The sequence below is a fragment of the Oscillatoria sp. CS-180 genome, from assembly GCF_028330965.1.
Classification (GTDB): Bacteria; Cyanobacteriota; Cyanobacteriia; order Phormidesmidales; family Phormidesmidaceae; genus Halomicronema.
Window position 1 is genome coordinate 1 of the sequence record NZ_JAQMUB010000007.1, and the last position, 57,671, is coordinate 57,671.

Annotated in this window: 44 protein-coding genes (1 of these 44 running past the window's edge); 10 read left to right on the forward strand and 34 right to left on the reverse strand. The window is 49.8% G+C overall.

What is annotated here, in order from left to right; translation table 11 throughout:
* Positions 1–87: 87 nt before the first annotated feature.
* Genes PN498_RS01050 through PN498_RS01060 form a run of 3 tightly spaced genes read left to right on the forward strand, consistent with a single transcriptional unit; the run spans position 88 to position 1,371 of the window.
* Positions 88–309, forward strand: a complete 222-nt coding sequence (locus PN498_RS01050; RefSeq protein WP_272060815.1) for an MbtH family protein — start codon at positions 88–90, stop codon at positions 307–309.
* Between the two features lie 38 nt (positions 310–347).
* Complete coding sequence (locus PN498_RS01055) at positions 348–821, forward strand: hypothetical protein (protein ID WP_272060816.1); 474 nt, start codon at positions 348–350, stop codon at positions 819–821.
* Positions 822–837: 16 nt separating this feature from the next.
* Positions 838–1,371, forward strand: a complete 534-nt coding sequence (locus PN498_RS01060; RefSeq protein ID WP_272060817.1) for a hypothetical protein — start codon at positions 838–840, stop codon at positions 1,369–1,371.
* Between the two features lie 178 nt (positions 1,372–1,549).
* On the opposite strand, the gene PN498_RS01065 is transcribed toward PN498_RS01060, so the two are convergent.
* Together PN498_RS01065 and PN498_RS01070 are read right to left on the reverse strand one after the other, a co-directional pair.
* On the reverse strand, positions 1,550–4,765 hold the full coding sequence (locus PN498_RS01065) for an efflux RND transporter permease subunit (protein WP_272060818.1): 3,216 nt from the start codon (positions 4,763–4,765) through the stop codon (positions 1,550–1,552).
* A 71-nt stretch (positions 4,766–4,836) separates the two neighbouring features.
* Entirely contained in the window at positions 4,837–6,183 is a 1,347-nt protein-coding gene (locus tag PN498_RS01070; protein ID WP_272060819.1) for an efflux RND transporter periplasmic adaptor subunit, read from the reverse strand.
* A gap of 520 nt (positions 6,184–6,703) precedes the next feature.
* On the opposite strand from PN498_RS01070, the gene PN498_RS01075 reads away from it, so the two are divergent.
* On the forward strand, positions 6,704–7,381 hold the full coding sequence (locus PN498_RS01075) for a TetR/AcrR family transcriptional regulator (RefSeq protein ID WP_272060820.1): 678 nt from the start codon (positions 6,704–6,706) through the stop codon (positions 7,379–7,381).
* A 439-nt stretch (positions 7,382–7,820) separates the two neighbouring features.
* On the opposite strand, the gene PN498_RS01080 is transcribed toward PN498_RS01075, so the two are convergent.
* The 5 genes from PN498_RS01080 to PN498_RS01100 form a co-directional block, all read right to left on the reverse strand.
* Positions 7,821–8,456: a hypothetical protein gene (locus tag PN498_RS01080; protein WP_272060821.1), complete on the reverse strand. Its 636-nt coding sequence runs from the start codon at positions 8,454–8,456 to the stop codon at positions 7,821–7,823.
* Positions 8,457–8,787: 331 nt separating this feature from the next.
* Positions 8,788–9,276: a hypothetical protein gene (locus PN498_RS01085; protein ID WP_272060822.1), complete on the reverse strand. Its 489-nt coding sequence runs from the start codon at positions 9,274–9,276 to the stop codon at positions 8,788–8,790.
* A 19-nt stretch (positions 9,277–9,295) separates the two neighbouring features.
* Positions 9,296–10,738 (reverse strand): RHS repeat-associated core domain-containing protein, encoded by a 1,443-nt coding sequence (locus tag PN498_RS01090; protein ID WP_272060823.1) that lies wholly within the window; start codon positions 10,736–10,738, stop codon positions 9,296–9,298.
* A gap of 209 nt (positions 10,739–10,947) precedes the next feature.
* Positions 10,948–11,580 (reverse strand): hypothetical protein, encoded by a 633-nt coding sequence (locus PN498_RS01095; RefSeq protein ID WP_272060824.1) that lies wholly within the window; start codon positions 11,578–11,580, stop codon positions 10,948–10,950.
* Between the two features lie 305 nt (positions 11,581–11,885).
* Complete coding sequence (locus PN498_RS01100) at positions 11,886–12,986, reverse strand: RHS repeat-associated core domain-containing protein (RefSeq protein ID WP_272060825.1); 1,101 nt, start codon at positions 12,984–12,986, stop codon at positions 11,886–11,888.
* Between PN498_RS01100 and PN498_RS01105 the strand changes: the two genes are divergently transcribed.
* Positions 12,930–13,346: a hypothetical protein gene (locus tag PN498_RS01105; protein ID WP_272060826.1), complete on the forward strand. Its 417-nt coding sequence runs from the start codon at positions 12,930–12,932 to the stop codon at positions 13,344–13,346. The two genes, PN498_RS01100 and PN498_RS01105, sit on opposite strands and share 57 nt — an antisense overlap.
* Before the next feature lie 56 nt (positions 13,347–13,402).
* Here the strand turns inward: PN498_RS01105 and PN498_RS01110 are convergent, their stop codons facing one another.
* The 3 genes from PN498_RS01110 to PN498_RS01120 all read right to left on the reverse strand — a co-directional run bounded on the left by PN498_RS01110 (position 13,403) and on the right by PN498_RS01120 (position 14,588).
* Positions 13,403–13,900, reverse strand: coding sequence for an RHS repeat protein (locus PN498_RS01110; RefSeq protein WP_272060827.1), 498 nt, complete (start codon positions 13,898–13,900; stop codon positions 13,403–13,405).
* Positions 13,901–14,001: 101 nt separating this feature from the next.
* Positions 14,002–14,385: a type II toxin-antitoxin system VapC family toxin gene (locus PN498_RS01115; RefSeq protein ID WP_272060828.1), complete on the reverse strand. Its 384-nt coding sequence runs from the start codon at positions 14,383–14,385 to the stop codon at positions 14,002–14,004.
* Positions 14,376–14,588, reverse strand: a complete 213-nt coding sequence (locus PN498_RS01120; RefSeq protein ID WP_272060829.1) for a hypothetical protein — start codon at positions 14,586–14,588, stop codon at positions 14,376–14,378. The genes PN498_RS01115 and PN498_RS01120 overlap by 10 nt, the downstream gene beginning before the upstream one ends.
* A 114-nt stretch (positions 14,589–14,702) precedes the next feature.
* Here PN498_RS01120 and PN498_RS01125 point away from each other — a divergent pair, with 114 nt between their 5' ends.
* Both PN498_RS01125 and PN498_RS01130 read left to right on the forward strand, forming a co-directional pair.
* Positions 14,703–14,888 (forward strand): hypothetical protein, encoded by a 186-nt coding sequence (locus PN498_RS01125; RefSeq protein WP_272060830.1) that lies wholly within the window; start codon positions 14,703–14,705, stop codon positions 14,886–14,888.
* A gap of 122 nt (positions 14,889–15,010) precedes the next feature.
* Positions 15,011–15,919, forward strand: coding sequence for a hypothetical protein (locus PN498_RS01130; protein ID WP_272060831.1), 909 nt, complete (start codon positions 15,011–15,013; stop codon positions 15,917–15,919).
* 273 nt (positions 15,920–16,192) lie between these two features.
* On the opposite strand, the gene PN498_RS01135 is transcribed toward PN498_RS01130, so the two are convergent.
* The 12 genes from PN498_RS01135 to PN498_RS01190 all read right to left on the reverse strand — a co-directional run bounded on the left by PN498_RS01135 (position 16,193) and on the right by PN498_RS01190 (position 35,820).
* Positions 16,193–16,420 carry a hypothetical protein gene (locus tag PN498_RS01135; protein ID WP_272060832.1) on the reverse strand — a complete coding sequence of 76 codons (228 nt, stop codon included), beginning with the start codon at positions 16,418–16,420 and terminating at the stop codon, positions 16,193–16,195.
* Positions 16,396–17,493: a peptidylprolyl isomerase gene (locus PN498_RS01140; RefSeq protein ID WP_272060833.1), complete on the reverse strand. Its 1,098-nt coding sequence runs from the start codon at positions 17,491–17,493 to the stop codon at positions 16,396–16,398. The genes PN498_RS01135 and PN498_RS01140 overlap by 25 nt, the downstream gene beginning before the upstream one ends.
* Positions 17,494–17,752: 259 nt before the next feature.
* A complete protein-coding gene (locus PN498_RS01145) occupies positions 17,753–18,280 on the reverse strand; it encodes a hypothetical protein (protein WP_272060834.1) in 528 nt (175 codons plus the stop codon).
* A 93-nt stretch (positions 18,281–18,373) separates the two neighbouring features.
* On the reverse strand, positions 18,374–20,590 hold the full coding sequence (locus PN498_RS01150) for a cadherin domain-containing protein (protein WP_272060835.1): 2,217 nt from the start codon (positions 20,588–20,590) through the stop codon (positions 18,374–18,376).
* Between the two features lie 82 nt (positions 20,591–20,672).
* On the reverse strand, positions 20,673–22,904 hold the full coding sequence (locus PN498_RS01155) for a cadherin domain-containing protein (RefSeq protein ID WP_272060836.1): 2,232 nt from the start codon (positions 22,902–22,904) through the stop codon (positions 20,673–20,675).
* 54 nt (positions 22,905–22,958) lie between these two features.
* Entirely contained in the window at positions 22,959–24,074 is a 1,116-nt protein-coding gene (locus PN498_RS01160; RefSeq protein ID WP_272060837.1) for a TIGR03032 family protein, read from the reverse strand.
* A 1,392-nt stretch (positions 24,075–25,466) separates the two neighbouring features.
* Positions 25,467–26,873: a uracil-xanthine permease family protein gene (locus PN498_RS01165; protein WP_272060838.1), complete on the reverse strand. Its 1,407-nt coding sequence runs from the start codon at positions 26,871–26,873 to the stop codon at positions 25,467–25,469.
* A 66-nt stretch (positions 26,874–26,939) separates the two neighbouring features.
* Entirely contained in the window at positions 26,940–28,871 is a 1,932-nt protein-coding gene (locus tag PN498_RS01170) for a hypothetical protein (RefSeq protein WP_272060839.1), read from the reverse strand.
* Positions 28,872–28,916: 45 nt separating this feature from the next.
* A complete protein-coding gene (locus tag PN498_RS01175; RefSeq protein WP_272060840.1) occupies positions 28,917–30,149 on the reverse strand; it encodes a hypothetical protein in 1,233 nt (410 codons plus the stop codon).
* A complete protein-coding gene (locus tag PN498_RS01180) occupies positions 30,136–30,831 on the reverse strand; it encodes a 2OG-Fe(II) oxygenase (RefSeq protein ID WP_272060841.1) in 696 nt (231 codons plus the stop codon). The genes PN498_RS01175 and PN498_RS01180 overlap by 14 nt, the downstream gene beginning before the upstream one ends.
* 103 nt (positions 30,832–30,934) lie before the next feature.
* The gene (locus tag PN498_RS01185; RefSeq protein ID WP_272060842.1) at positions 30,935–32,401 is read right to left on the reverse strand and encodes an MBL fold metallo-hydrolase; all 1,467 of its coding nucleotides are present in this window, start codon (positions 32,399–32,401) and stop codon (positions 30,935–30,937) included.
* Positions 32,402–32,436: 35 nt separating this feature from the next.
* Positions 32,437–35,820, reverse strand: coding sequence for a type 2 lanthipeptide synthetase LanM family protein (locus PN498_RS01190; RefSeq protein WP_272060843.1), 3,384 nt, complete (start codon positions 35,818–35,820; stop codon positions 32,437–32,439).
* A 361-nt stretch (positions 35,821–36,181) separates the two neighbouring features.
* Here PN498_RS01190 and PN498_RS01195 point away from each other — a divergent pair, with 361 nt between their 5' ends.
* Positions 36,182–37,309, forward strand: a complete 1,128-nt coding sequence (locus PN498_RS01195) for a quinone oxidoreductase family protein (RefSeq protein WP_272060844.1) — start codon at positions 36,182–36,184, stop codon at positions 37,307–37,309.
* A 187-nt stretch (positions 37,310–37,496) separates the two neighbouring features.
* Here the strand turns inward: PN498_RS01195 and PN498_RS01200 are convergent, their stop codons facing one another.
* From PN498_RS01200 to PN498_RS01225, 6 genes are all read right to left on the reverse strand, one after another.
* The gene (locus tag PN498_RS01200; protein WP_272060845.1) at positions 37,497–40,430 is read right to left on the reverse strand and encodes an NHLP bacteriocin export ABC transporter permease/ATPase subunit; all 2,934 of its coding nucleotides are present in this window, start codon (positions 40,428–40,430) and stop codon (positions 37,497–37,499) included.
* Positions 40,427–42,694 carry an NHLP family bacteriocin export ABC transporter peptidase/permease/ATPase subunit gene (locus PN498_RS01205; RefSeq protein ID WP_272060846.1) on the reverse strand — a complete coding sequence of 756 codons (2,268 nt, stop codon included), beginning with the start codon at positions 42,692–42,694 and terminating at the stop codon, positions 40,427–40,429. Before PN498_RS01205 ends, PN498_RS01200 begins: the two co-directional genes overlap by 4 nt.
* A 52-nt stretch (positions 42,695–42,746) precedes the next feature.
* Positions 42,747–44,213 (reverse strand): NHLP bacteriocin system secretion protein, encoded by a 1,467-nt coding sequence (locus PN498_RS01210; RefSeq protein ID WP_272060847.1) that lies wholly within the window; start codon positions 44,211–44,213, stop codon positions 42,747–42,749.
* Positions 44,210–45,322, reverse strand: coding sequence for a cyclic nucleotide-binding domain-containing protein (locus PN498_RS01215; protein WP_272060848.1), 1,113 nt, complete (start codon positions 45,320–45,322; stop codon positions 44,210–44,212). Before PN498_RS01215 ends, PN498_RS01210 begins: the two co-directional genes overlap by 4 nt.
* A 68-nt stretch (positions 45,323–45,390) precedes the next feature.
* Positions 45,391–46,563, reverse strand: coding sequence for a DUF7005 family protein (locus PN498_RS01220; protein ID WP_272060849.1), 1,173 nt, complete (start codon positions 46,561–46,563; stop codon positions 45,391–45,393).
* 36 nt (positions 46,564–46,599) lie between these two features.
* Entirely contained in the window at positions 46,600–47,415 is an 816-nt protein-coding gene (locus PN498_RS01225) for a MinD/ParA family ATP-binding protein (protein ID WP_334312209.1), read from the reverse strand.
* Between the two features lie 454 nt (positions 47,416–47,869).
* On the opposite strand from PN498_RS01225, the gene PN498_RS01230 reads away from it, so the two are divergent.
* A complete protein-coding gene (locus PN498_RS01230; protein WP_272060850.1) occupies positions 47,870–48,919 on the forward strand; it encodes a lysine-2,3-aminomutase-like protein in 1,050 nt (349 codons plus the stop codon).
* 676 nt (positions 48,920–49,595) lie between these two features.
* On the opposite strand, the gene PN498_RS01235 is transcribed toward PN498_RS01230, so the two are convergent.
* The 4 genes from PN498_RS01235 to PN498_RS01250 form a co-directional block, all read right to left on the reverse strand.
* Positions 49,596–50,816: a cupin domain-containing protein gene (locus PN498_RS01235; protein ID WP_272060851.1), complete on the reverse strand. Its 1,221-nt coding sequence runs from the start codon at positions 50,814–50,816 to the stop codon at positions 49,596–49,598.
* A gap of 218 nt (positions 50,817–51,034) precedes the next feature.
* Complete coding sequence (locus PN498_RS01240; RefSeq protein WP_272060852.1) at positions 51,035–51,385, reverse strand: Nif11-like leader peptide family natural product precursor; 351 nt, start codon at positions 51,383–51,385, stop codon at positions 51,035–51,037.
* Positions 51,386–51,718: 333 nt separating this feature from the next.
* Positions 51,719–52,057, reverse strand: coding sequence for a Nif11-like leader peptide family natural product precursor (locus PN498_RS01245; RefSeq protein WP_272060853.1), 339 nt, complete (start codon positions 52,055–52,057; stop codon positions 51,719–51,721).
* A gap of 368 nt (positions 52,058–52,425) precedes the next feature.
* The gene (locus tag PN498_RS01250; RefSeq protein ID WP_272060854.1) at positions 52,426–52,764 is read right to left on the reverse strand and encodes a Nif11-like leader peptide family natural product precursor; all 339 of its coding nucleotides are present in this window, start codon (positions 52,762–52,764) and stop codon (positions 52,426–52,428) included.
* 1,296 nt (positions 52,765–54,060) lie between these two features.
* Between PN498_RS01250 and PN498_RS01255 the strand changes: the two genes are divergently transcribed.
* On the forward strand, positions 54,061–55,203 hold the full coding sequence (locus tag PN498_RS01255) for an AraC family transcriptional regulator (protein ID WP_272060855.1): 1,143 nt from the start codon (positions 54,061–54,063) through the stop codon (positions 55,201–55,203).
* 96 nt (positions 55,204–55,299) lie between these two features.
* Here the strand turns inward: PN498_RS01255 and PN498_RS01260 are convergent, their stop codons facing one another.
* On the reverse strand, positions 55,300–56,631 hold the full coding sequence (locus PN498_RS01260) for a response regulator (protein WP_272060856.1): 1,332 nt from the start codon (positions 56,629–56,631) through the stop codon (positions 55,300–55,302).
* Positions 56,632–56,693: 62 nt separating this feature from the next.
* Positions 56,694–57,671: the 3' end of a hybrid sensor histidine kinase/response regulator gene (locus PN498_RS01265; RefSeq protein ID WP_272060857.1), read on the reverse strand. Its footprint extends 4,641 nt past the window's final position; the window shows 978 of its 5,619 coding nt (coding positions 4,642–5,619); its start codon lies off the right edge, out of view; the stop codon is at positions 56,694–56,696.

Genomic DNA, 57,671 nt, shown 5'->3' on the forward strand with positions numbered 1-57,671 from the left:
AACAACCAATAACCAATAACCAATAACCAATAACCACCAACCAATAACCACCAACCACCAACCACCAACCGACACCCAGTAACCAAAATGTCCCAACCTACCGAACCCATCTACCGTGTCGTCATCAGCGACGAAGAACGCTACTCCATCTGGCCCGAACACAAGGAAATTCCCTGGGGCTGGCGGGCTGATCAAAAAAGCGGCACCAAACAAGAATGCCTTGACTACATCAAAGAGGTGTGGACTGATATGCGTCCCCTTAGCCTGCGCCAGAAGATGGCGGCTGCCAAGTCCGAAAACTCTGATTAAAAGCACCCATGCCTCAAACATTGACCAGAGACAGGCCCATGGAGACTTCCGAAAATGAATTTCTCAACTCTCTGGAACTGTTGATTCCCTGGGAGTTGCCCCTCGATCAGCACCTGTCACCTGCTGACAGACTCCGCATTGGTCGAGCCTTGGAGCAACTCTCAGAGGCCTTAGTAGAGTCATCCCCGCAGCGATCGCTAGACACCATTAACCAAGCGTTGACCAACCTAGGAGAAATCAAAACCCAAAAGACTGGCATTCGCAGTACCAAAACTGCCCTTAAAGCCTGGGAAGTTGAAGACTATGATCGCTACTTTCAGATTTGTCATGTTCAGACCGATCAGTCCGCAGTTTGCTTGGTTAGAGGGCTACTGGTCGCCTGCCAGCGCTTTTTCGAAATTTGTCTACAAACGCCTTGGCTAGAAACCCAATTTATTCAGCAACAGCGGAAAGGATTTCTCAGCTATGTGCATCTGCTTAAAAGAATCTTCGATTTAGACGAACTAGATTAGATAAACCAGATCGATCATGACAGCAACTCAAGCTCACACGCTTTGGACTGGATTCCATTGGGCATTTTTTATCAACGTCCAGGGATTAATTATCTGCCTCAGACGATTTGAAGCACAGCTCGCCCTTGGCAATCTTGATCAAGCTCAAATCGAACTCAAAACTGCAACTGAATTGCTGGTGGCTTCTGGAGCTTCTATGGAGTTGGCTGGGAGCTTCAGCCGTCAGGAATACGAACACGAAGTACGGCAAACCATGACCCCACCCAAAGTCCAAGCAAATAACTTTAGTGGCTTGATGTCTTGGGAGCATGCGGCTCTAATGCAGGTTTGGAAGCGTCTGCGTCTAACCTTTGAAAATCTACCCCCATCGCTGCACGGACAGCATCAAGAATTTGTTCAAGCCTATTTATCTCTAGCCAAAGCACATCGGGCCGTCTGTGACAAGTTCGGAGGGAGTGAAGGAGGCAGCCTTCGCTTTGAAGGTGGGTGTGCTGTCGATACGCTAGATCGATTTAGCGAAAGCCGTCGAGCACTCATCGATCCCCATTGAATCAGGTTAAACTCGTCGCCGCTCTATCCCCTAGTCACATCTATCGTTAGCAATCAAGGAAAGCTGAGAAGGTTTGTGTATTGGTAAACGGAAAATCATTCATACGTTCGTTTTATTTGGATGCAAAAAAAGACATACGTGGGAAGGTTTGAGCTTCTGTAGGGTGGGTTCAATCAATTTATTCACTCACTTTCAGTAGCGATGCCGAGCCGTTATTGTTGGTCATAGCAGCGGTTGGGGCTGACTGATTGGGTGGCATTTGGCCTGGTTTGCGATGACGACTGCCCATCAAAACATAGGCTGCCGGGGTGAAGTACAGCGCCAGAATTGGTGAGCCGCCAATGCCGCCGGCGATCGCGATCGCCAGGGGTTGCCAAAAGGGATCACCATCGGCCAACAAGGGGACGAAGCCCACCATCGTCGTAATTGTTGTAGCGATGACATGGCGACTGGCTTTCATCACTACGGCCTCCACCGCTTTGGGTTGACCCTGCCGAGCATCGGCATCTTCATTCAAGGCCGAGAGCACAATGATGGAGCCGTTAATCGCGATGCCCACCAGACCCATGGTGCCGACAATCGCCATAAACCCAAGGAGAGAGCCAAACACTTTGAGCGAAAAGAGCGCCATCCCCACCGAGCCTACGGCTACCGCCCCAACAATACCGGCTTGCCGAAACGACCCCAGCGACAGCACGAGCGCTGTCGTCATGATCAGCACGATTAGGGGGACGAACAGCAGCAAGTCACCTACGGCTGAGTTGCGCTCGGCATATTCGCCCCCAAACTCATAGCGGTAACCCGGCGGCAGCTCAAAGTTCTCAGCTTTCAACCGTTCTCGTACTGCCGTCAGTACGGTCTCTGGCAACACGCCAGAGGTAATAAATACTTGCACTGTGTTCACTCGTTGCTCTTCTCGACGGGCAATGGTGGCCAGTTCGGGCAAGAGGGCAAACTCACCCAGGGCCGAGCTGGGGCGAAAGGCGCGATCGCCGGCCTGATCAGGTCGCAAATCTAGCGAAGCCAGAGCTTCCAGACTAGCCCGATCTTGGTTCGTCAGCCGCACCCGCACCGGCAAATTCTCGGTAGATTCTAGAATCGCCCCCCCAGTCACCCCTTCTGAATAGGCCGCTAGCTGTTGAGCGATCGCGGTATTGTTCAGTCCAGCCCGCTGCACCTGTTCGTTATCGACCATGAGGCCCAGTTTCGGGCGGCCCTCCGTCAGATCATCGCGGACTGAAATCACGTTGGGGATAGTGGTGATCATTTCCCGCACTTCCATCCCCAACTCTCGGAGGGTGCTGATGTTGGGGCCATAAATTCGCATCTCGACGGGCGCATCAAACGGCGGCCCCTGCTGAAACTTTCGCACTAGGACTCGCGCCGCCGGCATCATCTCACTCAGTTCCGTTTGCAGCTCTTGCACTAGCGCTTCTACGCCATCGTCAGACTTCAACTGCACCATCGCCTGAGCGTAGTACGACTGATTCTCCCGTTGGCCGGTGAGGTTGTAGTAAAACTTAGCGGCGCTCTCGCCGACAAACCAATGGACATCTTCAACGTTTTCATGCTGCAGGATGACCTTACGGGCCTGTAGTACCTGCTCTTTAGTGCGAGCGATCGCCGTTTGGGAAGAGAATTCGATCTCGATGTGAAACTGGTCGCGATCCAGTAGCGGAAAAAACTGATTCTCTAAAGTAGGAGCTGTAATAAAACCGATCAAGGGGATCGTCATAGTCAGCGCGACGGCCAGTAAGGGTCGCACGGCTGCCCGGCCAATCGACCAGCGATAGGGCTTTGCCAGCGCCGGTAGCGTGAGGCCATCATTCCACCACACACCCGGCTTCATGATCGTCATAGCCAATTTGTCTCGGAGCCCTGGTTGAGCTTTTTGACTCGCCTTTTCATATTGCCGACGACTGTCGCCCAGCATAAGCCCTGCTAACGCGGCAATCACCGTCAGGGAGATGGCTAGAGATGAAACCAGCGACAGAATGACGCTCAGGGCGATCGCCCCCACAAACTCACCCGGCGCACCCGGTAGCAAATAAATCGGCAAGAACGTCAGCACCGTTGTCAGAGTCGAAGCCATGAGCGGCACTTGCAGATATTTCACGGTTTTGGTCACGGCCTTTAGCGGCGCATCACCGTGCTGCATCTCAACCTGAATTTCATCCACCACGACGATTGCGTTGTCGATCAGCAGACCCAAGGCAATGATCAGCCCGGTTACCGACATCTGATGAATCGGCACGTTAAAGACCGTGAACCAGCCGAACACCGCAAAGATCGTTAACGGCAGGGCCGCGCCTACCACAATCGCTGACCGCCAGCCCATCGTGACCAACGTGACCAACACAACCAGAGCTGCACTGATGATGAGGTTGAGGATGAGCGTGTTGATGCGATCAGCGACGTACTCACTCTGGTCAAAAATGATGTCTAAGCTCACCCCTTGGGGCATGCGATCGCTAAAAGCTCCGAGTTTGGCTTTGGCTTCGGCAGCCCACTGATCAACGCGCAGCCCCGATTTCATCATGGTGCCTAACACGACAGCGGGCTGGCCGCTAACGATGGCCTGCTCAATGAGCGGATAGCGCACTCCCCGACTCAAGCTGGCGATATCGCTCAGGCGCGTGAACTGTCCATCGCCCGTCTGTACGGGAATCTGGCGAATCTGTTCGAGCGTTTCCAGTTCACTTTCCACTTCCATCGCGACATTCTGATCGGAACTACGCAGCTGTCCTGCGCTCACCTTGGCATCGCTGAGGCTGACCTGATTGGCTAACTGCTGCGGCGACAGGCCCACACCGACCAGTTCCGACGCATCAATTTCCACCAAAATTTCTTCATCGGGGCTGCCGAAAAATTCCACCTCTTCCGTGCCGTCGATACCGCGCATGATGATCGCAAGCTCTTCGGCATAGCGGCGTAAGACAGCGTAGTTCGGCTCATCGGGAAGATTCCACGTCAGCGACGTAATTAGGGTGTAAGCCTTCATATTGCTCTCTTCGAGCTCAGGCTCAGCCGCCCCTGGCGGAAATCGGGACGCCGCATCGTCCATTTCGTCGCGGACCTTGGACCAGATCGGTTGGGCATCAGTGACCGAATCGAATAGCTCGACCACCACGCTGGAAAATCCCACTCGCGAGGTCGAAGAGAGGGTCTCGATCTCTTCAATTTCAGCCAGTTCCTCTTCGAGAACGGTGCTGATCAGCGCTTCTACCCGCTCGGCATTGGCACCCGGAAAAACAGTGGTGACCACAGCCGTTCGGGCTACCAATTCGGGATCTTCCTGGCGGGGTAAGCTTTGATAAGCAGACAAGCCCCAACCGAGAATCAATACGATCGCTAGGATCAGCAAGCGAATATTCGTAAAAAATGGGCGAACCATAGGAGTGAAAGGGGAAAGGGTGTAGGGATGGTGAGGGTGGAAATCCAAAACTCAAAATTGTGAATTGTGAATTAATCCAGGGGCTGCACTTGCTGACCCGGAACCAAGCGGTGAACCCCATCAGCAACAACGAGATCGCCCGGTTGAAGCGTCCCTCGCACCAAGGCTCGATTACTTTCTTGGTGTAAAATTTCGACGGATTGGGACTGTACTTCGTACATGCCCTCCGCGTCGGTAGGGGTGAGTCCGTAAGCGCTCCACAAGCCTCGAATGTCTTGAGCTAGGGCCGAGGTCGGCAGCCAAATTCCGGCGGTCGGGATGGTCTCAGTTATCTCTACCCGCACCGTCTGCCCTGGATTGACCGTGGCGATCGCCGCCGCCTCGATCTGAAACACCACCACTTGAGTACGGGTATCGGCGTCCACTTCTGGCAGCAAGGACTTAACCGTGGCACTGTAGCGTTCCGTATCGAGATTGACGGTCACCGACTCGCCGACTCGGAGGCGACTAGCGACATCTTCGGGGAGGCCAATGCGGGCTTCGGGAGTCTCGTTCTCCACTAGCCGAACGACCGATTGTCCAGTGCTAACGACGGTACCTTCATCTACCTGCTGAGTCGAAACGATACCGTCGAAAGGCGCTCTAAGGGTACTTTTATCAATATCGACATCCACATCTGCAACACTGGCAGCAAGCTGCTGCACCACGGCCTGCTGGGCTGCAATTTGCTCAGGGCGAGTTCCATTCAGCAGTTCATCCAAGTCGCTTTGGGCACGATCTAGCCGAGCTATTAAAGTTTCGGCACCAAAGGCAAACTCATCGAGTTGTTCCCGAGAGATAGCCCCTGCTTCGTAAAGAAACTCTCGCCGCGATCGCTGGATCTCTTGTAGCTCTAGCTGACTCTCAATATCGCGGACTGCGGCCCGAGCCGCAGCAATATCTTCTTGGCGAGCACCGCGCTCTAGCTCCAGCAGCCGGGCTTCGGCCTCTAACTTCTGTGCTTCTAGCTGTTGGCGGTGGGTCTGTAGATTTTGAATGTCGAGCTGGGCCAGAGGCTGGCCTATCGATACGCGATCGCCTTCTTCTACCAAAACTGATATCAGCTCACCGCCCCGCTCAAACCCCAAATCGCTAGCGCGCAGCGCTGCAACCTCCCCAGTGTAGGTACGAGCCACCTCATAGCTTGAAACGAGTTCAACGGTCAGCGTCTCCACCGTTGACACGCTCGCAGCGGTCGAGGGTGCTTCCGTTTCGTCTGTCGAGCTTGTTAGCTGCGTTCTGACCACTGGTATACCAACTAGCAACAGCCCAACTAAGCCTAAGCCAATCAACCATCGAGGATGGGATCTCAACTTGTGCCCTGGAAAATTCATGCCGGTGCCGAGCACAGGCGGTCTCGACGATATCGGATTTGACATAGTGCATTCTTCCTTATGCTCAGCTATGGATGTATAGAGGGAGCCTCACGGGTATGACTCGCCATCATCGGCAAACTGTTTTCCCGTTTTGCCCACCAATTGGGCGAGCTACACAACAACGAAACGATTCCGTTTTCAAACTGCCAACATCAATATATCAGAATTGAAACGAAATGGTTTCGTTTTTGGTAGCTTTTTGTTTTTCGGAAACTTACGGTTTCTGTCAGAGCATCAACCGAACCTCAGTCGGGACTCTGTCGGTGTGAGATGGGTGGAGTGTTGGCAGATTATGGAAACAACTATGGTCGACCAGAGCTGAAAGAGTAGCCACAGCTGCTGAAAACCGCCAATATGGCAGTCGCCAGTCCAGTTAGGACTAGTTGCAAGCTTGATCGCGTCTTTCCCCTTTACTCGATGTAGCAGCTAGGCTAACTGCTGTCGGGTTCAAAATGACTGTCAGAGCAGCATCAGACGATTATGAACAAATCCAATTAGTATGGCTTTAGCGGAGAATGGTGAGATGGCTAATACTGATACTTTGAGAAAGAGTTCCAAAGGGGGTCGCCCTAGCAATGGCACGCTCGAACAGCGGCTAGAGCAGTTGCTCGAAGACGCCACACAGGTGTTTCTGCAGCATGGCTATGGTTCGGCCAGCATTGACATGATTGCGCGCGAAGCGCATGTCGCCAAGCGCACTATTTATCAGCACTTCGGCGACAAAGACGAATTGTTTGGGGCAGTTGTTCGTCGCCTCAGTCACAATATCTTTGCTGCATTTCCGCAGGCAGAGGAAACCTCGCAGTCAGTTGAACATGTCCTCTCCACCATTGCTCGTGGGGTGCTTGCTTTAGTGCTTTCACCAGAGGCAATGGGATTACAGCGCATCGTGATTGGTGAGGCTGATCGCTTTCCAAAGCTGGCTCAGCAGTTCTACACAAATGGCCCTAATCGAGGCATTACGGCTCTGGCCGATTATTTGGCCAATCAGCAACAGTTGGGAACTGTGCAGCTAGAAGACCCTACAAATGCAGCCACTTACTTTGTTAGCATGATCATGGGCGAATTTTATCTACAAGCATTGCTGGGCGTCATCGAACTCCCTAGTGCAGAGCAGATCGATCAGCACGCTAACAGCATCACGCACCTTTTCCTACACGGATATGGCTCACAGCTGCATTCTGTCACAAAAAGAAGGTGAGGATACGCCACCTCTCTTCCTTGATCTTTATTGATGCAGCGATACCAATGATTGGGTCGTTAGTCGGCATTTTAGAGGGCGAGCCTTGATATACGGCTTCAGAAGCCTTTATTCACATAGCCATGATTCGACTGATGCTACGCAGACTCGCGTGACCAATTTTCACCTCTCCGTATTTCCAAATATCCTCTAAGACCTTATTCAAATTCCTATAAGGTGGTTAATAAAGGCGTTTATGGTCGAGATAAACTTTTCCGATTCTATTACTTTAAATAATTGGTCAAAGGAATAATTGGTTGAAGTCATTTTCTATTTCAGAGAATCACTTCAAAGCAGAATGTGGGCAGTGCCCACCCTACAACTACTTGGTATTAATCTAGCTTACCGCAAAGGACGGTTGTATCCGTAGCCAAGAGCAAGCTTGCCGAAGCAATTTTTCTTAGTCCCAACCTGTTTTTCTGAGAAGCTGTTCAGCCTTGGAAGCATCATAAATATGTTTAAGCATGCCTTCAATAATTGGTCTGGTTTTCGAGATGCTTTTAGTTTCTGTTGGATCACCTCTAAAGTCTCTCAAAAACTCATATGTCTGATTTTCAATAGTAGGTAACTGAGTTTGAATAATTCCCATGAATTCTTTCATTCCTCCAAGCAAGCCGAAATGCTCAAACGAAGATATTAATCCCCAATTCCCCTTTTCTGAGTAGAGCATAAAATAATTGCTAAACTCCATGTCAATCTCCCAAAACGATTTAGAGCCTTCCTTTTTAGGTGATTTGAAACCCTTAACTAATTCTGGAAATGTTAGGTAAGCATGATTGAATTCTCTTGGATAGTCATGTATCTCAGAGAAAAAGCATCCTCTATCTTGAACATGACTTGCCGCTACTTGTATCGAATGTAGAAGATGTTCAAAGGACTCATCACCCACATATGGTCTCAATGGATAGATGATTCTTCTAAGATTCATCTCTGGTCTGAATACAGGATCCCATTCGCTATTTCCTCGAAAAACTTTCTGCATTATTGGTTTTACTTCAGTCTGAAATTTAGACTCGCTGATGCCATGCATTTTCATCCAAGTTCCCCCGGTATAAATTGATCGATAACTCTTTTAATAATAGGAATAAAAGGAAGAGAAGGAACCTCGAAATCAGGCAACTCAAATGGATTCTGGTTATCCTTTTGCTCTTCCTCTCTCCTTACAAGTATAGGATCTAGGCAGCAAATTGGTGTATTCTCTGAATACGGAAACTTGATTCCTTGGACTTTTCTACAGTTGGGAGTATTGTGTGTTATTTGTTATTTTGGTACACCGCTCAAGCACTAAATCGATAGTAGGAGTGGAAGGTTGTGAAGTGCTAACTGGACGGTGCCGAAGTCATGAAGATACGCAGTCAGTTAACCAGCTATTGGCTATCACTCTCACCAGTTGTTGACATATCTTTTCTGACAAATTCTGTATGTATATCGACACTGTTTAACCAACGACGGTTATCTACTCGCTTTGCAACAGCTAAAGCTTCCTTAAAGTCCCTTAAAGACTTCTTGTAGAGTTTCTGGGCTTTTTCCTCCGGCATTCGGTTACTACGTGCTATCTGCCAGTACAAACTTGCTCGTTGAAAATATGCCTCAAAGAGCAGGCTTTCATCGATACTTTCAGCTTGCTCCATAAAGTCTATTATCCTAGAGTAATCTCCAACTGCTCCATTATCATCCTGAAATACTTCCCTCCTAATCACTGCCCTATCATGATATGCATCCATATCATTTGGATTCAAAAGGATAGTAGAACTTACAATCACGATAGGTAGGTATCTTATTGTCAAAAAAGAAATAAACGGGATGGCAATAACAATAGTGACTAGGAGCTTTCCGTTCTTTGTGGATCTTGACACAATAATGCCTCCTATAAGATTAAAGTTGGGGATAGTTGTTCGGATTGAAAGGTGGTGTTGGTGCCGACAGTGGAACTTCCCATCCCACAGGAGTTACATCTGGGATGGGTTTGATATTAGGATCGAATAACGTCCGAACTACATGAAAAGCAGCCGAATTGCTATTTGGACCTAAAGTTTCATAGGCAATCTCTCTTGCGGTTATATTCAAAAACTCATTCCTTATAGCAGTTTCCAGAGATAGATCTTCGCATGGCGTTCCGTCATCGTAGACTAATTGAATTCGACTACTATCGGCGACATAAAATCCATCTCCAATGTTGTAGTCATTATCAAACTTAGATACGATGAAACCGTCTCTCGGACCTGCCCAAACAGCAACTTGTCCAAGTCGATCAGTAATAACAACATCTGCATGATGAGTAGGAGCCAGATTATCAGCTACATCTCCTACAACTGGTGTGGCTATTGAGGCTCCTCGATACCGAATTTCTACCTTAAACAAGCCACTAGGGTCTGTTGAATTTACTGGATAGTTATTCACATACCTATAAAGATGGCTGTCTCCCCCTTGAAACCCAATGGGGTCTTGACTAATAAACCGACCCAGTTCGCCATTGTAGTATCGTGCTCGGTAGTAATAGAGCCCCGTCTCTTCATCGTACTCCCTGCCCGTAAAGGCATAGCGACTGTCCACGGTGCTGTTGGTTTCACTGACGAGATTGCCATAGGAGTCGAAGGTTCGGTGGTTGAGGAGGTTACCACTGTCATCGACGAAGTCTTTGATGGTGCCGAGATGGTCGCCGAGTAGCCACTGCGTCCCACCGCTGTCTTCTTGAGCCAAGACCTGATCAACTTGCGGTTCGTGGAGGTAGCGCATGGAAGGAGTTGTGGCACTCCCTTCAAACTCTAGGAGCACGTTGTCGCGATCGTAGACAAAATGCGTAGTTGCGCCATCGATAGATTTTGCAATGCGGCGATTCATCACGTCATAGGTATAGTCCACCTGTTGTACCTGTGTATCGTTGCTGTCTTCATCAATCACTGCTATCAGTCGATTGAGGTGGTCCCACACGAAGATGCGCTCATTGCCGGTGGCAATCTCGGTCTGCGTGGTCATGTTGCCTTCATCGTCGTAAGTGTAGGTGTAGACGCCATCGGTGGAGAGCTGATTGTTGGTGCCGGTGACATAGTCCGTGTTGTGGAGATGGGACTGAATGCGGTTGCCGTTGGCATCGTAATCGTAGTTCTCATCTGGGTTGCTGACGTTGCTGTAGTCAGCCCCAGTGAGTTCATTGCGTTTGTTATAGGTGTAGTCCGTTGTCCCATCGACATCGGTGATTTTCTGAATGCGATTGGCGAGGTCGTAGTCAAAGTCGTAGAAGGCAATATCCGCACTGCCGTTGTTGTGGCTCAGGCGCTCTAGGCGGTTGTGCTCATCGTAGATGTAATCAGTTGTCACAACGGGCGCAGTGCCTGCCAGATCACTGAAGCGAGTGATCGAGTCGAATTGACCAATAGCATCGTAGGTAAAGTCTACGCGCTTGTCATCAATGCCGTCGCCACTCTGGGTGATGCGCTCGACTCAATTTTCGACATTGTAGGTGTAGTAGACGGTGTCTACAGTGTCACCATCAATAGTGTCACTGATGGAAATAGTGTTTTTTTAAATTACCACCCAGTCTCCTTAAGAAGCTGCTCGGCTTTAGAAGCGTCATAGATGTGTTCAAGCATATTTTTGATTATTGACCTACTTTTAGAGACACCCTTTACATTCGAAGGATCACCTCTAAAGTCTGTCAAGAACTCATAAGTTTGATTTTTTAGGTTTGGCACCTTTGCTTCAAATACTCTCATGAATTCTTCCACACCGCCCAACAATGCAAAATCTTCAAATGAAGAAAATAGTGCCCACTTAGCATGTTCAGAATAGAGAATAAAGTAGTTGAGAGTAAGGTCTATATCCACAGGTTTCGACATTCCATAAGGTTTTGCAAAAAAATCCAACAGCTCTGACAAGTGGATATAGGCATGAGAATAACTTCCATGCCCACCGCTAATCTCTGATAGGTAACATCCTGTATCTGAAATAGCATTTGCAGCCTCTATTAATGGTTCTATATATTTCTTTAGGCATACTCTTTCATTGGTGAATGGATACAAAATCCTTTTGCGGTCAATTGCTTCACTGAAAACCACCTCCCATTCGTCGCTGCCGTGAATAGTTTTATCTAAAATAGGCTTTACTCTATTTTGGAAATCATAATCGCTAATTCCATTCATATCTATCTCCTCCTTATCCATTGGATATACTCATACTTGCGTTTTTCAAAAAGTTGAAACTACATGTTTCATATATTTACTTTTTTCTCCTGTCACGGTAATATTTAATACCTTCATAAAAAGGCATGATTTTGTTTGGCTTTAATCAGGACTTTATTTGCGCCGGAGAAAAAGCCTTCAATTTAACACAATATGTGAGTTGAATTCAGCCCTTTGTTTAAATTAGAAGTCAAGCAATTTCGAAGTATCTACGTCATTTTAGCGATTAACTCACATATTGTGTCTTCGATAAGAAACTATACTCCACCTCCTATTTGCTCAAGCCCTCATCTAATAAGTGGAATAATGAAAGGAATGTTAGGAACATTGATTTCCGGTAATTGAAATGGATTTTGACTTTCTTGTTCTTCTGATTCTTCCTCTCTTCTCAGCAATACAGGCTCCGGAGCACAATTAGGGGTATTTCCACCATAATGAAATCTTATTTTTTGGACGTTGCTAAACCCGTTTGTATTGTGAGAAATGCCAAATTCATCTTCCAATAACTGAATAGTAGGACTGGGTGGGGTGGAAGTACTGAAAGGTCGATGGGTAGCTATTCCTCCGCCTTCTAATGGATAAGTTACATTCCAGGGAACGGTTTGGGAGCCTCCTCTTCGAGTATCAGGCCCAGTAGTAATTATCCAAAACCAAACCGTTGAAAGAATAAAGGCTGTCTCATAATCGGCAGACTCCGGCTCGTGAATTCGAACTCGTTTACTGTTACCAGGTCTGGTCTGTTGTAGTAGCGTAGTCAATTGCGCTGATTCTCTACCACTAGGATCGGTAGCATTGATAGGAGAATTGGACACGTAGCCATAGAGGTTTTCGTCGCCTCCCCGAAATCCGATGGGATCTTGACTAATAAACCGTCCAAGGTTGCCATCGTAGTATCGCGCTCTGTAGTGATGCAGCCCAGTTTCTGCATCAAACTCCCTGCCTGTAAAGCTATAGCGACTGTCCACGCTGCTATTGGTCTCACTGACGAGATTGCCGTAGGAATCAAAGGTGCGATGATTCAGCAGATTGACACTGTCATCGACGAAGTCTTTGATAGTGCCGAGATGGTCGCCGAGTAGCCACTGCGTCCCACCGCTGTCTTCTTGAGCCAACACCTGGTCCACCTGCGGTCCGTGGAGGTAGCGCATGGAAGGAACTGTGGCGCTCCCATCAAACTCCAGGAGAACGTTGTCGCGATCGTAGACAAAGTGGGTGGTTGCGCCGTCTACTGATTTTGCAATGCGGCGATTCATCACGTCATAGGTATAGTCCACCCGTTGTATCTGTATATCGGCACTATCCTCATCAATCACTGCTATCAGCCGATTGAGATGGTCCCACACAAAGGTGCGCTTATTGCCCGTGGCAATCTCGGTCTGCGTGGTCATGTTGCCTTCATCGTCGTAAGTGTAGGTATAGACGCCATCGGTGGAGAGCTGATTGTTGGTGCCGGTGACATAGTCCGTGTTGTGGAGATGGGACTGAATGCGATTGCCGTTGGCATCGTAGTCGTAGTCCTCATCGGGGTTGCTAGCATTGCTGTGGTCAGCCCCAGTCAGCTCATTGCGTTTGTTGTAGGTGTAGTCCGTCGTCCCATCGACATCGGTGATTTTCTCAATGCGGTTGGCGAGGTCGTAGTCAAAGTCATAGAAGGCGGCCGTTGCTGTGGCTCAGACGCTCTAGGCGGTTGTGCTCATCGTAGATGTAATCAGTTGTCACAACCGGCGCAGTGCCTGCGAGGTCACTGAAGCGAGTGATCGAGTCGAATTGACCAATGGCATTGTAGGTAAAGTCTACGCGCTTGTCATCGATGCCGCCGCCACTTTGGGTGATGCGCTCGACTCGGTTTTCGACAGTGTAGGTGTAGCTGACGGTGCCTACCGCCGTACCTTCGATGGTGTCCACTGACGGAAGTAACATTGCCATCGGCATCGTAGCCGTAGTCCAGCACGACGGTCGGCGCATCGGGTGTGCCTTCATTGCTGACCTGAGTGTGGCGACCGAGTGCGTCATAGTCAAAGGCGTAGGTGGAGTCCGGATCTGTGATGCGGGTGAGCTGATTGGCCGCATCATAGGTCATTGAGGTGGTGCGAATGAGGGTATCTTGCTCATCGAACCAGGTTTCGGTGACCTGTCGGTTGAGGTTGTCGTAGGTGAAAGTGCGATCGCGATTGTTGCGGTCGGTGGTGCCGATGCGATTGCCGACAGCATCGTAGGTGTGGGTGTGGGTTTTGTTGAATGGGTTGGTTTCGGTGGAGAGGCGAGTCTCCTTTCGGAGAGGCTGCGCCAACGCGCGCGTCACAAAATTCTCAGTAGCTTTATTTTTCTCTGGGGACGTAGTAGGTCGTCAAACTAAATTTCTGAGCACGGACTGAAATCCTGCTATTGCTCTTGCATAGCAGACTAAAGCGTTTTGAGTCTCAAAGAACGGGTTAGCAGATGATTCAGTTTGAGCAATCTCACGTCATTTGTGAGCAAGATTGCTTCTAACGTTGATGTTGTCGCTGCAACAATAGCATCGGGTAGCTTCAGCCCATGCTGTTGTCGCAGTCTGATTGCGGCTTTTTTGACTTCAACATTCAACTCAACAATCTGGAGGTGAGTTAGCAAACTGCGAATCTGATTTTCTGATTTTGCTGTCAGACTCGGATAGGAGAGCAATTCCATCTCAGTGATGACAGAGACCGCATACGTGCCGGCAGGCAGCGGCCCAGCTAAACGGCCGCCCAGCAAATACAAGACAATATTAGTATCCAGGACAAAACATGTATTTGAGTCTACTGCCATGCCTCACGCTCTTGACGCTGATAGTCTAGGGGGTCAATCGTGAGTTGAATGGTTCCTGCAAATGCCATCAGATCTAGGCTATTGTCACGAGAAATCTGATTTTTCAGCAACGCCTCAATTTTTTGCCAATCTTGGTAGCTGATGATGACGCCAACTGGCTCCATCGCTTCGTTAGTAATGATTTGTTTTTTGATCTCGACCATATTGCAACCAAGCTTTACAGGTGGTTTTAGTGTAGCGATCATGACTCCCCTGAGAGTTGACTATCATGGCACTCATAGCTCACATTCGCCACCAATCGATGGAGTGTAGCGAACATGGCAAAAATTTCAGTTGCTCTAGGTCCCGTTCAAGAAACGCTGCTGATCCCGCTGCTGGGGCGAGTTGGGCAAACTCAGAACGGCAACGGTCTGATTCACGATGAAAAAGCGGTTCAAATTGTTGAATCCCTAGATTACGATTGCTCCAATAGGACTTCAAGTAAAAACGACGACAATGACTGAAAGCACGCGACAAACTGATCAAGGTGCCTCTACCTCGATGCCTCTTGGTCAAAAATGATGCTCAACGTAGAGGATCGCTAAAGCACCTGAAGAATGCCTGGGACGTGAACTCTATTCATCCAATGGGAAGATCTCGAACGCTGGAAGCAATGACCGCCGAGTTAAACCAAATTCGCCAGGAGCCGACTTCTGAAGCGGGATTGGCGTCTCTTCGGCGGGCCATCAGCAGCAAGTATGGGATTATTATCGCCCGGGCTGCAAAAATCATCGCTGAGTTTGAAATCTATTCTCTGATTCCTGACCTGGTTCAAGCTTTTGAACGCTGTATGGTGAAGCCGATCGATCGCGATCCAGGCTGCCGAGCTAAAGCGGCGATCGCCGATACCCTCTATCGTTTGGAATTCAGCGACGAAACGCTGTTTCTCAAAGGTGTTCGGCACGTTCAACTGGAACCTGTCTGGGGTGGACAAGTCGATACTGCATCTAAGCTACGGGGACTCAGTGCTTTAGGTCTGGTAAGGATGAACTATCCAGATGTCATGATTGAGCTAGCCGATTTGCTAGCTGATTCTGAAGCAGAAGCCCGAATCGGTGCCGCTCGCGCCATTGCTTACAGTGAGAATCCCTTTGGTGTTGCGCTTTTACGCTTTCGGCTCAAAGTTGGTGACACTCCTACTGTGTTAGGAGAGTGTCTGCTGGGACTACTCAAACTCGCGCCTACAGAATCTCTGAAACTGGCGCAATCATTTCTTGAAGCGGGTAGAAAAGTCTCAGACCATCATGAAGCACTTGAGATGGCTGAGGTAACGGCTCTGGCGCTGGGCGAATCAAGATTGGTTGAAGCGCTCGACCTGTTACGGGATTGGTGGCAGAGAACCACTCACCGAGAGTTAAAGAAAATAGCGCTGTTGGCGATCGCCACATTGCGACAAGATCCAGCCAAGCAGTTTCTTTTGGATCTGGCTGAGAACGGCTCTGAACAGGATGCAGAGGATGCTGTCCAAGCATTAGGACTATGGCAACGCTCCTAAAACAGCTAGCTTTGGCCATCTACTGCTTTGTCCAACGTTCATGATGGAGGGATGTGTAGATAGACAGCTATACTCCATAACTGCGTGCGACAAAGATGAGCACGGAAAAGACTTGCTTTTACGGAAATGGAGTTTAGTCAGTTGGACGTCTTGATAAGAGAACTATAGCCATCGTGCCCTGATGAACTGACGACGGCTATAGTTCCAGAAAAAATCCTCTGATCATGGCTAAAGTGGCCGGATACTCCCCAAAGACTGCACTTTGAAACCGGTCTATAGGAAGACGAAGTTATTGGCCTGGTTCAACGCTGCTGGCGCGACCCCCTCAACGGTCAAAAAGTTGCGCGCCCGGGCCGGACCTTCAAGGCCATCGGGGTCAATCGCAACGATGCTGCCGCTGCCCCGCGAGCGGAACTGCACTAGCCCGTCGCCAATGGGGTCACTGCCCGCATAGCCCAGCCGCTCTAACAGTGCCGTCAAGACAATCTGGTCTTCGCCCACGGTGAAGTCGGTAATCGTGTCGCCGCCATCGACCGGACTAGTATAGATAAACTGGTCGCGACCGCCCCCGCCGGTGAGCCGGTCGGGTCCCTGAAAGCCAGTGATGCGCTCAGGGGCCTCGGTGCCCGTGAGGGTATTGCGGCGGCGGCTCCCCTCCAGTTCTTGTCAACCGTAACTGAGAATGTGTCTTCAACCACTTGCCCCAGCAAGTTGGTGGCCTGAATCGTGATATCAGCTGTGCCAAATTGGTCTGGTAAGTAATCCAAAACGAGCTGCTCATCGATAATGCTGACATTCAACAGCCCGGGGTTCGTGTTGTTGCTGATGCTAAAGGTGAGTTCATCCCGTTGGTCAACTGTAATGCTGCTGTAGCGCACAAAGTTTTCATCCCCTGTGATGACCGGATTCCTGGGGTCACTAAAACTCAGAGGTAAATTGCTAAAGGCAGGATCTAAGCCCGTTCCATTGAAGATATCAACCGCTGCGATCGCATCAATCACAGCCAAGTCTGAGGCTGAAAGGACTTCACCAAAAACGGTGGAACCACCATTTTGATTGTCCAAATTGGCCGAGTTATCGCCAAGGTTAAAAAACCACTGATTGGTGGCACCGTTAGGATCATTTTCAGGCTTAGCCATGGCGATCGTCCCTCGAAGATTAGAGCGATCGGAGCTAAACTCATTTGGCACAGGTGGGTCGGTCGGAATGATCCCCAGAGCATTACGAGGGTTGGCGAGATTATTCGCGAGATTATCAATCGTAAATCTGCCCCCTTGCACAACAAAACCCGGAATGGAGCGGTCAATAAAAGTGTTGACGTAGTCTCCATCATTGACATAGTTCAAGAAATTTTGAACCGTAAGCGGTGCACCCGCTCCTGCTTGATCAAACAGCAGGACTTCTTTGACACGGCTACCTAAGACTGAGGCAAAGAGTTCAAAGCGGGCAACCAATCCTGTTGTGGAAGGATCATCAAAGTGGGCAAATAGATCGACTGACAAATTTGCAGCAGTACTGACAGCACGAATATCATTCAAATCATTGGTGACAATGGGTTGAGATGCTTCAGCCATAACTTTTTGATCTCCAATTAATGACAAGTTTTGCAAAAACTGACACGAATCTTGCGGCTCTGAAAACGGTTGTAGGATTCCAGAACAATTCAGCGATCGGTTATTCGCATCATGAGAATTGCGCACTGAATATCAGGATTCATGCAAGAGGCCCAATGCAAGGCTGTAAACCCTTGCATTGGGAGCTACCGAAATTAGATCACCCTTTGGGCTTAAAGTTGCGCGGTGAGTCCAGCTCTGTCATCCGCGCACTGGGTGATTACGCGCTAGCTTCAGCCGCTGTTTGAGCTTTGCGCTTCATCTTGAGGCCAACCAAGCCGGCAACGGCCAAGCCCCCCAGCATCGAAGGATCGGGCACACTCACCGGCGTCGCCGTGTAGGTCACCCCACCTGAGCCAATCCCAGTGGGCAGGTCATAGAAGAAGGACGCATCAGCGATGGAAGGAAACCCAGCGAGGAGCTGGAAGTCATCCACCACATAGTCGACCCCGAGGAAGGTCCCATCGGAAAACTGGGCCACGGCAAAGGTGTCATCGGCTTCGGTAAAGACGGTGCCGAGAAAGTCGAAGTTAAAGCTCGATAAGTTCACACTTTCGTTCCCGCTGCCGGTCAAGCCCGAATCGTCGAATTCGACAGTGCCGAAGAAGCTCTGTCCGTCCAAGGGACCAAAATCAGCAGTCGCTTCAAAGGAGAAGAGACTGGCCGCACTGGCCGAGGCTGCCATCATCAGCGTGGTGCCCAGCGCCAGCGCCGTCGTAGCCAGAGAAGACATGAGATTGAGTTTCATGGGAGTTATTCGCTATGTGTTCAATAAAAGGATTCGTGACGGCTGCGGCTAACGCAGCCGGATGTGCCCTGAAGACTGTTCGTTGAGCCAGACCTAGAAGATGAAGTTATCGGCCTGGTTTAGCGCTGCGGGGGCAACGCCCTCAACGGTTAAAAAGTTGCGGGCCTGGGCCGGACCGTCAAGGCCATCGGGGTCAATCGCAACGATGCTGCCGCTGCCCCGCGAGCGGAACTGCACCAGCCCGTCGGTGAGGGGGTCACTGCCGGCATAGCCGAGTCGCTCTAGCAGCGTCGTCATGACAATCTGGTCTTCACCTACGGTGAAGTCGGTGATGGTGTCGCCGCCATCCACCGGGCTGGTGTAGATAAACTGGTCACGACCGCCGCCGCCAGTGAGCCGGTCGGGGCCTTGAAAGCCCGTGATGCGTTCATCGGCCTCGGTGCCGGTGAGGGTGTCGCGGCGGCGAGTGCCGTTGAGGGGGATAAACTCATCCACATCGGTGACGGTGATGGTGAGCGACTGGGTCTCGCTGAGCCCACCACCGTCGGTGACAGTAACCGCCACTTCGTAGATGTTGTCAGCGCCGACATCGAGCGGATTCTCAAAGTCGGGCGGCGTCTGAAAGGTGAGTTCTCCGGTGTCGGCATCGAGGGCAAAGCGAGCCTGGTCATCGCCACCGCTGAGCTGGTAGGTGAGGCCATCGCCCTCGCTGTCGGCATCATCAGTCGCATTGAGGTCAGTCACAAAGGCGGTGTTTTCCGCCACGGTGAAGGCGGTGGCGCCGAGGTCGAGGCTGGGGGCCTGATTGGTGCGACGGCCAAAGATGACATAGCTCTCCCCTGCCCCGCCCTTGCCATTGGGGTCACCACCGGGAGCGCCGACAATCAGGTCATCAATGTCATCGCCGTTGACATCCCCGGCACTGCTCACTGAAATGCCGGAGTTGTCATTGGCATCAATGCCGTTGATCACAAAGCCGTTGCCGCCATCCAGCTCAGAGAGCTCTAGCGCCGCCTCAAAGCCCCCCGCCCGGCCAAAGACCACATAGCTCTTGCCCGCACCGCTATTGCCATTGGGGGAGGCACGGTAGGCGCCGATAATCAGGTCAGCGACGCCATCGCCGTTGACATCCCCCGCATCGCTCACCGAAACACCGGAGTAGTCACCGGCATCAATGCCGTTGATAACAAAGCCGTTGCTGCCATCGAGGTCAGACAGCTCTAGCGCCGCCCCAAAGCCTGACGCCCGGCCAAACACCACATAGCTCTCACCCGCATCAGCATTGCCATTGGGGTCGGCAATAGGGGCGCCGATAATCAGGTCAGCAACGCCATCGCCGTTGATATCCCCCATACTGCTCACCGAAACACCGGAGCGGTCATCGGCAGCAATGCCATTGATCACAAAGCCGTTACTGCCGTCGAGGGCCGAGAGCTCTAGGGCCGCCTCAAAGCCCCCGGCGCGGCCAAACACCACGTAGCTCTCACCAGAATAGTTGCCATTGGGCGAGGCGAAAGGGGCCCCGATAATCAGGTCAGCGACGCCATCGCCATTGATATCCCCCGCGCTGCTCACCGAAACACCGGAGCTGTCATTGGCAGCAATGCCATTGATCACAAAGCCATTGCTACCATCCAGGTCAGAGAGTTCTAACGCCGCCTCGAAGCCTGACGCGCGGCCAAAGACCACGTAGCTCTCACCCGCACCTCTATTGCCATTGGGGTCGGCAATAGGAGCGCCGATAATCAGGTCAGCGACGCCATCGCCGTTGATATCCCCCGCACTGCTCACCGAACGACCGGAGCGACCACCATCAATGCCGTTGATGACAAAGCCATTGCTGCCGTCGAGAGCCGAGAGCTCCAGCGCCGCCCCAAAGCCTGACGCGCGGCCAAAGACCACATAGCTCTCGCCAGAAAAGCTGCCATTGGGGTCGGCCAAGTCTGCGCCAATAATCAGGTCATCGACGCCATCGCCATTGACATCCCCCGCACTGCTCACCGAAACACCGGAGCGATCTCGCTCGTCAATGCCATTGATGACAAAGCCGGTGCTGCCATTGAGCTCAGAGAGCTCCAGCGCCGCCTCAAAGCCCCCGGCCCGGCCAAACACCACATAGCTCTCACCAGAAGCGCTGCCATTGGGGTCGGCATAGCGAGCACCGATAATCAGGTCATCGATGCCATCGCCGTTGATATCCCCCGCGCCGCTGACGGAGCGGCTTGAGAAGTCATTGGCATCAATACCGTTGATGACAAAGCCGGTGCTGCCATCGAGGTCAGCGAGGTTGAATACTGGGTCAAATGCCATATCAAATTCTCTCTTAGTTAATTACTGTTCATAGGCGGGTTGAGCCCGGCCACCCCGCTCAATCAAACCTTTTGCCTGTGGCCTAGAAAATGAAGTTATCGGCCTGGTTCAGCGCTGCGGGGGCAACGCCCTCAACGGTTAAAAAGTTGCGGGCCTGGGCGGGACCCTCATCGCCATCGGGGTCGATCGCCACAAGGCTGCCGCTGCCTCGCGAGCGGAACTGCACCAGCCCGTCGCCAATGGGGTCACTGCCGGCATAGCCGAGTCGCTCTAGCAGTGTCGTCAAGACAATCTGGTCTTCGCCCACCGTGAAGTCGGTGATGGTGTCGCCGCCATCCACCGGGCTGGTGTAGATAAACTGGTCTCGACCGTCGCCGCCGGTAAGCCGGTCGGGGCCTTGGAAGCCCGTGATGCGTTCATCGGCCTCGGTGCCGGTGAGGGTGTCACGGCGGCGAGTGCCGGGAAGATCAATAAACTCATCGACATCGGTGACGGTGATGGTGAGCGACTGAGTATCGCTGAGCCCACCACTGTCGGTGACAGTAACCGCCACTTCGTAGATGTTGTCAGCGCCGACATCGAGCGGATTCTCAAAGTCGGGCGGCGTCTGAAAGGTGAGTTCTCCGGTATCGGCATCGAGAGCAAAGAGTGCCTGGTCATCGCCCCCGCTGAGCTGGTAGGTGAGGCCATCGCCTTCGCTGTCGGCGTCATCAGTCGCATTGAGGTCAGCGACGGCAACAGTATTTTCGGCCACGGTGAAGGCGGTGGCGCTGAGGTTGAGACTAGGAGGCTGGTTGGTGCGACGGCCAAAGATCACATAGCTTTCACCCGCATACTCGGTGCCATTGGGGTCGGCCCGCTCAGCGCCGATAATCAGGTCATCAATACCATCACCGTTGATATCCCCTGCGCCGCTGACCGCACGGCCAGAGAAGTCACGCCTATCAATGCCGCTAATGATAAAGCCGTTGCTACCATCCAGGGCAGACAGCTCCAGGGTGTCGCTAAAGCCCCCGGTGCGGCCAAAGATGACGTAGCTCTCGCCAGCCCCGACGTTGCCATTGGGGTCGGCACCATAAGCGCCGATAATCAGGTCATCAATACCATCACCGTTGATATCCCCTGCGCCACTGACCGCACGGCCAGAGCGGCCACCGATATCAATGCCATTGATGACAAAGCCGTTGCTGCCATCCAGGGTAGACAGCTCCAGGGTGTCGCTAAAGCCCCCCGCGCGGCCAAACACCACATAGCTCTCACCGGCCACTCCGATGCGGTTGGGGTCAGCACTATCTGCCCCGATAATCAGGTCGTCGAAGCCATCGCCGTTGATATCCCCCGCACTGCTGACTGCACGGCCGGAGTAGTCACGCGCATCAATGCCCTTGATGACAAAGCCGTTGCTGCCATCCAGGGCAGACAGCTCCAGAATGTTGCTAAAGCCTCCCGCACGGCCGAACACCACATAGCTCTCACCGGCCAGTCCGTTACCATTAGGGGAGGCACGCTCAGCGCCAATAATCAGGTCATCAATACCATCGCCGTTGATATCTCCCGCGCCGCTGACCGCACTGCCAGAGAAGTCACCCGCATCAATGCCGTTAATGACAAAGCCGTTGCTGCCATCCAGGGCAGACAGCTCCAGGGTGTCGCTAAAGCCCCCCGCGCGGCCAAACACCACGTAGCTCTCTCCCGCATCAATGTTGCCATTAGGGTCGGCAAAGTCAGCGCCGATAATCAGGTCATCGAGGCCGTCACCGTTGATATCCCCCGCACTGCTGACCGTACGACCGGAGAGATCACGCGCATCAATGCCATTAATGACAAAGCCGTTGCTGCCATCTAGGGCAGACAGCTCCAGGGTGTCGCTAAAGCCCCCTGTGCGGCCAAACACCACGTAGCTCTCTCCCGCGTACTCGTTACCATTAGGGTCGGCAAAGTCAGCGCCGATAATCAGGTCATTAAGGCCATCACCGTTGATATCTCCCGCACTGCTGACCACACGGCCGGAGTAGTCACGCCCATCAATGCCGTTGATGACAAAGCCGTTGCTGCCATCCAGGTCGGCGAGATTAAAACTGCCATTACTGCCGACCCCACTGCCACCAAAGACGACGTAACTCTCCCCTGCTCTATCGTTGCCATTGGGGTCGGCCCGCTCAGCGCCGATAATTAGGTCATCGATGCCGTCGCCGTTGATATCCCCCACACTGCTAACCGAAACGCCAGAGCGGTCACCTACATCAATGCCGTTAATGACAAAGCCGTTGGTGCCATCTAGATCAGATAGGTTTAATACTGGGTCAAAGACCATACCAAAAATCTCCATTTACGTAGTTACATCTCATTCAGAGATGAGCTGAGGTGCTCACTCCGCAAACTCACCCATCGAAATCACCCGGCGAATCGCATCCTGACGAAAGCCAAGCGCCATGGGCCGCCGCACCTGCGGGAGCACCGCCACGTCATACAGCTCATGAATCACCCCCGAAATGCGCAGGGTATGCACCAAATCACCGCTGCGCAGGTCGATCACCCCCAGCCCACAGCGGGGCGTCGCCCCTTTCGCCACCAGCGCCTCGTCGAGGGCCAACCCTTGAAAGCTTTGGTTGTGGCGCGGCTCCGATAGCCCCACCACGGCAAAATCGCCCACCATCGTTAACCCCCGCAAATAGCCGGGGCAAAACGCCACCGGCTCAAACCGGCCCGTCGCCAGATCGATATAGCCCAACTCCCCCGTGCCCGAATTCAGCAGCCAGAGGCGATCGCGATACCACCGGGGCGAATGGGGCATCGACAGCCCCATGGCGATGATTTCGGAAGTGGGCACATCGATGACGCAGCCCCCCGCCTGCCGCTGCTCGCGCCAGCCATCGGCCACATCGCTCTGACTAATCGCCGTCACATAGCGGGCCTGCCCGTCTCGCAGGGCCAACCCATTGAGATGACAGCGATCTTCAGCCGCGAGCTTGGTGATAAACGGCGGCTGCCACACCGGCACAAAGCTGTGGGTCAGACTTGGCTGGGCCAAACAGCTAAACAGCGTATTGACAAACAGTGGACGAGCCGCCGCCGCACTGGGCACCGCCACATCGTGAATATCTAAATCGGCAGTGACATAGCTCATTTGCGGTACATAGAGCGCGTCATAGCCCTCGTGGGTTTGACCTGCCGCTAGCACGTTTTCAAACCGCCAGAGCTGATAGAGCGTACTCAACCACAGCGTATTGCCCTGCACACAGAGCCCCATGCTGCGCTCAAAGGTGCGCTCAAACACCGACAGCCTGCCGTTGGGCTGTAGGCCAATGAAAAACAGCTTGCCCGCCTGATAGGTGCTGAACGCCAGGCTGCACTGCTGCTCGGCCAGCCAGGGCACAAACTGCCGCGAGGCATTGATTTCTAATGTGGGCGACGGCTTGGCAGCATGAAGTTGTGGGTCCGAGGGTGTTCGGGAGGGGGGCGATTGAGCGATCGTGTTGGTCATGGCTAGGTTCCGGTTAGAGGTTAAACGGGGTGGGGCTTGGCGATGGACTCGTGGTGAGCAAAGGAGTTGGCAAAACTAGTGTTGAAGCCGTTCAATCGACTTTGAACCCTCAGTTCTAGCGGCTAGCAGCCTCTGAATCTGTCAAGGGGTGAGGCAAAAGCGCGCAGCATCGTAACTGAGCATCGCCAAAACTCCTCGGGCGATGCCATTCTTGATTGCTGGGTCTATGACTCTCTGCGATTGGTCTTCAGGGATGAGAGTCGGTGCGTAAACTCACCCGCCCCCTTAACGGTCAGACTGACCTCACTCCGGAGGAAAACGCCAGACGCGGTTGGAGAATTTGAATTGAGGATTTAGGGGGCACTCATGCAGTGTGCATATGCAAGCGCTCAACATGCCTATCACAGTAGAAATTTCATAACTGTTGGATCTGCACCGCTTCGGCTGCCTCGCCAACGCCAATGGCGACAGCACTTGTCAAGCCTAATATCGTTTGTTTCAGCATCGTAATTTCCGCCAGAAAAACAATAGTTACGAATAAAAGCTCATCTCAAGCAGGATAAGTAGAATCACTGAATACCTTGAATGCTATGTGTACAAATATATTGAAAATATTCGCTTTAAAGTGCTATTTAAAGGCGGCTTTCCAGAAACTTTATAGACCTGCAGAGGTAAGTGAAAACGATCTTTATCAGCCCAATTATTCCTGCATATAAATTTAAAAATGAATCTATTTGTAGGGTATGCACTCAAAATTTTCAGAATTGCAGTCGACAATATTTGTTTATATCTTTAAAGACTGGATAGCTTTACTGGAGATAAATTTAGCGATCAGAGGCGTTCATCATAAATAACTTTTTTGATTCTATTAATATTAACTATAGATAAATCTATCTAGACTTAAATAACTTTTTATAGATCTGCTTATTCATCAATCTCGGCCATCATCGACCCCATATTGAATTAAATTTTGTGTGTCTAAATCCGATTCTACACTCCATTGAGAGAATTTTCTTGATAGATAAATTCGCTGCATATACATAGGGAATCCCGTTGTGTGATGGGGTCCCTCGGTGATTTTGAAAAGCTCTACAAAGTTAGCGATGGTGTTGATTTCAGAATTAGTGCGATCAAACAGAAAAAGTCTCTCAGTCTCCATCTGCCGTAGTGGCTAAAACTGTGCCAGTTGAAAGGACTCAGATCTTGCAGTTGTCCCGACATTGCCTGGTCTGGCCCCCCTGCCCCCCAAATTTGAGGGACTTAGGGGGCAAATGCAGGATGCTGATGCACTAGCGTAAGATCTCAGAAGGACGGATATCAGTTCTACGAGGAGTTCTTGTAAACGGTGTTGCTCTGTATCTCTGCGTCCACTGCCATCACCACTCACCCCCCTTATTCCCTAGGGCCGGGCAAAACAATATTGAGAAACAAGGCGGTGAGTCCTCCCGTGCTGATGCCGGAGGAAAAAATGCTTTTGATGAGCGGGGGGAGTTGATCCAAAATGTCGGGGACGAGACTAACGCCTAACCCTAATCCCAAAGAGGTGGCCATAATGATGGAAGAGCGTTGATTGAGCTGGACCGAGGAGAGAATTTTGATGCCAGCGACCGCGACTGAGCCGAACATCATGATGGTGGCTCCCCCCAAAACCGGCTGCGGAATAGTTTGAAAAATGCCGGCCACAATGGGCAATATCCCTAAGAGCGCAAGAATCCCGGCGATGTAATACCCGACGTAGCGGCTCCCTACCCCGGTTAACTGAATCACGCCATTGTTTTGACTAAAGGTGGTATTGGGGAAGGTATTGAAGACTGCGGCGATCGCCGAATTAATGCCATCGCCCAAAATGCCGCCCCGGATACGCTCAAAATATTTGGGTCCAGTGATGGGCTGGCCCGATAGGAGCGAGGTGGCTGTCAGATCACCCGCTGACCCAATCGTCGTCATCACATACAGAATCGCAAACGGAACAAAAGCAGCGATATCAAAGCCGAAGCCATATCGAAAGGGCATCGGAATATTCACCAGGGATAACTCGCCTAAGCTGGCAAAGTTGACTAAGCCCATCGGGATTGCGACGAGGTAGCCACTCACCAAGGCGATCGCGACCGACGACATGCGCAAAAAGGCACTGCCTAAATTATTCAAAACGACAATCATCGCGAGCACCAAGCCCGCCAGCATCAGGTATTGCGGATCGCCAAAAGTGCCGGCTGCCCGGGCCGCAAAGCCACCCCCCATGCTGGTCAAGCCCACTGTAATCAGCGTCAGCCCAATCAGCGTCACGACCACCCCCATCACTAAAGGCGTCACGACCTGGCTCGCCAATTGAATAAACGGGCTCAGGATGATCTCAATGAACGACCCGAAAAAGCAAAGCCCCAAAATCGTGCCTAGTGCCGCTTGCGAAGTACCCCCGGTGGCGATAACCGCAGCTCCGGTCGTAATGATGGGGTCGATGAAGGCAAAGCTAGTGCCCTGCACACTCAGTAACCCAGACCCAACGGGACCAATCTTTTTAGCTTGAATAAAGGTCGCCACCCCCGAAACAAACAGCGACATGCTCACTAAGTAAGCGCCGTCTGCCGGGGCGAGCCCCAATGCTTCTGAAACAATTAGCGACGGGGTGATGATACCGACAAAGCAGGCAAACACGTGCTGAATCGCGGCAAACAAAGATTCTTTCAGAGGAGGGCGAGCCTCTAACCCGTAAATGAGGTCTGTCTCCACCGTCGCTGCTTTGGGGTGCTCTGGCGGCAAAGGCTGTGATGCGTCTGGGGCAATGTTAGAGTGACTCATGGCGTACTTTTCTAAGCGTGTTAGTTGCACAAAATGAAAAAACGGTTGGTCGCCAACTGGCAAAGGTTAATGACTCAGAGGACTAATCTTTAAGGCTGTTGCTTCAGGTCTGATCCGACTGTGTATGGGATTCTGCCCTACAGAGCGGACATAGGGCGGAAGAGCAAATTTAGCAATGTAACTGTAGTGAGTGCGGCACTGATAGCGAGGATGAACGCCAGCACCGACAGCAGAGTCGACTTGATCAAAAGGCTCAGCTTCGCTCAAGCACGGTTCTGCTAGGGCAATGGTTGCCATTGCGGTCGATATCATGCGGTGGATATCGAGATAGAGGGAAATGCCGTGGGATTGAGTCTCCCCGACGCCTTCAATTGACCTGATCGGCTGCTGAGAGGGATATCCCGGAATCGACCTAGCGCCAAAGGCGTTCATCCAGCTCTGTTGAACCAATTCGTTCTGGGACTGGTTCTGATCCAATCGCAGGCTGGAATAGAAGGGAGCGGCCAACGGCCAGCGACCGTCTGGTTCGATGAAGTCTAGCAGTCGCAATTGGGCCGCAAGCATCGTCCGACTGCGATCGCCCAACAGCTGTAATGTCGCGATCGCCAGCGCGGTAGAAAAGGCGACATCATACTGACCAAAGGAATAATCTTCATTCATGCTGGCCCGGACCTCAGCCCAAAGCTGCTGCCGGAGCGGTTCAGCTCCTGGATCTTCTTGAATGGCCTGAGCCAATATCCAATCCATCAGGTAAGGATTGGCAAAGTACAGACCGCTGCGGTTGTCCATCCCTTGGAACAAATAGTTTTGAAGGACGTCAGTGGATTGCCCTGCCTGCTGCCGGAGGGCACTAATCAGCGCTGTCGTCCCATAGTCAGGCTGACACCAATGACGGCAACTGTCGTCGATGGCCATGTGTTGACCTTGCCGTTCTAAGGCCCAGAGTTGAGGCACGTAGCCTCCTGTTGGGCTAGCAAAGGCTTCTAGCGCCGCTAAAGATGGAAGCATCGCTGCTGCTTCCATCCCCTGCAGGACCAGCGCAGAGTCTGTTGCTGTTAGCAGTCGACCTTGGTGAAAGGCCCAGAGATGCTCCTGTTGATGCTCTAAAAGATAAGTCCGCAGGGTGGCTACGGCTTCAGTGATTGCGGTGTCCGGGAGGGACGGATTGGGGGTCCGTTCTGCGGCGTTGAGGGTCACCTTTAGACCCCGCAACACAAACCCTAAGGGCACCAGGTCACCGTATAAAAACGGGCGATCGGGCAATGGGGGGGAACACAACATCGGCATGACCTGTTGGCAAGCAGACTGTGCCAATTTTGCCAAAGTCGCCGCACTGCGCTGATGCCCCCACCGCAACCGACTCTGGGCCGCTTGCAGCAACCCCCCCTCAAGCGGTGAATCAATATTGCCATGTTGCAGAAAGAATAGATTGCAGTGTCCTGTGCGGCTAAAGTGAGACAAAATCCCGGCATGGATGTGGACGGGTAGCCGATTCTGAAACTGGGCTAGGTAGTAGTCTTTCTGCTCGGTGCCGCCCAAAAACTTGACCCCGACCGCCTGCAGCAGCTCGTAATGCTGAGTCGAGGGCGCTTGGTCAAAGACGGCTTGGGCCTGCCCCACCCCGTTCTCAACTACGATGTGCAGCAATACAGGGTTGTAAGCATCAATCTGCCCCAGTCCCACACAATCGGCAGTATCGACCTCAAACAGCGCCAGTTGCTCGGCAAATCGCTGAGCCAGGCAGGTCTCTGACGTTGCCTGAGATAACCGCTGGCCCGCGATCGGCTCCACCAGATCAGTCCCCGCAGCTTCTGCTAAGAATCGCCCGATGTTGGTCAGCACGACATGGCTATAGGGGGTCAAATCCAGGTCAGCAGGGAGATGGTACATGGCCCGGACCGTCTCTACTGTCGTTATCTGTTGCATGGTGTCTAGGTTAAACAGCACCATCCATTCCAGCGGGGCGGGCAGAATATCGAGGATTTGAGAAATACGCATAGACTTAATTGGGGGTGGAGATATAGCGGGATAGGGGTCCAAGGTTCAGGGAACGGCGTCAAGTTGGGGCCATTGACCTGCCGTTGGCACCGCTAGTTGGCCGGTGGGTTTCCCGATGAGCTGCTGACTGACCCAGCAATACGCTTTAGCTTCCACGATGCGATCCGTGTGAAAGACCAATTTGATGTGGTGCAGACCGCGAAAAAAAACGCCCTCTCGACGGTCTCCCAAAAACTGGGATAGTTGACGCGGGTAGGATGGCCAGCGATCGCGGTGGTCTCGCTCTCGCGCAAAGCCGGGATACTTCAGCAGTGCCACTCGCTTTTCAGGCAAGCACCAGCCCTCTGTCACGAGGTAGTCAAGCAGCTGACTCCAGGCAGGATTGAGCTGAGGTTGGGCCTGGAGATAGCATTCCAGCCCCAGCTTGGGGCTAATTCCTTGAGGGCTCACATCTAGATCAACATCGACCCGTTCAACCCGCTGAGACAGCTTTATCAAATAGAGCAATAGAGTCTCCAGATCCCCCTGCCAATCCAGCCTTGCTAAATAGTTCAACACTTGCTTAGGGGTAATGTTGCGCAGACAAATTCGCACCATATTGACCTGTCGAGCCAACATCAACCCCACCTGAAACACATGGGAGCCCACAGGCAGAGCATCTAGACAGTGCAGGAGTTGAGCTTCTAAAGCGGCATCCATTGGCTGACCCTGTAGCTGAGCGATCGCGGTCCGGGACACCCAATGATGGGGGGGTTCAGTTGCGTGTTCTACCGTATCGGGGCTCACAAAAATGGTTTGAGAACCAAAAAAGCAGCTCGGAATTGGCGGCTCGGCGGAGCTCCCATTGACATCAAACTCTAGCCAGAGGTTATTAACATTGGGATAAAGGTCAGAAGCGGCATCTAGCCAGGTTTGGGTAAACTGCTGTACTTGTTGCCAAACGGGCTCTCTCAAAAGCGCAGCATCTAGGGGATAACGGGGACTTTGTCCGGCAAGAATGCGCTGTCCGACCTCTTCAGACCCAACGGATAGCAAGAAATCTGCTTGGGGGATAGGGTCACCGAGGCGACATTCAAAGCCAAAGAAGTTGGTAATCGGGCCGGGGAGCCATTGGGCGATCGCTTCAATATCGGCCCAGTGAGCAGCATCAATCAGCTGTTCAGAGACGCCGGGTTTAACCAAATCGAGATATTGGACCAGAGAGTTTTCTTGAATACAGACCATGACAACGCAATTCTTAGGATGGCAACGGTAGCTGAGCAGGCTAGGAGAAACCATGGGAGGCCTTGATCTCTCCCCAAATCAGCTCAAATTCAGGAATGCTCTGCAGCACGTCTGCCGCCAAGTTATATTGCTCACAGACCAGGCTGATACGGTAATCTTGGGTCTGCACTGGATTGACAGAATGGGTCAGACTCCCCAGGAAATACAGCAGTGTATTAGTTACGGGCGGTAGCTCAGCGACGGGACGTTGCCCCAGTTTGAGCACCAGTTCTCCGCCGATTAAATCGTCGGGTACCTGCACATACAACACACTGACCAAGGCGGGGTTGATCAGCCGACCAGGATAGCCGCCGAGACTGTTATCAACATGGGGGCTTACTGCACTCCCGGCTGACAACACCAGCGGATTGAGATAGAAAGCATTACAGGCTGATTTCAGAACCCGCTGTAGATAGGGGGCAAAGGCCGGAAACTGCTCTCTCACCCGATCAATGCCCGACCGGGTAAACACAACAGAGAAACCTCGGCTGCCTTGAAAGCTGTTGCTCAATTGGTTCTGGGCCAAGTAAGGGGAGTTGACGATCGCCTGCTGTAAATTCGCTAATTCGACAGTGGTCAAAAAGTCAGGCTTACGGGCATAGCAGTTGGGCACTGGCAGCAAGTATTCCAACTGGAGGCGCTGTATCGGGCCAGTCGCCTTGGGTAAACGGCAAGGGAGAGAAGCAGTAACGTTCATAAATCAGTGGGATGTAGTAAAGGAATAGTCCCGATTCGAGCTGAGGTTGGTCGGTTCGCAGCAGCTCCAGGGGCTGTCCACGTCAACAATTCCGGTCAAGCATTCAATAAAACGCTGGTCTACAGGCCAGCGATGCGGCCTCCCTCGCCGCCGTGCAGAAATAGCCATCTCCAATGCACCAGGGAATCAGTTGGGTATTGCACCCCCGCCGAGTCAGTTCTGCTTGAGTAGCTTGCAGCAGGCTTTCGTCCTGTTCGGTAGGGTGACCCAACTCAGCCCAACTGTGGGCATAGGGAAGACAGGCCCTGGCTGCCACGATTTGGCAAATCTCCGCAACCCCCGTGGGTCCCAGGGTTGATAGGTAAGCGCCCTCTTCCTTGCCAATCGTGGCGAAGATTTGGGGATTGCTGAGCATGGTGCCCAGAATATCGAGTCCCCAATCGGATAAATCCGTTCCGATGGAGTTAAACGATAAGGGCTGGAAGTTGCTCAGCACCATATCAATGGAGCCAAACGTTTGCCCTATCCTCTGGGCTACTTCGCGCATAGACCCCATTGGGTCGGTACCCGCATCAATTAAAAACCAGGCGGTGTAGTCTGCTGTTTCTATCAGGTAGGTGTTGCCCCAGTTGCGCAAGTCGGGATGTCGGGGAATATCGTACCGAGGCACTAGAGGTTGCTCGCCATAAAAGGGCAGCACATGGACCTTCATGTCACCAATAGAAATCGGCTCAGCATACCAGTCCACCGCAATGACCCGCTCAAACCCCAGTTCCTGTAAACGAGTTGCCATGTCGTCACAGGTAATTGAGGCTCTAGGCACCTTGGGCACAATGATGGGAATATCTGGCGCAAACTGCATCAAGGTAGGCAGATGCCAGTGGTCGTAATGGTTGTGGGAAATCAGGATGCCATCTACATAGCCCTCCAACATGGCTCGACTAATATCCTGCTTAAGACCAGGGATGCTGTAATTGGAATGCAGTTGCGGATCTACTAACAAGCCCGTGGTTTGGCTGCGAAACAGTAATGCGGCATGCTGTAGTCGCATGACCCCAGGTTCGGGGGGCAGTTCCACCCGTTGGGGGGGATCATCTTCTCGCACGACCCAGGCTTTGATCAGACTGTCCAAAAACTTCACCATGCGATCGCTCGATTGCTCACAAATAGCCCTATAGGACAGATCACCCCGACCGCAGAGATGTAATACGCGATGCACGTCGGCCCAGATGGCCGGATCCCGAATCACCTGACTGCCGCCATTATTGAGCAACTGATTGATTTTGGGGTTTATATACGAGAGGGAGAGCGCCGAATTTTGGGTCGGAAATAGATAAGGCTCCTTGAGGGAAAAGCTCTCTACTGGGTTCTGTGGGTCAATATCAAACAGTACCCTGGCGATTTGAGCGTGGTTTTTAGCGGCATCTAAAAGGGCTGTTTCCAAATTGTCGGACTCAACGAACCGATCCAAAATGTCTTGGATAAACGGCTGCATTGCCATGCTGTTGTAGTCGCACAGAGTAAAGGCTTGTAGTTGAGACGTTTTGGTAAAAGACACGGTTTGAGGCATGACGCTATCTCTTTGGTAAAAACCACAAAATTGGGCTAGTGCAAACTCAAGACGGAAGGTAGGCGATCAGGATGGGCTAATCGCAATAACTCGTAGCCAATACCGGCTCGTCCGTAGAAAAAACCTGGATAGGCCACGTTGGAGGGAAAGTTTTGGAACAGGGTGAAGGTGCCTGTTTGTTGGGCTTGGTCTAGCACCTGCTCGGCAGCGTCATAGGCGCTCTGCAATAGCTCTGGTCGACCTAATACTTGAGACGCCTGCAGCAATACCTCGACTCGACCCAAGGTACCCCAAGCGAGAGAGTCGATTCCCCAGACAAGCGCATTTTGAGTGGTGTTGAGGGCCACATCAATTTGTTGACGAATCTCAGGCGTATTGACCACAGACAGACCATTCATGCGTCCCAAAGCGATGCCCGGTGCACCCTGGGCCCAACTCACCTGACAGGTACCATCTGAGGAGCGTAAATCCAACCAGTTTTGCGAGGCTTCTGAGAATTGAGTTTGTTCATAAGCGATCGCCTCGACTGCGGCTGAGCGAAAGCGATCGTCTTGAGTCACAGCAAATAACCTCAGAAGGGCATCGGCAATGCCAGCTGCCCCCTGGGAATAGCCGGTAAGTTTTTTCTCTCGCCAAGTTTTCCAAGCTTTGGGGCCATTTTCTGGACCGGTCTGATGCGCCAGTAAATGTTCGCCACAGGCGATCGCTGTATTGAGGACTTGCTGCCGCCGTTCACCCTCTAAATAAGGCAACAAAGTCAGTAAGTGCACCAAGGTCCCTGCCGACCCGCCAATCCAGTCAAATTGCTGATCCCTAGCAATGGTCTCTGGCGTTATTAGGCTAGCGATGCGATGAGCGTCGTCAATTAGGGTAGGGTCTTGCAGTAGATCACCCATGCGGGTAAGGGCGTATATCCCTGATTGCAGCCTATCTGCTCGTCCTATCTCCGACCACCGCATAGACTTTTTCAGCAGCTCTTTTCGTTGTGAGCTAAGGCTTTGACGAATACCCGCAACGGCTGCCAACGCCATTTCATGCCAGGTGCGTTCACCGGTCACCTGAGCCAGAGCGGCAAAAAATAGACCCATGCCGCCCATGCCCGAATAAAGGCCCACGTCACTGGCACCGACAAAGAAACTCTGGTTGTAGTGGGCATAATTAATGCCCACCCAGGCCGCCATGGTGTGATCTGGGTTCCAAGCGGCTGATTGGCAAAGGCGCTCAGCTAGGGTGGTCGCTGCAGCGAGTAGCTTTTGAGACCGGGGTGTGGCGTTCGTTGCCGAAGCAGACCCTATCAGAGGAGGATATCCGCCCTGTGTCTGAGACGTGGCTTCAGCAGCCTCTGGCAGACGAGGTTCTTTCTGATAGCGAGAATACAGCGATAACAAAATGATCTGCTTCTGAAATTCCAACTCCTCTTCATTTAGGGCTTTTAGCCTTTTTATAACGGCATCAAAACTGCAATAGGGAAAAAAGTTCTCAATGATCACTTCCCCATTGCAATACAAATCAGTGCTGTCAGTCGTGCCGGTAAAGGAAGGAATGTCTAGTTGCTCTAAGCAGTGTTTCTCAGCTTGAAATAAAGGCCACTGTTGAGCTTTTTGATCTTGAGATAAAAAAGCTCGACTGAGGATATCTAATTTAAGACTGCGAGCCACTCCTGCCTGCATGAGTTGAGGCGCGAAAGATGCTGATAGCAGACTGGTATAAACCGTGGTATTGCGAAATAACACTCGGCTTATTTGTCCCTTGAAATTGTCGAGGGGGCTTTCAGATCCTAATAGTTCATCACGATGAGTTATTAGGGTCTGATACATCCTGACAAACCCCTGAGCAATGTCTTCGACATAGCGGTCAGGATAAACTTGTGCTGTTCCTAGAACGGGTAAATTGTCTTTCAGATTGTGACTAGCTTCTGACGGTTCAGTCTGAATAGTCATACCGTCGGTATTGACATTGCGCCAAGCTATTGTGACAGGATGCAACTCTTCACCTGTGCCAAGCCCACTAACATCAATCAATAAATGATTGCGGTTTAAGCTCAAAGACTGATTGGGCAACAAAGATGTGCGCAAAACAGATGTGTTTACTTTTGTGCCCAACTCTATGTAGATATTGGATTGATCAATTACTGGGCGAACGACTGGAGGCACCAGCAAAGTTTCCAGGTCAACCAGCATGGGAAATTCCCCACAGGCTAAAATATTTTCAGCATGAAAATCGTTACCTTCTAGAATATCCACCAGGCATAACAACATGCCCTGTCGTTCATAGAATCGCTGCACAGCGTCTTCAGTTTCACAAGGTCGATAATCAACCCATTCAACCCAGCCATAGTTATTACAATCTAAGACTTTGGGATATTGAAAGGGAAGCAAACTTGAGTGCTGATTGCACCATTCCAGGAGCTGATTGAACGTTGCTGCCAAGCCCAATGGCTTAGGCTTATACACCACCTTTAAACCACTCTCAAATGTGAGGATAGCGACCGTACGCCTACCCTCATGCGGATCAGACAAATTAGACTGAATTGCGGTTACTCGCCGCAACGGTTGTCCTGACGCAAACTGCTGCTCAATCCGAGTCCAGTCTTGTTGCAATCGGCTTAAGAATTCGTCAGTAGCCTCTACCCATAGATCGACGAGAGTCGCCATCAACCGACCTAACGCACTGTGCTCAGCAAACAGGGACGCCATGCCGTCGGTCAGGTGTTTTTCTATAAAGGATCGATACAGGTCAGTTCCTGGCTCCCGCTGCACCGAAGTTAGAAAAAATAGGGCTAAGGGTCTGCGGGCTGAACGCGACTCGTTAAAAAGCACCATCAATGTCGGTGTCGCGATCTGGGCAATGGCATCTAGTAATGCTAGACAAACAGACTCCCAAGCTTCTGAAGACAGCAGCGATTCATACTGACCAACTTGAGACTTGAAACGCTGTTGAGCAACGGCGATCGCCGGTAGGCACAACTCTTGAAACGGGACAGGATCGGGCGGCTGAGGCAAATCAGGATAATCCTCCGGACGAAACCCTCTGGCAACGGCCATAATCTGAGCCAGGGTCGTTGTCCAGGCAGGCAAGTAGTCAGGTTTGATTTGGTCTCCCTGCAATAAAATGCGCTGCACCATATCGGGAGTAATGTGGTCCCAATTGAGTCGCCGTTGAAACTTAATCGGGTCCCCTTTAAAGACTTGTCCACACCAAAAATCGAGCCGTCGCTCAAACTCTTCCTGCTGTTCCGTCGATAGGGCTACTGTCGATGCCTCAGTCTTCTGCACTTGCTCCCAATTCCGAATGGCGGGAAGAATTTCCGTCAAGTAACTCGCTCGTGCTGCGACGGCCAGAAAATAGTCATCAGTAACTTTAGTCGAGGTGTTCGTGAGTACTTTTTCCTGGCTTAAGGTCTTCAAAGAACTTGCCATGAGGTTAACCATCAGAAAGCAGAACAACAAATGCAGAACTGAGAAAGTGCAGAAATACAAAGCCAGTTAACCAGGCCAACATTCTGTCAAAATAAAAGTCTTAATTCTGGACTTCATATAACTTTTATTTTCGAAAAATAGGGGTGTAAATGAACTGTTCAAAACTGCCAAATTAAAGCTATCACAGTTCAAGAAAATACTATTTGGATGAGCGTCTCAAGTCGCTTGGATAAACGTCTCAACCTTAGTCAGGAAGGTTGTCTCAGCTGTTTTCCCCCGTATAATCGAAGCTAAAAGAAGCTGCTTTCGAGAAAGAACAAATCAGATTCTTTTGTTTTTTGAGTTCTTTTGGGGCCTTATTATGCGCTATGTTGCGGTTTGCGGTAGTCCGCTGCTGAAGTTCAACGATTCTCAAAATGTAGTTAGGTCTCTGGAAATGGAGGGCGTCAACCTGACCTGTGGATTGCTACATGGCAGAGACATACAGTTTGATCCACAAGCACCCGAAAATCATTGCAATGTTTTAGTTAAAATTCTTGCTTTTTCATCAAACTATCGTGATAAAAGCATCATTTTGAGAGCAGCGACTTATTTGTCACAACAAAACTTTTACGCCTTTGGATCTGATTTTGTCGCTGAGGTGCTGGCGGTCGGACCCAAAGTTGAAGGACTGCAACCGGGAGACCGGGTAATTAACAATAACCAGTATCCCAATTCAGGTATAGAAGGGGTCATGCCAGGCGTGACGACTAACCATAGCTCCAAAGAACTGCAAATCTTTCATCAGGTCAAGCTCCTCAAAATCCCTAATAGTATTTCCGATGAGGTAGCAGCAGGGTTTAGTATTGGAGCCCAAACCTCCTACAGTATGTTGCGTAAGCTGAAGGTTCAACCGGGTGAAAACATCCTGGTCACAGCAGCAAAATCAAACACCTCCCTGTTCGTGATCAACGCTCTGAAACACCGGGGGGTTAATGTCTACGCTACCTCGACATCTCGTAAGTTTGAGGACAAGCTCTTGGCGATGGGGGTCAAACAGCTGATTCAGATTGACCCTAGCCAAGAAGACTGGTTGCAAATTCCTGAACTGATCCAGGTCTACCGTGAGACCGGCGGTATAGACTGTATCGTGGATCCTTTCTTTGATTTACACATTGGCAGACTGTTACCCCTTCTGCGTCAGGGTGAAGGAGGACGCTACGTCACCTGCGGTCTTTATGAGCAGTACTCAACCTATACCGGACATCATTTTAACTATCAGGGCATGGCGTTAAAAGATGTGATGCTGTTTGCCATGATCAATAATGTGCAGCTGATTGGTAACTGTGTCGGCAAAACGGCAGATCTGCAACAGGCGATCGATGATTGCACTCAGGGTAAGTTCACAGTAGCTGTAGACTCTGTTTTTTCAGGCAATCAAATCAGAGAGTTTATAGACCGCACTTACAATAGTCGCAAACGGTTTGGAAAAGTCATCTTTAAGTATTGATGGATCGAAAAATAGTTTCAATATCTCTATCTTATGCAAGCTTTTATAGAGATATGGTATGAGAGTTGATTGGGACGAAGTCAATTATGCAGGGTACAACCTCTTATTCTGTAGCGCTGATTGTGATTTGCCTATTCGTCATTGCTTTACTGTGGTTACCTGATGTCTTAGGCAATGATTAATGTTGTTAATCTAATTGGCGGGCTGCCAGAGTTGCAAATAGTCCGTCTTGTTCGACAAGTTCATCAAAAGTACCCGTTTGTACGACTCTTCCGGCTTGTACGACATAAATTCGATCAGCATTGCGGATAGTGCTCAGCCGATGGGCAATCACGACCCGAGTCGCATTCAAACGGTCTAAACTCTCTGTGACAATATTTTGGGTGCGGTTGTCCAAGGCACTCGTTGCTTCGTCAAGCAGAATAATATTGGGTTTCAAGACGATCGCCCTAGCAATCAACAGCCGCTGTCGTTGACCACCCGAGAGATTACTGCCACCCTCGCTGATGATCGTGTGCATCCCCATTGGCATTTGCCGAATATCATCAGCCAATCCAGACGACGTAGCTGCTTCCCAGGCCTCATCCAGAGACACTAGAGCACCCCCAGTAATGTTATCCACAAGGCTACCTGCCCCGATGCGGCCATTTTGCAAAACGACGCCCAGCTGACGGCGAACCGCTTGAACATCTAAGCCAAGCAGGTCTTGCCCATCGTAATAAACCGTTCCCGTAGGCGGTGTCTCAAATCCCAACAGCATTCTAAATACTGTCGATTTACCGCTACCGGAGGGTCCAACTAAGGCAATAAATTCCCCAGGTTCTGCATAAATGCTGACATCATCCAAAATTAAAGGCCCCTCTTCTCGATACCGAAAGGTGACGTGGTCTAGGCTGAGTTGCCCTGTGAGCCTGCCGGGATCGGTTTTACTAGAGTCGTTTTCTGGAGTGCCTTTAACAATCACCTCAGCCCGTTCCCATAGAGGAACAATCCCCAGAATGTCAGTGACCGTATTGCCCAGGGAGGTTACCCCGCCCAAAAAAGTACCGTAGGCCGCGTTAAACGCCAAAAAGGTCCCGACTGTTAAGCCAACCCGCCCTTCGGTCTGGGCATTTTGCAAAGCCAGGATAGCAAACCAGAAAATCAATACTGAGCTGAGCAACGGTAACGCTTCAGTCAGCACGGCGATGCTATCGTTTAAGCGCTGAATGCTGGCTGTGAGTCGAGTTCGCTGGGCAAAAATCTGCGCCCAAGCTCCCAATGCTCGCTCCTCAGCAGCGGCTACCCTTAACTTAGCGACTCCGTTAATCAGTTCAACGTTGAGGCTATTAATTTCTCCGTCTAAAACTTCTTGTTTGCGGGCCTTTTTGACGAGTTTGAGACTGGTGAAGAGCGTAATCCCAGTGGTGACAACAGTGATACCGATCGCGACGATCGCCAGTTTGACGCTATAGATCAGCATCAGTCCGAGGTTGAGCAGCGCAAACACGCCATTGAGCAAAGACTGCTGAGTCGCCCCACTCAATTGCCGGCGAATTTGGCTGACGGACAATAACCGTAGCAGCAAATCGCCGGTGGCGTAGTTGCGAAAGAACGACGGATGGAGTTGCAAGAGTCGATCCCAAACGGCGGGCTGCAGGGTGCTATCGGCTGCCGTTTCTACTCGCAAGGAGACCAACCCCTGGGCAAACTCAAAAATCGTTTTGGCGATCGCTGCAACAATCAAAGCTAGACCTAACTGCAAGAGTAAGGCGCGATCGCCTGCGGGAATGGCATCGCTGACCAATAAAGAGGTGGCTTGGGGAACGACCATGCCCAATAGTGAACCGATGACTCCCAGGCCAACAATCCAGGCAATGTCCCAGATGTGCCCTTGCACAGCAAACTGAAGGATTTCAAACGCCTGGTTGATTTTCTCCGGCAGAGGCCGGTAGAACATATAAGCTTCGACACTTAAGGTATCGACAACCGCCTCATCGACTGGGGTTTTGCTCCGGGTGACCGGGTCAAAGAGAACATAGCGTTTGCGCCCCTCGGGGAGCAGGGCACAGGGTTCTCCTTCTGCGGTGTAAGTCAGTAACGGCCCCTGCTCACGGGTCCACCAGTTACCTGTCAGCAGCACTCGGCGAATGCGAAATTTAGACGCACTGGCGATGGCGTCAATGGGTTCTTGAACATGCTCTAAATCAATTGAGGCTGTGGGTGGCTTCACCTCAAGGTCCATGATCCGCCCTACAGCCCCAGCCGCCACTAAGAGGGCAGTTCCTACCTGAGGAACAGTAACAACTTTGGCATTCAGGACGCCACTGAGTTCGCCCATAGCCCCGGTTGCGGCTTGCTGAGTCAGCTGCTGGCGCTCTCGAAACTGCTGAAATTCGAGAGTGATGGTTTGGTGTTCTAACTGCTCTAGATACTGAAAGATATGGCGATGAAATTGTGCCACCCCAGCCAGGAGGTCATCTACTGTGAGCGTATTGAGGTAGAGATCGTCTCCTAGCGTCAAGATTTCCAACTCAGCGGGCACCTGCGCCTGTAGCCAAAGATCAGCTGTCACCGGAAACGCTGAGCCAGCGGCTTCGACTTTTAGTCCGTCTAAGCCCAGCCATTCCGTGTGGCCTTTCAGCACCCTGATCCAGTTGACTTGGTTGCGCCCCGGAGTCAAGACCTGATGGTGTTGAAGAGAGAGATATCGGGAGCGTTTAGTAAAGACGATTTCGTAGCCTTTAGGCATGATATCGAGGGGATGTTCTGCCAACCTCGCACTGAAATGGAGTATCCAAGTTTCGAGACCCGTGATGGCGATCGCCTCACCAGCGATCGCCGCAGTGATCAGATCCGTGATCGCGAATGGCTCTAAGGTCGATGTTTCATAAGCCACCGCCGCGATCGCATAATTCGCCTCTACACCAGTCCACAGCCCCGTACCCACAATCCACTCCCCAGCATAGACAGTAAATAGATATCGCCGTTGAGAAATTGGTTCCTGTTGTTCATCCACCTGCACTGCAAATAGAGCTAGGGAACCAGACTTAACACACCAAACAGCATGGGGATCTTGCAGGAGCAATGGCTGATTGCCGTGCAGCGTGAGAGTAGAAGTTGGGACATCTAGTGGACTCATGAGATCGATCCTCCCAACGCATAGGGTTCATCGGTAGCGGCTGCCATGCCCACTAGTTCTTGGTACACCCCCTCTTGCAACCGTAGTTCTTCGTGGGTCCCTCGTTGCACAACTTGGCCCCGATCCAGCACGATGATTTCGTCGCAGTCACGAATGGTGCTGAGACGATGGGCAACGACAATGCAGGAACAGCCCCGACGACGTAGATTGTGATCAATTAGCAGTTCCGTTTCCGCATCCAGAGCACTGGTCGCTTCGTCCAGTACGAGGACGGCGGGATTGCGGACCAAAGAACGGGCAATTTCAAGACGTTGACGCTGGCCACCACTGACACTCGTGCCCCCTTCTGAAAGTTTGGCGTCATATCCGCCGGGCATGAGGGCAATCAGATCATGAATCTCGGCATCTTTACACGCTTGGATAAGGTCTTCTAGCGGTATTGTCGGGTCCCATAGGGTCAGGTTGTCACGCACAGTTCCGGCAAACAAAAAAATGTCTTGCTCAACCATGGCTAAGGAATTAGCCAGCACTGAACGAGGGATCTCATCGCGGGACACGCTATCAAATCGGATCGCACCTGACCAGGGAGCGTACAATCCCGTCACTAGCTTGGCCACAGTAGATTTGCCGGAGCCGCTTCCCCCCACTAAAGCCACTCGCTGCCCCGGCTTCAGAACCAGGTTGAGATGGTCAATTAGGGGAGGCTCTAGGCGACTGTACCCAAAGGTTAGATCTTGCAGTTCTACATGACCTTGCAGGCGGAAGATCTCTCTCGGCAGGCCCAGGGGTTGTTCAGAATGCGTAGGAGTGTCCAGCGGTAAGGTTGCCTGACGTTCCACTTCAGGATCGAGAGCGTTTTCCAACACGTCGTCTAGCCGATTCAGATCAGCCTCAAGGTCTTGAAGCGTGCTCCCAAAGCTCAGCAGCGTGGTGACCGGAGCCAGAAAACTCATGGTCAATGTCTGATAAGCCACCAACATCCCGATGCTAAGGGTGCCGTTCATCACGCGCAGTCCCCCAACCAACAAAATGACGGCAACTGCGATCGATGATAAAAACTCAGGTAGGGTTGCGAGCATCTGATTCGGTAATCCTGCCTGGAGTTGAGCGTTGTTCAGCTTGGCGTAATAGCCTGAAAATTTTGAAAACAGATCAGACTCTAACCCAGAAGCTTTGACGCTTTCGATAGAGAGCAGGCCGCTGATGGCCACGCCGACACTTTTGCCACTTTCCTGGGCCAGTTTGCTGTTAACATCGGTGCGGCTGTCGGCAAGCAGTTTTAAGACGACGAGATTAACGGCGGCAAAGCAGATGGCAATAAGGGTAAGCAGCCAATCATAGGCAAACATGATAGCGGCGTAAAACACAATCATGAGGGTATCGATGAGGGTGGTTGCCAATTGCCCAGAAATGACGCCAGCGACCTTGTCGTTGAGCTGAGTGCGGTTGCTGATTTCCCCAGCGTAGCGCTGCGCGTAAAACCCCACTGGTAGACGTAAGGTATGCCAGATAAACTGCCCTGACAGCGTCAGCGTCAGCTTAATCATGAGTCGCCGTAAATAGGTTTGCCGCAGACGGCTCAGCAAACCCTGAATCAATGCCGTGACGATCATGCCCAGTAACAGAGGACGCAACCAGTCTTCGCGATTTTGCACCAGCACTTCATCGACAAATACTTGGGTAAAAGCAGGCACGGTGAGACGCGGTAGGGTCAGGAGCAATCCTGCTAAGAGACAGAAGATCAGGGCTCGCTTAGAATTGCTCAACCGCAGTCTCAGAGCGGGCAAAATCCCTTTCTTGCGTCCGCCTTGCTCAAAGTCAGGTCCGGGTTGTAAAACCAGAACAACCCCGGTATAAGAAGCGTTGAATTCTGCTTGAGAAGTTTTCCGGCGACCGGAGGCTGGATCGTTGAGATAAATCTGGTCACCCACGAACTTTTCAACCACTAAAAAATGGTTGAAATTCCAAAACACGATACACGGCAGGCGAACTTGCTTCAGCTCCTCAATACTGCGACGAAACCCCTTAGCCTGCATCCCATACAGTCGAGCTGCTTTTAAGACATTTGAGGCTTTACTGCCGTCTCTAGAAACGCCGCATTCGCGCCGCAGTTCTGGCAAGGGCACGATCCGGCCATAGTAGCCAAGAATGATGCCTAATGCGGCTGCCCCACATTCAACATTCTCCATTTGAATGAGGGTTGGGGTGCGACTAGGATCAAGCCGCAATCGAGACACAAGGTTGCTGATGAAGCCAATAGCCATAGGAACCGTACCTACATAACCCAGCAACTTGACTGAACGGCGATCGCAGCCATCAATACACCCCCGTCCAAGAGCGGAACAGCGGAATGATATACGCGATCGGGGCAATCTCTCCAACCCTGACTTGCACTGTGGTCGTGGTGCCTGAGGTGATTGCTTCGTTTGGGCCTTGCGATGAGGTCCAGGCATACCCACTCACAGTGCTGTCATCAGTTTCCAACTGGATCGAGATCTGCACGGGGGGACCATTGCGCGTAAAGTTTTGGGCCAGTTCAGCATTGCCCACCACAGTCGCAATTTCTTGGGTGGTTAAGGGAAATTGCGACACCGACTCGACACCTCCAACAATTCCGCCATAGCGCTCTCGTTTGACGATGCTGGGGGTAATTTGGGCCGCCATGCCCAACTCGATTTGTTTCCCATCTCGATCAGGAAAGTATGCCAGAGTAATTAATTCTTCATCCTCATCTTCAATTTCTAGAGAGGCGAGTTGTTTACCCGGTTCAATCACCTGACCAGCGACAATCCCAAGCTCTAATACGCGCCCCGTATAAGGACTCGTGATCGTACCCTGATCGGCTAATTGCAGTTCAAGCTGGTCAATTGTCTTACGCACCTGTTCAATCTGGTTTTCACGATTGAAGCCCGTCTCCAATTGTTGCTGATTGAGCTGTGCTTCCTTAGACGCGAGGTCTTGTAACTGGGCCTGAATTTCCCGAACCGTATTCAGGTTTTGCAGATACTGGCGCTGGGCTTCGGCTTCTTGCACATCCAGCTGACGTCGTTGAGCTTCTAGATCGGCCACTTGGGCCAGGCTATTAAAATACTCTTGTTCTGCCTGCAACAGCACATCCCCAGTGATAATTTGCTGCTCCAGCAGCTGACGTCGACTTTCGACCCTCTCCTGCAGTGTTGGCAGCAGTTCTCGGGTCTGTTGCAGCCTGACCTCAAGACTACGACGACTCTCTCGAATCGACTGCAAATTCTCGTCCCGTAGAACTGGAGTCAGAGATTGAGTCGTTTCGAGATTAGCTTGCAAGGCTGCCCGCTGTTGCTGAATCACGGCCTTTTGCAGTTCGACTTGTTGAACATCTAGCGTTGTGCTTTCATCCGTCTGGGCTTGCAGCCGTGCCAGCTTTTCCCGTTCTTGCCTTAACTGTTGCTCGGTCGCGGATTGATCAATAGTGCCAATAACCTGCCCGACCTCAACAGGGTCGCCAGGCTGCACTTCTAGCGTCAACACCCTGCCACCACCCGGGACCTGCAGCTGTACAACTCGCCGAGGCCGGACCAACACTCCTTGTCCTGTGACATTGAGCGGTAAACGTCCGAAAATACCCCACAGGCCACCCATTAGAATCAATAGCCCCAGCCCTACCAATGGCACCCATGCCTTGGGATCGACGACTTTCACCAGCTGATCTAGCTGTTCAGGAGAAGAAAGGCGTTCGATGGCATCTTGCCGAAATAGCGCTTTCTTTTCTTTTTCTTGCTCCTCATGCGGGGATTTTGGGGTCATGACTGATCCACCTTTAAGCGCTTCAGCATCCATTCAAACCGTGCTCCCCCAACAGTCAAATGATCGATTAAGTCCAGATCTAACTCGTCTTCATAGTGGACATCTGGAGAGAGCGATTGACCAACCTGGTACGAAGCCTTACCATATCCAAGCCGATTGATGAAGCTATTCAGACGCGCTGATAGGAGGATAGTCAATACTCGATAGAATCGAGTGGCCATACCCGCATCTTGCTGGAGCTTGATGAATAAGTCGCGGCGGGGGATCGCCAGTAACGTTGATGGATTGATCGCGCTAACAGAAAACTTTGACAGCCGTGAGTCAATCAAGGTTGTTTCTCCAACCACTTCGCCCCGAGACGACCGAGCCACCTCTCGTCCTGGGTATTCCTCTGATTGCCCTCCAGAGGTAAACTGGCTGAAAATTTGAGTCAGTGCTGCTGACTTGCCGCCGGTAATGGAAGTCGAGAGCAAACCGCGTAACACAACATATAAAGTATCTGTCGGTCGCCCTGATTGGATCAACCGCTCCTCAGGTCGGAGATGGACCACGGAACCATGATTGATCATCCAATCAATATCGCTGTCAAACAGCTCTCCAAAAATCACTGGCCCATCTTGAATGGCAGAAAGTTGTAGTCCTCGACGGTAAATGAATTTGTCTAACAGAAATTCGTAGCGATCGAGCATCAGCGTAGCCATGACACGATAGAACCGAGACGCAAATTCGCGATCGCGAATCAGTTTGGTTTGCAGTTGAGCTTGGGGCACAACCAGCACGGTCGAAGCCGCCTCGGTTCTAATGACCATAGGGGATGGAGGACTATGTAACACCGCCATTTCCCCAAATACATCGCCACCTTCTAATGGAAAAAGAATATGCTCTAGATTTGCATTTCCAGACAGCGCCGAAAAGGCTTGCCCTAAAACGCTGTCTTGATCATCGGCAACTGCGGAAATGAGTTGCCCTCCCAAAACAATGTAGAGGACATTAACAACCTCACCTTGATGCACTAACACCGCATTCTCATCCAACGTTTGCTGTTGACCTGCCGTTACCAGCCAGTCAATATCGCGATCAAGTAAAGCTTCGAGAAGTAGGTCTGCCATCGCTTTAAAGGGTTAAAGGGTGAGGACGAAAATCAAGAGTAATCAATAGCTCCCAATGAATGCTCAAGTTAAGACAAGGCCAGATCAAGATGGGTTTGTTGAGCTTCAACAGCAGTTTGCATGAGTGCCAAACCAGTGTCGGAGGCAAGTTCCTCAATTGTTAGGGATACCAAAGCCAATAAGGTTGCAAGCCTCCCTGAGGCAGTACGGTAGTGTGCTAAATAGGTGCGATCGAACTGTTCTAAGTTCTCAGCAGCTTTCTTCACAAGGGCCTTCAACACCTCGAAAGCACCTTCAGATAAAGTTGGATTACCTAGATATAGATGTAACCTACCACTGTCACGATAAGCTGGAAAGCGCTCTAACCCGACAAACTGTAAAAACCAGTCTGCTCGGTATGTGCCATTAGCCGCCAGAATGCCAAAATAATCGGCGATCAGCTCATCTAAGACATGGTTACGCATAGATTGAAAGCAGCGTCGAGTGAAGTAGTGGATACATTCATGCTCACGCCGGATTATCAGCGAAAGTCGCAGCCATTCGTCCTCATCCAATCCCAATTGGGCTGCTGTTACATTGCTGTAGGCACCATGACTCAAGAGAATGAATCGATCCTGATACAGCGCTTTTTGAGGTACTAGACGAGAAAAGGCTGCCAACCAATCCTGTTCTGAACATTGATGAGGGTGTCGAGACTCCCATTGCCGACGATAACGTTTGACTCGATCCCAATTATTGTATCCTCCAATAATGCAAGCCCCCATTGAATGGGGAATATCTACCGGCTCATTGCGTTGAGTGAATGCCTGTAGCAGAGAGACGAAATCTGCACGATTACTCGATACGATGACCGGAATAGCGCCGGCTAAGGTGGGATAAATGAACAAAGCAAGCTCGTCGGGTTCTTGGAGTGTCAAACCTGGAGTCGACTGAGTTGAGAAACAACCTTTACGAGTGGCTTGACGATAGATTTCGCTGGTACTAATACCTGACCGTATTGGAAATCTCAGCTGCACTAGAGCAGCGGTCAGCACTGCGAAAACGCCCTTCTCTTGAGCCGCCTCTACATATTCTTGCCAGACTTCTATATGGGGTTCGTCGGCCAATGGAAAAGCAAAAGTATCAACCGTTCCGTCCCGTCCATCAAACAGGTTTTGATTGTATGTGAGTAATTCTTCTAGTTCATTTGGCCCTGCACCATAGGCTTTCAATATCTGAGTTCTTAAATCTAAAGTATCCATAAGCTTATATCCCAGCTTGATTGGCCTCTGAGCACATTAGATCAGACACTGACTAACAATTTCATCAAACGTTTCACTCACGGGATCATTGGGATAGTCAACGACAAAAAGCCCATTACTAGCAAGCACCATCATTTCATCAGAGTGGGGTAGAACTCCAACCACGTCGGCACTATAGGTATCTTCTATTTTTGATTTAAGGTCACCCAAATTAAAAAATTGAGGAACTTTATTAACCACCATAAACAAAGCCGGCACCTTTAATTTTCGGGCTACATCGACTGTTACGGCTGTTCCCTGATAGTCTTGCGCATCCGGGCGCAAAATCAAAAATAGGATATCGGAAATCGAAATTGACAGCAACGTTTCTTCGTTTAGTCCAGGATGAGTATCAACTAACAAATAATCAAGACTAAGCTCATTAACAAGAGCTTGAAGACCTTGTCCCAAATATTCAATGTCATAACCTTCGCGTAAGACCCGAGCGATGTCCTCAGCTCGACTACTACTAGGAATCAAAAAGACCTTCCCGTTATTATCAGCTAGCGAGCCCAAAGTATTAGTGACATCGTAAGCTACTTCACGAATGGAACGACGGCCCCAAAGATAATCGTTGAGAGTAGTTTCAATTTGATCTTCTGAGAAGCCAAATAAAACATGGATTCCTGGTGACTGGATATCGGTGTCCACTACAGCAACTCGCTTCCCATACTTTGCCAGAGTGGCCGCTAGATTAGCCGTCGTATTGGATTTCCCTGTCCCTCCCCGATAAGAGTGAATAGATACAAATTTTGACACTGATTTCAGCCCCCAGGTAAACACAGCGATCGCCAACAGAAAAGAATTAGACACTTAAACGCCCAGCGCCTAATGATTAAGTCATTCCCAAAGTTCTTCCATCTTTGGAAACTGACGTTGCCATACCAATCAACAAGCAAGAATAACGCTTGCAACGCCTACAGAATCTTCATTGTTCTATATTTTAGCTAAATATCATGACTGAAAAAGGTTGCGACATTCAACCTTCAATCAAAATCAATGCTAAACATAGATTCGGTAGTTTTTTACCTATTATTTGCCTATTAGAATACCTCAAAAAATCCAACTCTATGATACTATAGCAGAGCTACTGTAATTGTTTTTCTTCTGATTGACAGTACTTAAGAAACGGATTTTCACAGATGTGAGAAAAGTACTGAATCGGACGCTTGGCAATATGGTTTTTAAGACCTCATTGCGAGATAGAGGGGTCTTGTTTTAAAACCAAAGTTTAGTCAGTTTTGAAGTTCTGTAACATTCAATTAATATGATGCAAAAAGGTACAGTTCGTACGGGTCAAGGCTTGCTTGACGCCGGATTGGTTTCTTCAGGAGAATCTGCAGAAATTGATCGGGTTGCGAAGCAATTTTCCATGGCTGTGACTTCAGACATGGTGGAATTGATCGATTTTCATGAACCAGAGGATCCGATTGCTCAGCAGTTTATTCCTAACTCCAAAGAATTGAATATCCTTCCAGAAGAATTAGGTGATCCCATTGGTGATTTTCCTCATACGTCAATTAAAGGAATTGTTCACCGATACCCAGATCGCCTGCTGCTCAAGCCTATTCATGTTTGTCCAGTTTATTGTCGATTCTGTTTTCGCCGAGAAGTTGTTGGTGATGATGGCGAGGGACTTGCCCCTCAGGAATTAGAGGCAGCATTAGACTATATCCGCAATCATTCTGAAGTTTGGGAAGTTATCTTAACAGGTGGCGATCCCATGATTTTGTCGAAAGCAAAATTGACCTATATTATTCAGGCGCTTGACCAAATTGATCATGTTGATGTGATTCGCATTCACACTCGGATTCCTGTCGTTGACCCGGGTCGAATTGATGAAGACGTTGCTCAAATTCTCAGGGTGAGTAAGCCAGTTTACGTAGCTATTCATTCGAACCACCCCAAAGAATTCAGTGAGGCTGCCTGTAACGCGATCGCGACCTTAGCCGATGCAGGTATTCCTTTAGTGAGTCAAACTGTTTTACTCAAAGGGATTAATGATGATCCTGAAACGCTAACTCAACTTTTTAGAACTATGGTGAGAAATCGGATTAAACCCTATTACCTCCACCATGGCGACATGGCTAAGGGAACTAGCCACTTTCGTACCACTATTCAAGAAGGGCAAGCCTTAATGCGAACCTTGCGAGGTAAAATATCTGGGCTTTGCCAACCGACCTACGTCCTCGACATTCCTGGCGGGTATGGCAAGGTGCCTATCGGTCCTGACTATTTGCAAAAACAAGGCGGAGATGATTATCTTGTTGAGGATCCTTGGTCAGAAATGCATCTCTATCCACCTGAAAATGAATAGTTTTGAAGCAAGCGTTGTAGCCTGATTTTGTCATTTCACCCATACGCTTGCATTTGTTATAGCCATCCCAACTGTTTTTTGGAGGTAAAAAGGATTTTTGAATAAGGTTTTCAAAAAAAATCTTATTCAAAAATCCAAATAGGCTCACTATCTGTAGATTGGCCGAATCAGACTCAAGAACTTTCACCACGGGCAAAGCTATTGTGTATCTACCTTTCTGCCTGCGAGCTTTGATCCGAGTGAAGTTATTTGAGTCAATATTGACCCAAAAAACAATACTATAACTGCACGCTGCTTCCATACCGGATATGCTAGGCGGACAGCCGCATCGATAGAGAAAGCTTTTCCGCACTTCTGGAATGAGCAGAAACAAAAAATTGAGGATTTGCTAAATTCCAAAACACACTAGAAGATCAGCCCACGCCAAACTCAGCTCCCTGCATGTCAGAGCGAGCGGCCATTAGGGCGGTATTGACACAGTGCACTTGATCAAATACTTGAAGGGAATACACACAGAAATACCTTAGCGTTTTCAACATCTCAGGACTGCTCCAAGCCTACTATCCTGGCTCGAACACTCATTGGATAACTGTCTCAGATTGATTGGATATATGTCTCAATCTTGATGTCGAATCTGAGATTGCTTGTTTTGCTGCCTTTTGACTGTCCCCACAGACTAGGAACTTCTTTTAAGAAGACCGCCTCTAATCAAGCGTTGAGCCAGTTTAATTTGGTTTGCAAGCTCTAAACCTGGCAATTCACTCACATCAAAGGGTCGCGTTATTTCTGCAACAAATTTCATGGCTCGGCGATAGCTCGCAGGGCCACCAATAGTGTTACCTGGAAATTTGAGACTGACCGAAAGTCCTCTATCCATCAACTGACAGTGTAGTTCCTGACGCTTTTCGACCTGAGTTTCAGCAGTGATAGAGCTAAGCTCATTTAAATGCTCAAAATGACCATCGGGTGCTGGAATAGTCGTCTGAAGGAATTGGTGTTTTAACATTGCAAAAGCTTCTTGCACATCGGCTTTTTCATGAAAAACTGCTACTAAAGCTGCAAATCCTTCAATCAATACATCACCATTCTCTGCATCTAAAAACCCGACAGGTAAAGCCTTACGAAAACGTTCATCTTGTAGGCTGAGGGCAGTTAAGGCCTGCTGCAATAAATCCATCCACTGCATGGGATGAACCCCTAAGGTCATGTGGAATGAAAAGCTGTCAGTCGTCTCAGCATGATGAATAACCCCTCGGGGAATATACACCAGATCTCCCGACTGAACTAAAATCTCATCCGTTGGCTGACCTAGATTCTTCTCTGGGATAACGGGTTGAAAGCTGTTGTGTAGTGGCACTGGTTGAGGCGAGCCATGGAACTTCCAAGTTTTTGAGCCAGCCACTTGTACGACAAACACATCATGAGTATCGTAGTGGGGCTGCAAAGCTTTGGAATTTGCAGGGGACAAATAACAGTTCGCCACAATCGAGTGACTTAATACCCGCTGCAACTGGTTGCAAAAGGTTGCCACAGCCGGCCAGAACCGCTGCAAGCCATTAATGATGATAGAGTGACCTTCATCATAGGCTTTGTACAGCTGATTCATATGGATGCTGCCATCAGCCCTTTGGTACCGAGTGGGCAACACCTCAATCTGGTTCTTCACGACCCGAATATCAGGGGGCTTGATCTGGGCGCACTGCAACACTTGCTCTAGAGCCTCGACTGAAAATAGTGCAGCATAGTAGCCTGCTTGGCTACGAGGCACATGGAGAAGTCGATTTTCCCAATACTGCTCTAAAAACTGATTTTTAGTAATAGGGGCAAGTAAATTCTGAACATGAAAGGGGATTGCTGAAGCAACAGTAGCATCCTGTAAATTAGTTATCGTTTGCATTGAACAATATTGGATTAACTACCCTACTTAAGATGAATGTACTGGGATAAAAAGCGTGCCCTCCAATTCAGTTTCGTGGGAGTCCACTGAAGAGGGCACTCAGCTGTAAGCTCTTAAATTGTTATTGAGCGCACAGAAAACTTTAGAAAGCCTCACGCCTTTTGGCGTCCCTTAAAAAGGTGACAAGCAAAAAGTGCTCGTCACCCCAGGGTGAGTGCTCACCATTTAGGCTTGAAAATGTCTATCGTAGTTTGAACAGATGCTACGGTAAGTCCTGCACTGCCAATAACAGCTGAGATGACGGCTGAGGCGACTAGCTCTCCACCGGCTACCGCCTCTAATTCTTCATCGCTCAGTTCACCTGCTTCCTGACGTTGTACAACCTCTTGCTTTCGCCTTTCAACTTCTGCGGCTAATTCCTCTGGAGAAAAGTCATAGCCTTTGGATTTTGCCAGGTCGGCTACGGCTTGGCGATCGTTCTCAGCCTCAAGGGCTTTTGCTAGATCATTTTGTAGTGCTGAATCTTCGGATACTTTACCTAGAAATTCCTGAACAGCAGTTGCTGACATGGATGATTTCCTCACTAAAAAACTAGAATTACCTCATTTAATATACATAGATTAAAATTCGGTCAATTGGATGAATGTCTCAATTTGTTTGGATAAACGTCTCAGCAAAGAGTATTGAATGTCAGGCTAAGAGTTTGCCTTGAGAGGATAAAGATAGCCCTCTTTGTTGACTCAATGAGAGCCATGAAATAGACTTCATTGAGTCAATAAAATAAATTCTCAACTCCCAAAATATGGAAGCCTGGATTTTTGCATTTGCACGAATTCATTAGGGATTCATCTGATCTGCCTCAACAGGCAAACGCTAACCCATCAACGTTCTAGAATGAAGACTTACCATTTAGGTTTGGCTACTGAAATTGTCGTCACGGTAGCCAGCGTACCCGCCGTTGCAGCTACAAAAATGGCTGTAATTATTGCTTCTCCACCGGCTACTGCCTCTAATTCATCATCACTCAGTTCACCAGCCTCCTGACGTCGAACAAATTCTTGCTGGCGTCTTTCGATTTCTGCAGTTAACTCCTCTGGAGAAAAGTCGTAACCCTTGGATTTGGCTAAGTCGGCTACGGCCTGGCGATCATTCTCCGCTTCAAGGGCTTTTGCTAGATCATTTTGTAATGCTGGATCCTCAGCTACTTTACTTAAAAACTCCTGAACAGCAGTTGCTGACATGGATAGTTTCCTCACTAAAAAAATAGGTTTATCTCATTCAATGTACACACGCCATATCCCAGTCAATTGGATCAACGTCTCAATTTAGTTGGATCAACGTTTAAAGAGAATAAGATTTTTAATGTTCATGGCACTAGAAATGAAACGTTAAAGTGAATAATAGTTGAAGATTGTAAAATAATTTGCATCTGTGTACTTTAACAAAATTGAAACATTCTCTATATTGCCGATATTTCTATATTTTTTGAAGTTGACAGTACCTAAAGCCGGCTGAATAGCTACTGCTGAACTCAGTTGTTTTTTTTCACCATTAGACTACTTGAAAAGGTGACAAGCAAAAACTGTTTGCCACCTTTCAGAATAGACACTTACCATTTAGGCTTGAGTGCGCTTAACGTAGCTGCACCAATCCCTACACTGGCAATAGCGCCTGATACCGTGAGCGCAACTATTAACTCTCCGCCTGCTACTGCCTCTAATTCGTCATCACTTAGTTCACCAGCCTCCTGACGTTGAGCCACTTCTTGCTGACGCCTCTCGACCTCTGCGGCCAGCTCTTCCGGAGAAAAGTCGTAGCCCTTAGATTTGGCTAAGTTGGCTACAGCTTGGCGATCGCTTTCGGCTTCAAGAGCTTTGGCTAGATCATTTTGTAATGCTGGATCCTCAGCTACTTTTCCTAAAAACTCCTGAACAGCAGTTATTGACATGGATAGTCTCCTCGTCAAAAAATAGGTTTACCTCGCTTAATGTACACACGAAAAAAGCCTAGTCAATTGGATCAATGTCTCAATTGAGTTGGACGAACGTCTAAAGATAAAAGGCTTTCAATATGCATGGCATTGAGTCTGAGATATTAAAAGAAGTCAGGACTTACACCGTTAAACCTAGCTTTGGATCCTTAACCGACTAATATTAGAGTACTATTTCTTTGCGATAGTTTGGGGTAGTTCAGCTCTAAGTCAAAATCAAATCAAATCAACAATAGGTCTTGATATTGATGGCATTATTGCTTTACGCTAATTCTAGTTAACTTGATTTATTAGTTTTGCTCAATTGCAACCATTGTTTGCAACTAATTTCATGGAGATCACAGGCCCATGAAGTTTTCAAACCAGTGACTAATCCCGCTACGCAGAATTAAAACTTAGAATTCAAATCTAAGGCAGATAAGCTTTTCCAGGGTTTTGAACGGTGAGCCTATTTCTGCCGTAGCGCACTGGCAAGTCAGTCAGCAGAGACAATATGCGGAAAAAATCAAATATGACAGAAGCTTTACCATTCTTGCCTCGAAGGCAAAAGTATGGGCTGAAATATCTTTGACCGCATCTCTATTGGCAGGTTTCTATTCAAGTCAGGTGTGCACCTGTCGTGATGGTACCTAAGACCTTTTATGTCATATTGTTAACTTGAAAAATTCTGAAATTGTCACCCAATAACGTCTTAAAACTACATAGAAACGCAACGATTAATTCTGCAAGAGAGTTAGCATGCCAAAGATAAAAACCCAGCGAGAGGGCAATACCTGCAAGGTCTTGTGTCCATTTCCTAGAGGTAAGAGCACTGAACATATTATCGATTCGACAAACTGGAATAGTATTGACGAACCTTCAGAAATAGTTTGTCTTGATGATAGCGATATCGTTAGACAGTTAGCTTCGCTCAGGGACAGGCAAGATGTGCTTTATATCGAAGGTCGCTGCACTCCTGGATCTCCATTTTTGCAGTCCTCTGATTATGGGCAGAAGATCTCTGCCAGTGAATTGATCAAGGCGTTACTTAAAAATCTAGATTTAAATTTTCCAGGGATTATTCAAATTTGCGCCTGTTACTCTTCTAGGCCAGTCCACTCTTGTGGACAAAGGTTTGCGTCGTTTGCTCAACAGTTCGTGGATGAAATGTGGGCGTCAGGTTATAAAAAATGTTCTTTCTATAGCTACGATAAGGCGGCAACCGCTGATCTAATAGCCCAGGAAAGTTATAACTGGCCGGAAGAAAACTGGACCATGAACAATCAAGCTTCTGCTGTACGGGTGAAAGTTGTTCCTGCACAGTCCTCTTCAAGGATTGTCGAAGCACTTCTCGAAGAAACCGATAACTATAAGAACTATGCTTCTCTAGATCTGGTGCCCAGCGTTCAGCTCTGTTCCAAAGATATGACTATCGATGAGTGCTTAGCAACTTGGACCGAAGTCACTAAATCTTTGTTTAATACTCAAATACGAAACCCTGATGAATTTTCAGCTGACTTTGAGGCATACCGGTTAAAGGAAATTGTTTTCATCGCTACGCAATTTAAGGCCCAAGTCTTTAATCGCACTGTTGGACATACCCGGTCAGGTGCTGCTGACCACTTAGTTTTAGAGGTTTACCTAGCGGGTAGTGGTACAGGTTGCCTGGGTGATGATTTTATTGCTATGTCGCCCTATCAAGTCAACCTGTTCGATTACCGCAAAACTCTTTTTATCGATGTTGAAGATGCCAGCCTCATTTCTTTCGTCATTCCTAAAGATTTAGTACGTTCTGTCAGTGTTGAGAGTTTTCCAACTCAGCTATGGCATACGCGATCGCCCCAGGGCAGGTTATTGGTGTCAACCATGAAAGAACTACGGAAAATTATTCCTGAAACTCCACAGGAGAACGCTGAGGTGCTGTCTCATGCACTGGTGGGGTTAATCAACGGTTTAATGTCTCCCAAACCGCAGCGTACGACCCAAGAGCAACACTATGTGCAATCATCAACCCTGCAGGCCATGAAAGAGTTTATTCAAAACAACCTGCATCAACCAGAATTAGATACTCAACAAATTTGTACGGCGTTTCACTGTTCACGAGCAACCGTGTATCGTTGCTTTAAGGAAGAGTCTGGCGTTGAGGGTTACATTCGCAGCCAGCGACTAAAGCGAGCCTTTAGTAAACTCTCGAAGGCTCAGCCTGGCAATACGAAAATGCCAATCTACAGCATTGCTCTAGCTTCAGGATTTACAGACCCAGCCCATTTTTCTCGACTATTTAAACGGACCTTTGGAATAACGCCATCTGAGGTACTTTACAGCAAACCGGACCAGGTCTTAGCCGCTCCAGTTAGTCTCAGTCTAGGTCTCTCTAACAGGGATCAAATCGAAGCCTTTAGAAGTTGGTTAGGCTAGACCGAATATATAGCCTTCGCCAGTTCCGTGAGGGCAAGACGACTATATCTTTAAAGTCCGGCTTGAATGACAACAGTGCTTTTTGAATCCATCAGATCACGAACTTATCCAGCAGTTGCCGCCTTGGTTCTTGGCTTGCTGTAAGCGCTTCTCACAAAGCTCCAGCAACTGTTCCTCCATATCCATATCAGGCGTGGGGCACGCAGTGACTAACCCAACGCTAAGAGTGACTACTGAAGGATAGGATACACCTGACCGTGCTAAAGCCTGCTTTTTTGACAGTCCCTGAACCTGTTCTAACACCTTTTGCGCTATGGTTTCTGCCACAGTTAAAGTTTGCTGTGGCAAAACAATAGAAAAGGTAATCAAGCTGTACCGACAAACCAGCGCATCTAAACCGGACACAGACTTAAGGGTTTGAGCCACGCTATACAGCAAAGAATCTATCCAACGTGGAGTGCTCTCCTTGCTGATCAATGAGAAATGATCAACCTGGCACAACATCAACGTTAGTGGTTCTTGGGCCTTTAACGCCTGTTGCCAGCTTTCTAGCAGAAACTGATCAAACCGACGACGACTCGCGACCTGAGTCGCTGCATCGATCTCGGCCAGCTGTTGTTCTCTTCGAAGTGCTTGCCGCAGTTGCTCATTTTGATCTGCCAGCTGCTGCTGTAACTGCGTCACTTTTAACTGATTCTCGACTCGCACCAGCACCTCGACTACCTTAAACGGCTTATTGACGTAATCATTGCCACCTACCGAAAAGGCTTTGACTTTGTCCCACGTTTCATCTAGGGCACTCACAAAAATAACGGCAATATCCTGCGTGGCTGGATTACTTTTGATCTGTTGGCAGACACTATAGCCATCCATCTCCGGCATATGAATGTCCAGTAGCACTAAGACTGGCTTTTCTTCTGCGATCGCGTCAAGTGCAATCTCACCACTAATCGCCTGCCGAACTCTGTATCCCTCCTCCTCCAGCAAATCTGACAAAACCCGTAAGTTCTGAGGTTGGTCATCGACCAGCAAAATACTGCCTGATGTCGGCGGATTAATGTTGCCTAAGGGAAATGCGGTTCTTGGTATTTCAGACGGCATTTCATCCGGTGAAGACGGGTTGTCATTAGCCAAAACTGGCAGAATCGAGGCCAAGCTTTGCCTCTCTTTTTCTAGCAGAAACCGAACATTTGACTTGGTGACTTTTTGCCCCAAAGCATCGGACAGGAGTCGCCAAAGCTTAGGTGCAACGCCCTGTTTGACATATTTGCTTGAATAACCAAACTCCACCGCTATCTGTTCATAGGTTTTGCGTGTTCCTTGCAAAGCGGCGAGTAAAATTTGCCGCTGCAACTCGGTGAAACAAGCTCCTGTTTTGTCAAAAAGTAATGTCTCAGAAAACATCAAGAGTTCGTTAGCGTCATTCATGCTTTATCCCCTCCAATCGTTAACGCTTAGTCACTGAAGTAGAAAGATCGGATAGGGTGTTGCTATAAATCGATGTTTTTCAAAGCTGTCCTCAACTGACGATAGTCATAGTTCTCAGCTAGCTTCAGCAAATACTGTGCAACATTAGTGTGAGTCTCCAAGAGAGGATGGCTCAGTAGATTCACAACCTTTAGACCATCAAGCCGTTTTGCTGCTTGGTCTAGCGCATTTCGCCAAGTTGACGGCATTGAACTCAAAACTTGGGCAATCTCAGCTTCAGTGACGATGGTAAAACTTGGACTGTTCAACTGATTTGACTCATCTTTTAAGGGCATCGGTTCAAGTCTCTGAGGAGCAACCTCCGCTAGACTCGATTGGCTATGAGCTGTGAACGAAAATATAGATCCTTGCTTCAGTTGACTCTTCACAGCAATTTCTCCTCCCATTAGCTTGGCAAACTGTTGGCTAATTGCTAGACCTAATCCAGTCCCTGTTTTTGTCTTTACGCCACTATCGGTTTGCTCAAAAGGGACAAATAGCTTAGATAGCTGATCAGCAGCGATCCCCTCACCAGTATCTTCAACCTCAAAATAGAGACTTTGAGCGTTACTCTTTATCCGTAAAGTAATGTGGCCCTGGCAAGTAAATTTAAAGGCATTACTGAGCAGATTAATAAGAATCTGACAAATCTTTTTCTCATCCCCCACAAACTGTAGCGGTAAATCCACTGCCGGTTCTAGGGAAAATTGCAATCCTTTTTGTTCAATACGCAATCGAAAAAGAGCCTCGATGGTTTCTAAAAGATGCCTTAGCTCAAAGCAAGTTTCTTTAAGTGTTTGCTTACCAGCTTCTAGCTTAGAAAATTCTAAAATTTCGTTGATTAGATCCAAAAGGTGCTCACCGCTATGGTGAACGAGCTTGAGGCGTTCCTGATGAGGCTCAGCTAGCGTGACGTCTCGCGCCATAATTTGGCTAAAGCCCAAAATCGAATTCAAGGGAGTACGTAGCTCGTGACTCATACTGGCTAAAAATCTTCCCTT

Coding starts and splice junctions, on each gene's coding strand:
- PN498_RS01165 (WP_272060838.1), bottom strand. CDS start 26,873: ATGAGTCACTCTAACATTGCCCCAGACGCATCACAGCCTTTGCCGCCA.
- PN498_RS01100 (WP_272060825.1), bottom strand. CDS start 12,986: ATGACCACGCAGACCGAGATTGCCACGGGCAATAAGCGCACCTTTGTG.
- PN498_RS01190 (WP_272060843.1), bottom strand. CDS start 35,820: ATGGCAAGTTCTTTGAAGACCTTAAGCCAGGAAAAAGTACTCACGAAC.
- PN498_RS01170 (WP_272060839.1), bottom strand. CDS start 28,871: ATGCGTATTTCTCAAATCCTCGATATTCTGCCCGCCCCGCTGGAATGG.
- PN498_RS01060 (WP_272060817.1), top strand. CDS start 838: ATGACAGCAACTCAAGCTCACACGCTTTGGACTGGATTCCATTGGGCA.
- PN498_RS01080 (WP_272060821.1), bottom strand. CDS start 8,456: ATGAAAATGCATGGCATCAGCGAGTCTAAATTTCAGACTGAAGTAAAA.
- PN498_RS01245 (WP_272060853.1), bottom strand. CDS start 52,057: ATGTCAGCAACTGCTGTTCAGGAGTTTTTAAGTAAAGTAGCTGAGGAT.
- PN498_RS01235 (WP_272060851.1), bottom strand. CDS start 50,816: ATGCAAACGATAACTAATTTACAGGATGCTACTGTTGCTTCAGCAATC.
- PN498_RS01125 (WP_272060830.1), top strand. CDS start 14,703: ATGGCAAAAATTTCAGTTGCTCTAGGTCCCGTTCAAGAAACGCTGCTG.
- PN498_RS01075 (WP_272060820.1), top strand. CDS start 6,704: ATGGCTAATACTGATACTTTGAGAAAGAGTTCCAAAGGGGGTCGCCCT.
- PN498_RS01150 (WP_272060835.1), bottom strand. CDS start 20,590: ATGGCATTTGACCCAGTATTCAACCTCGCTGACCTCGATGGCAGCACC.
- PN498_RS01120 (WP_272060829.1), bottom strand. CDS start 14,588: ATGGTCGAGATCAAAAAACAAATCATTACTAACGAAGCGATGGAGCCA.
- PN498_RS01115 (WP_272060828.1), bottom strand. CDS start 14,385: ATGGCAGTAGACTCAAATACATGTTTTGTCCTGGATACTAATATTGTC.
- PN498_RS01250 (WP_272060854.1), bottom strand. CDS start 52,764: ATGTCAATAACTGCTGTTCAGGAGTTTTTAGGAAAAGTAGCTGAGGAT.
- PN498_RS01180 (WP_272060841.1), bottom strand. CDS start 30,831: ATGAACGTTACTGCTTCTCTCCCTTGCCGTTTACCCAAGGCGACTGGC.
- PN498_RS01230 (WP_272060850.1), top strand. CDS start 47,870: ATGATGCAAAAAGGTACAGTTCGTACGGGTCAAGGCTTGCTTGACGCC.
- PN498_RS01140 (WP_272060833.1), bottom strand. CDS start 17,493: ATGGCTGAAGCATCTCAACCCATTGTCACCAATGATTTGAATGATATT.
- PN498_RS01260 (WP_272060856.1), bottom strand. CDS start 56,631: ATGAATGACGCTAACGAACTCTTGATGTTTTCTGAGACATTACTTTTT.
- PN498_RS01210 (WP_272060847.1), bottom strand. CDS start 44,213: ATGACCCCAAAATCCCCGCATGAGGAGCAAGAAAAAGAAAAGAAAGCG.
- PN498_RS01195 (WP_272060844.1), top strand. CDS start 36,182: ATGCGCTATGTTGCGGTTTGCGGTAGTCCGCTGCTGAAGTTCAACGAT.
- PN498_RS01065 (WP_272060818.1), bottom strand. CDS start 4,765: ATGGTTCGCCCATTTTTTACGAATATTCGCTTGCTGATCCTAGCGATC.
- PN498_RS01145 (WP_272060834.1), bottom strand. CDS start 18,280: ATGAAACTCAATCTCATGTCTTCTCTGGCTACGACGGCGCTGGCGCTG.
- PN498_RS01050 (WP_272060815.1), top strand. CDS start 88: ATGTCCCAACCTACCGAACCCATCTACCGTGTCGTCATCAGCGACGAA.
- PN498_RS01240 (WP_272060852.1), bottom strand. CDS start 51,385: ATGTCAGCAACTGCTGTTCAGGAATTTCTAGGTAAAGTATCCGAAGAT.
- PN498_RS01155 (WP_272060836.1), bottom strand. CDS start 22,904: ATGGTCTTTGACCCAGTATTAAACCTATCTGATCTAGATGGCACCAAC.
- PN498_RS01255 (WP_272060855.1), top strand. CDS start 54,061: ATGAACAATCAAGCTTCTGCTGTACGGGTGAAAGTTGTTCCTGCACAG.
- PN498_RS01215 (WP_272060848.1), bottom strand. CDS start 45,322: ATGGCAGACCTACTTCTCGAAGCTTTACTTGATCGCGATATTGACTGG.
- PN498_RS01160 (WP_272060837.1), bottom strand. CDS start 24,074: ATGACCAACACGATCGCTCAATCGCCCCCCTCCCGAACACCCTCGGAC.
- PN498_RS01200 (WP_272060845.1), bottom strand. CDS start 40,430: ATGAGTCCACTAGATGTCCCAACTTCTACTCTCACGCTGCACGGCAAT.
- PN498_RS01205 (WP_272060846.1), bottom strand. CDS start 42,694: ATGGCTATTGGCTTCATCAGCAACCTTGTGTCTCGATTGCGGCTTGAT.
- PN498_RS01055 (WP_272060816.1), top strand. CDS start 348: ATGGAGACTTCCGAAAATGAATTTCTCAACTCTCTGGAACTGTTGATT.
- PN498_RS01220 (WP_272060849.1), bottom strand. CDS start 46,563: ATGGATACTTTAGATTTAAGAACTCAGATATTGAAAGCCTATGGTGCA.
- PN498_RS01130 (WP_272060831.1), top strand. CDS start 15,011: ATGGGAAGATCTCGAACGCTGGAAGCAATGACCGCCGAGTTAAACCAA.
- PN498_RS01175 (WP_272060840.1), bottom strand. CDS start 30,149: ATGGTTTCTCCTAGCCTGCTCAGCTACCGTTGCCATCCTAAGAATTGC.
- PN498_RS01070 (WP_272060819.1), bottom strand. CDS start 6,183: ATGTCAAATCCGATATCGTCGAGACCGCCTGTGCTCGGCACCGGCATG.
- PN498_RS01095 (WP_272060824.1), bottom strand. CDS start 11,580: ATGGATAAGGAGGAGATAGATATGAATGGAATTAGCGATTATGATTTC.
- PN498_RS01105 (WP_272060826.1), top strand. CDS start 12,930: ATGGTCCCACACAAAGGTGCGCTTATTGCCCGTGGCAATCTCGGTCTG.
- PN498_RS01185 (WP_272060842.1), bottom strand. CDS start 32,401: ATGCCTCAAACCGTGTCTTTTACCAAAACGTCTCAACTACAAGCCTTT.